The 48,057-nt window shown below is 68.0% G+C and carries 50 protein-coding genes; 21 read left to right on the top strand and 29 right to left on the bottom strand.

Annotation, left to right across the window (positions count from 1 at the left end):
* Nucleotides 1–13: 13 nt before the first annotated feature.
* Genes ACCD11_RS23580 through ACCD11_RS23560 form a run of 5 tightly spaced genes read right to left on the bottom strand, consistent with a single transcriptional unit; the run spans nucleotide 14 to nucleotide 3,727 of the window.
* Nucleotides 14–1,048, bottom strand: a complete 1,035-nt coding sequence (locus ACCD11_RS23580; RefSeq protein WP_413315659.1) for a serine hydrolase — start codon at nucleotides 1,046–1,048, stop codon at nucleotides 14–16.
* Nucleotides 1,049–1,088: 40 nt separating this feature from the next.
* Complete coding sequence (locus ACCD11_RS23575) at nucleotides 1,089–1,721, bottom strand: alpha/beta hydrolase (RefSeq protein ID WP_413315658.1); 633 nt, start codon at nucleotides 1,719–1,721, stop codon at nucleotides 1,089–1,091.
* A 36-nt stretch (nucleotides 1,722–1,757) separates the two neighbouring features.
* Entirely contained in the window at nucleotides 1,758–2,111 is a 354-nt protein-coding gene (locus ACCD11_RS23570) for a (2Fe-2S) ferredoxin domain-containing protein (RefSeq protein WP_413315657.1), read from the bottom strand.
* A gap of 44 nt (nucleotides 2,112–2,155) precedes the next feature.
* A complete protein-coding gene (locus ACCD11_RS23565) occupies nucleotides 2,156–3,286 on the bottom strand; it encodes a VanZ family protein (protein WP_413315656.1) in 1,131 nt (376 codons plus the stop codon).
* 12 nt (nucleotides 3,287–3,298) lie between these two features.
* Nucleotides 3,299–3,727, bottom strand: coding sequence for a CopD family protein (locus ACCD11_RS23560; protein ID WP_056522085.1), 429 nt, complete (start codon nucleotides 3,725–3,727; stop codon nucleotides 3,299–3,301).
* A gap of 365 nt (nucleotides 3,728–4,092) precedes the next feature.
* Between ACCD11_RS23560 and hemB the strand changes: the two genes are divergently transcribed.
* Together hemB and ACCD11_RS23550 are read left to right on the top strand one after the other, a co-directional pair.
* A complete protein-coding gene (hemB, locus tag ACCD11_RS23555; protein WP_413315660.1) occupies nucleotides 4,093–5,079 on the top strand; it encodes a porphobilinogen synthase in 987 nt (328 codons plus the stop codon).
* Nucleotides 5,080–5,090: 11 nt separating this feature from the next.
* Entirely contained in the window at nucleotides 5,091–6,233 is a 1,143-nt protein-coding gene (locus tag ACCD11_RS23550) for a magnesium transporter CorA family protein (protein ID WP_413315655.1), read from the top strand.
* 90 nt (nucleotides 6,234–6,323) lie between these two features.
* Here ACCD11_RS23550 and ACCD11_RS23545 read toward each other — a convergent pair whose 3' ends face one another.
* Complete coding sequence (locus tag ACCD11_RS23545) at nucleotides 6,324–6,689, bottom strand: DUF4148 domain-containing protein (protein WP_413315654.1); 366 nt, start codon at nucleotides 6,687–6,689, stop codon at nucleotides 6,324–6,326.
* Nucleotides 6,690–6,992: 303 nt separating this feature from the next.
* Between ACCD11_RS23545 and ACCD11_RS23540 the strand changes: the two genes are divergently transcribed.
* Nucleotides 6,993–7,898, top strand: a complete 906-nt coding sequence (locus tag ACCD11_RS23540; protein ID WP_413315653.1) for a LysR family transcriptional regulator — start codon at nucleotides 6,993–6,995, stop codon at nucleotides 7,896–7,898.
* 18 nt (nucleotides 7,899–7,916) lie between these two features.
* On the opposite strand, the gene ACCD11_RS23535 is transcribed toward ACCD11_RS23540, so the two are convergent.
* Together ACCD11_RS23535 and ACCD11_RS23530 are read right to left on the bottom strand one after the other, a co-directional pair.
* Nucleotides 7,917–8,600, bottom strand: coding sequence for a dienelactone hydrolase family protein (locus ACCD11_RS23535; protein WP_007829612.1), 684 nt, complete (start codon nucleotides 8,598–8,600; stop codon nucleotides 7,917–7,919).
* Nucleotides 8,601–8,649: 49 nt separating this feature from the next.
* Nucleotides 8,650–9,255: a 2-hydroxychromene-2-carboxylate isomerase gene (locus ACCD11_RS23530; RefSeq protein ID WP_007829614.1), complete on the bottom strand. Its 606-nt coding sequence runs from the start codon at nucleotides 9,253–9,255 to the stop codon at nucleotides 8,650–8,652.
* Nucleotides 9,256–9,328: 73 nt separating this feature from the next.
* Here ACCD11_RS23530 and ACCD11_RS23525 point away from each other — a divergent pair, with 73 nt between their 5' ends.
* Entirely contained in the window at nucleotides 9,329–10,075 is a 747-nt protein-coding gene (locus tag ACCD11_RS23525) for an SDR family oxidoreductase (RefSeq protein WP_413315652.1), read from the top strand.
* Between the two features lie 2 nt (nucleotides 10,076–10,077).
* A complete protein-coding gene (locus ACCD11_RS23520; protein WP_007829619.1) occupies nucleotides 10,078–10,731 on the top strand; it encodes a MarC family protein in 654 nt (217 codons plus the stop codon).
* Nucleotides 10,732–10,736: 5 nt separating this feature from the next.
* On the opposite strand, the gene ACCD11_RS23515 is transcribed toward ACCD11_RS23520, so the two are convergent.
* From ACCD11_RS23515 to purT, 10 genes are all read right to left on the bottom strand, one after another.
* Nucleotides 10,737–11,198, bottom strand: coding sequence for an EVE domain-containing protein (locus ACCD11_RS23515; RefSeq protein WP_413315651.1), 462 nt, complete (start codon nucleotides 11,196–11,198; stop codon nucleotides 10,737–10,739).
* A 167-nt stretch (nucleotides 11,199–11,365) separates the two neighbouring features.
* Nucleotides 11,366–12,532, bottom strand: coding sequence for an ABC transporter substrate-binding protein (locus tag ACCD11_RS23510; RefSeq protein WP_007829622.1), 1,167 nt, complete (start codon nucleotides 12,530–12,532; stop codon nucleotides 11,366–11,368).
* A 33-nt stretch (nucleotides 12,533–12,565) separates the two neighbouring features.
* Nucleotides 12,566–14,422 (bottom strand): AMP-dependent synthetase/ligase, encoded by a 1,857-nt coding sequence (locus tag ACCD11_RS23505; RefSeq protein WP_413315650.1) that lies wholly within the window; start codon nucleotides 14,420–14,422, stop codon nucleotides 12,566–12,568.
* Between the two features lie 5 nt (nucleotides 14,423–14,427).
* Nucleotides 14,428–15,201, bottom strand: coding sequence for an ABC transporter ATP-binding protein (locus tag ACCD11_RS23500; RefSeq protein WP_007829626.1), 774 nt, complete (start codon nucleotides 15,199–15,201; stop codon nucleotides 14,428–14,430).
* Nucleotides 15,198–16,016, bottom strand: a complete 819-nt coding sequence (locus tag ACCD11_RS23495) for an ABC transporter ATP-binding protein (protein WP_413315649.1) — start codon at nucleotides 16,014–16,016, stop codon at nucleotides 15,198–15,200. The genes ACCD11_RS23500 and ACCD11_RS23495 overlap by 4 nt, the downstream gene beginning before the upstream one ends.
* Before the next feature lie 145 nt (nucleotides 16,017–16,161).
* A complete protein-coding gene (locus ACCD11_RS23490) occupies nucleotides 16,162–17,238 on the bottom strand; it encodes a branched-chain amino acid ABC transporter permease (protein ID WP_413315648.1) in 1,077 nt (358 codons plus the stop codon).
* A gap of 6 nt (nucleotides 17,239–17,244) precedes the next feature.
* Nucleotides 17,245–18,120 (bottom strand): branched-chain amino acid ABC transporter permease, encoded by an 876-nt coding sequence (locus ACCD11_RS23485; protein ID WP_413315647.1) that lies wholly within the window; start codon nucleotides 18,118–18,120, stop codon nucleotides 17,245–17,247.
* Nucleotides 18,121–18,135: 15 nt separating this feature from the next.
* The gene (locus tag ACCD11_RS23480) at nucleotides 18,136–18,966 is read right to left on the bottom strand and encodes a helix-turn-helix domain-containing protein (protein WP_413315646.1); all 831 of its coding nucleotides are present in this window, start codon (nucleotides 18,964–18,966) and stop codon (nucleotides 18,136–18,138) included.
* A gap of 111 nt (nucleotides 18,967–19,077) precedes the next feature.
* A complete protein-coding gene (locus ACCD11_RS23475; RefSeq protein ID WP_413315645.1) occupies nucleotides 19,078–20,019 on the bottom strand; it encodes an alpha/beta hydrolase in 942 nt (313 codons plus the stop codon).
* Between the two features lie 83 nt (nucleotides 20,020–20,102).
* On the bottom strand, nucleotides 20,103–21,305 hold the full coding sequence (purT, locus tag ACCD11_RS23470; RefSeq protein ID WP_413315644.1) for a formate-dependent phosphoribosylglycinamide formyltransferase: 1,203 nt from the start codon (nucleotides 21,303–21,305) through the stop codon (nucleotides 20,103–20,105).
* Between the two features lie 186 nt (nucleotides 21,306–21,491).
* Between purT and ACCD11_RS23465 the strand changes: the two genes are divergently transcribed.
* Genes ACCD11_RS23465 through ACCD11_RS23455 form a run of 3 tightly spaced genes read left to right on the top strand, consistent with a single transcriptional unit; the run spans nucleotide 21,492 to nucleotide 24,551 of the window.
* Nucleotides 21,492–22,340 (top strand): 3-hydroxybutyryl-CoA dehydrogenase, encoded by an 849-nt coding sequence (locus tag ACCD11_RS23465; protein ID WP_007829644.1) that lies wholly within the window; start codon nucleotides 21,492–21,494, stop codon nucleotides 22,338–22,340.
* A gap of 35 nt (nucleotides 22,341–22,375) precedes the next feature.
* On the top strand, nucleotides 22,376–23,191 hold the full coding sequence (locus ACCD11_RS23460) for a crotonase/enoyl-CoA hydratase family protein (protein ID WP_007829646.1): 816 nt from the start codon (nucleotides 22,376–22,378) through the stop codon (nucleotides 23,189–23,191).
* A 22-nt stretch (nucleotides 23,192–23,213) separates the two neighbouring features.
* Nucleotides 23,214–24,551: a serine hydrolase domain-containing protein gene (locus tag ACCD11_RS23455; RefSeq protein ID WP_413315643.1), complete on the top strand. Its 1,338-nt coding sequence runs from the start codon at nucleotides 23,214–23,216 to the stop codon at nucleotides 24,549–24,551.
* A gap of 13 nt (nucleotides 24,552–24,564) precedes the next feature.
* On the opposite strand, the gene ACCD11_RS23450 is transcribed toward ACCD11_RS23455, so the two are convergent.
* On the bottom strand, nucleotides 24,565–25,350 hold the full coding sequence (locus ACCD11_RS23450; RefSeq protein WP_056516467.1) for a type III pantothenate kinase: 786 nt from the start codon (nucleotides 25,348–25,350) through the stop codon (nucleotides 24,565–24,567).
* Between the two features lie 135 nt (nucleotides 25,351–25,485).
* Here ACCD11_RS23450 and lysM point away from each other — a divergent pair, with 135 nt between their 5' ends.
* Complete coding sequence (lysM, locus tag ACCD11_RS23445; RefSeq protein WP_413315642.1) at nucleotides 25,486–25,947, top strand: peptidoglycan-binding protein LysM; 462 nt, start codon at nucleotides 25,486–25,488, stop codon at nucleotides 25,945–25,947.
* A 180-nt stretch (nucleotides 25,948–26,127) separates the two neighbouring features.
* Here the strand turns inward: lysM and ACCD11_RS23440 are convergent, their stop codons facing one another.
* From ACCD11_RS23440 to ACCD11_RS23425, 4 genes are read right to left on the bottom strand one after another with little or no spacing between them, the layout of a single operon-like run.
* Nucleotides 26,128–26,538 carry a rhodanese-like domain-containing protein gene (locus tag ACCD11_RS23440; protein ID WP_413315641.1) on the bottom strand — a complete coding sequence of 137 codons (411 nt, stop codon included), beginning with the start codon at nucleotides 26,536–26,538 and terminating at the stop codon, nucleotides 26,128–26,130.
* Between the two features lie 34 nt (nucleotides 26,539–26,572).
* Nucleotides 26,573–27,001, bottom strand: a complete 429-nt coding sequence (locus ACCD11_RS23435) for a DUF6691 family protein (RefSeq protein WP_413315640.1) — start codon at nucleotides 26,999–27,001, stop codon at nucleotides 26,573–26,575.
* A gap of 20 nt (nucleotides 27,002–27,021) precedes the next feature.
* A complete protein-coding gene (locus ACCD11_RS23430; RefSeq protein ID WP_007829652.1) occupies nucleotides 27,022–27,459 on the bottom strand; it encodes a YeeE/YedE family protein in 438 nt (145 codons plus the stop codon).
* A 2-nt stretch (nucleotides 27,460–27,461) separates the two neighbouring features.
* Complete coding sequence (locus ACCD11_RS23425) at nucleotides 27,462–27,785, bottom strand: ArsR/SmtB family transcription factor (protein WP_413315639.1); 324 nt, start codon at nucleotides 27,783–27,785, stop codon at nucleotides 27,462–27,464.
* Between the two features lie 75 nt (nucleotides 27,786–27,860).
* Between ACCD11_RS23425 and ACCD11_RS23420 the strand changes: the two genes are divergently transcribed.
* Nucleotides 27,861–28,772 carry an MBL fold metallo-hydrolase gene (locus ACCD11_RS23420; RefSeq protein ID WP_007829654.1) on the top strand — a complete coding sequence of 304 codons (912 nt, stop codon included), beginning with the start codon at nucleotides 27,861–27,863 and terminating at the stop codon, nucleotides 28,770–28,772.
* Nucleotides 28,773–28,776: 4 nt separating this feature from the next.
* On the opposite strand, the gene ACCD11_RS23415 is transcribed toward ACCD11_RS23420, so the two are convergent.
* Entirely contained in the window at nucleotides 28,777–30,831 is a 2,055-nt protein-coding gene (locus ACCD11_RS23415; protein ID WP_413315638.1) for a PEP/pyruvate-binding domain-containing protein, read from the bottom strand.
* A gap of 143 nt (nucleotides 30,832–30,974) precedes the next feature.
* On the opposite strand from ACCD11_RS23415, the gene ACCD11_RS23410 reads away from it, so the two are divergent.
* The gene (locus ACCD11_RS23410) at nucleotides 30,975–32,900 is read left to right on the top strand and encodes a DUF6600 domain-containing protein (protein WP_413315637.1); all 1,926 of its coding nucleotides are present in this window, start codon (nucleotides 30,975–30,977) and stop codon (nucleotides 32,898–32,900) included.
* 77 nt (nucleotides 32,901–32,977) lie between these two features.
* Complete coding sequence (gene gorA / locus ACCD11_RS23405) at nucleotides 32,978–34,336, top strand: glutathione-disulfide reductase (RefSeq protein ID WP_413315636.1); 1,359 nt, start codon at nucleotides 32,978–32,980, stop codon at nucleotides 34,334–34,336.
* Here gorA and ACCD11_RS23400 read toward each other — a convergent pair.
* Together ACCD11_RS23400 and ACCD11_RS23395 are read right to left on the bottom strand one after the other, a co-directional pair.
* The gene (locus tag ACCD11_RS23400) at nucleotides 34,333–35,229 is read right to left on the bottom strand and encodes a ketopantoate reductase family protein (RefSeq protein ID WP_413315635.1); all 897 of its coding nucleotides are present in this window, start codon (nucleotides 35,227–35,229) and stop codon (nucleotides 34,333–34,335) included. The two genes, gorA and ACCD11_RS23400, sit on opposite strands and share 4 nt — an antisense overlap.
* A gap of 54 nt (nucleotides 35,230–35,283) precedes the next feature.
* Complete coding sequence (locus ACCD11_RS23395) at nucleotides 35,284–36,198, bottom strand: LysR substrate-binding domain-containing protein (protein WP_413315634.1); 915 nt, start codon at nucleotides 36,196–36,198, stop codon at nucleotides 35,284–35,286.
* A gap of 169 nt (nucleotides 36,199–36,367) precedes the next feature.
* Here ACCD11_RS23395 and ACCD11_RS23390 point away from each other — a divergent pair, with 169 nt between their 5' ends.
* The 8 genes from ACCD11_RS23390 to ACCD11_RS23355 all read left to right on the top strand — a co-directional run bounded on the left by ACCD11_RS23390 (nucleotide 36,368) and on the right by ACCD11_RS23355 (nucleotide 44,496).
* Nucleotides 36,368–37,153: an ABC transporter permease gene (locus tag ACCD11_RS23390; RefSeq protein WP_413315633.1), complete on the top strand. Its 786-nt coding sequence runs from the start codon at nucleotides 36,368–36,370 to the stop codon at nucleotides 37,151–37,153.
* The gene (locus ACCD11_RS23385; protein ID WP_413315632.1) at nucleotides 37,150–38,178 is read left to right on the top strand and encodes an ABC transporter ATP-binding protein; all 1,029 of its coding nucleotides are present in this window, start codon (nucleotides 37,150–37,152) and stop codon (nucleotides 38,176–38,178) included. Before ACCD11_RS23390 ends, ACCD11_RS23385 begins: the two co-directional genes overlap by 4 nt.
* 22 nt (nucleotides 38,179–38,200) lie before the next feature.
* Nucleotides 38,201–39,280, top strand: a complete 1,080-nt coding sequence (locus tag ACCD11_RS23380; protein ID WP_413315631.1) for an extracellular solute-binding protein — start codon at nucleotides 38,201–38,203, stop codon at nucleotides 39,278–39,280.
* Nucleotides 39,281–39,285: 5 nt separating this feature from the next.
* Nucleotides 39,286–40,107: an ABC transporter permease gene (locus ACCD11_RS23375; protein ID WP_413315630.1), complete on the top strand. Its 822-nt coding sequence runs from the start codon at nucleotides 39,286–39,288 to the stop codon at nucleotides 40,105–40,107.
* A complete protein-coding gene (locus tag ACCD11_RS23370) occupies nucleotides 40,058–40,606 on the top strand; it encodes a TIGR00725 family protein (protein WP_056597806.1) in 549 nt (182 codons plus the stop codon). The genes ACCD11_RS23375 and ACCD11_RS23370 overlap by 50 nt, the downstream gene beginning before the upstream one ends.
* A gap of 117 nt (nucleotides 40,607–40,723) precedes the next feature.
* Entirely contained in the window at nucleotides 40,724–42,241 is a 1,518-nt protein-coding gene (locus ACCD11_RS23365; protein ID WP_042672838.1) for an AMP nucleosidase, read from the top strand.
* Between the two features lie 125 nt (nucleotides 42,242–42,366).
* Nucleotides 42,367–43,377, top strand: a complete 1,011-nt coding sequence (locus ACCD11_RS23360; protein ID WP_413315629.1) for a Bug family tripartite tricarboxylate transporter substrate binding protein — start codon at nucleotides 42,367–42,369, stop codon at nucleotides 43,375–43,377.
* A 111-nt stretch (nucleotides 43,378–43,488) separates the two neighbouring features.
* Complete coding sequence (locus tag ACCD11_RS23355; RefSeq protein ID WP_413315628.1) at nucleotides 43,489–44,496, top strand: Bug family tripartite tricarboxylate transporter substrate binding protein; 1,008 nt, start codon at nucleotides 43,489–43,491, stop codon at nucleotides 44,494–44,496.
* 12 nt (nucleotides 44,497–44,508) lie between these two features.
* Here ACCD11_RS23355 and ACCD11_RS23350 read toward each other — a convergent pair whose 3' ends face one another.
* Complete coding sequence (locus ACCD11_RS23350) at nucleotides 44,509–45,201, bottom strand: ArsR/SmtB family transcription factor (protein WP_413315627.1); 693 nt, start codon at nucleotides 45,199–45,201, stop codon at nucleotides 44,509–44,511.
* A gap of 82 nt (nucleotides 45,202–45,283) precedes the next feature.
* Here ACCD11_RS23350 and ACCD11_RS23345 point away from each other — a divergent pair, with 82 nt between their 5' ends.
* Nucleotides 45,284–46,468 (top strand): cytochrome P450, encoded by a 1,185-nt coding sequence (locus tag ACCD11_RS23345; protein WP_413315626.1) that lies wholly within the window; start codon nucleotides 45,284–45,286, stop codon nucleotides 46,466–46,468.
* Here the strand turns inward: ACCD11_RS23345 and ACCD11_RS23340 are convergent.
* Entirely contained in the window at nucleotides 46,426–47,427 is a 1,002-nt protein-coding gene (locus ACCD11_RS23340; protein WP_413315625.1) for a pyridoxamine 5'-phosphate oxidase family protein, read from the bottom strand. The two genes, ACCD11_RS23345 and ACCD11_RS23340, sit on opposite strands and share 43 nt — an antisense overlap.
* Nucleotides 47,424–48,057: glutathione S-transferase family protein (locus ACCD11_RS23335; protein ID WP_413315624.1), on the bottom strand; the 634-nt coding region annotated here is incomplete at its 5' end. The genes ACCD11_RS23340 and ACCD11_RS23335, both read right to left, overlap by 4 nt.

Raw genomic sequence — 48,057 nt, 5'->3', positions numbered from 1 at the left:
AACCTCCGGGCTGTTACTTGGCGACCGGCGCCACCTGGGTTTGGGGGCGCGACACCTGGGTTTTTATCTTGGCGGCGGTGCCGGCCGCCCCCGCGACCACGATGGCCTCCGGACGGCCCAGCTTCAGGATGTTGGCCTTGCCCTTCCAGACGGCCGGAGTGGCAGCCGGCTGGCCTGCGTCGAACAGGCGGACCGCGTCGTAGGCCGTGTAACCCCAGTTCAGCAGCTTCTGCGACTCGTTGGCGCGCACGGTCTCGCCGGTGGTGCCCAGCACGATCGACAGCAGGCGGCGCCCACCGGTCAGGTTCGGGAAGTCGCGCTTGGCGGTGGCGATCATGCAGTAGCCAGCCGCTTCGGTGTGGCCGGTCTTCAGGCCGTCGACGGTCGGGTCGCGGAACAGCAGCAGGTTTCGGTTGGTGTCGTTGGTCGACGGGGTGCCCGGATAGCGGTACTTCTTGATGGCGTAGTACTTGGCCTCCTCGGGGAAGTCGCGCACCAGGCGGGTCGCCAGGATGCTCAGGTCGCGGGCCGTCGTGGTGTGGCCGGGGGCCGTCAGGCCTTCGGGGTTCTTGTAGCTGGTGTTCTTCATGCCCAGGGCCTTGGCCTGGGCGTTCATCATTTCGACGAAGTGCTCCACCGTGCCGCCGACGCCCTCGGCCAGCGCCACCGTGGCGTCATTGCCGGACTGCACGATCAGGCCCTTGATCAGGTCTTCCACCGGCACCTGCATCTTGGGGTCGATGAACATGCGCGAGCCGGGCATCTTCCATGCGCGCGGGCTGACCGGCATCGTCTGGGTCAGCGTGATCTTCTTGGCGCGCAGCGCGTCGAACACCACGTAGGCCGACATCAGCTTGGTGAGCGAAGCCGGCTCGACCGGGCTGTCGATGTCCTTCTGCGCCAGGATCTGGTTCGCGGTCACGTCGAGCAGCAGGTAGCTGCGCGCGGCGATTTCGGGCGGCGTCGGCACCTGGGCGACGGCGATCAGGCTGACGGATGCAGCGGCGGTAAGGACCAGCGCGCGGAGCGCGCCAAGAAAACGATTCATGGGGAGTTCGGAAAGAGACGAAAACAAGCCTGCGAGGCTTTCACGCGATGTCCGCGCGCAGATGGCGGACCACGAGACTTTTGAGCAGCGGCAATTGTCCGTGAAAGAAATGGCCGCCCCCGGGAACGACTGTGACAGGAAGTGACTGGGGCCGCGCCCAGTCCATCACGGCGGAGAGCGCCACGGTGTCGTCGGCTTCGCCATGAACCACCAGCATGCGCTCGTGCGCCTCGGCCGGCAGCGTGGCCACGGTGTTGCGCGCGGCGGCCGTGCCCACCAGCACGATCTGCCGGATGTCGCGTTCGGCCCAGAGTCTTGCGGCGGCGCCGCTCGCGACGAAGGCACCGAAGGAAAAGCCGGCGATCGCCAACGGACCTTCGGACGCCAGCTGGCCCACGACATTCAGCATGTCTTCCAGCTCACCGCGCCCCTCGTCGTGCACGCCTTCGCTGGCACCCACTCCGCGGAAGTTGAAGCGCACAGTGGTCCAGCCGCAGGCGACGAAAGCGCGCGCCAGCGTCTGCACCACCTTGTTGTCCATCGTGCCGCCGAACAGCGGGTGCGGATGGGCAATCACGGCAATGCCGCGCGCAACACCGGCAGGCTGGTCGCGTTGAACCTCGATCGCGCCGGCGGCGCCCTGGAGGCTGATCTTTTCGGTCTGGGAGTTCATTGGCGCAGGGTACGAGCGGAGAGCCGGTGGAAAAGTTCAGCGTCCGACATTGGGAGGCAGCACCAGCCGCTCGACGACCTGGCCGTTCTTCAGGTGCGACTCGACGATTTCGTCGATGTCCTCGCTGTCGACGAAGGTGTACCAGACGGCTTCGGGGTACACCACGGCCACCGGCCCGCCCGCGCAGCGGTCGAGGCAGCCGGCCTTGTTGACGCGCACCTTGCCAGGCCCTGCGAGCCCCTGCTCCTTGACCTTCGCCTTGCAGCGATCGAAGCCCTCCTGCGCGTTGTGCATGGCGCAGGAGTCTTCGCCGTTCTTGCGCTCGTTGAGGCAGAAGAAGATGTGGCGACCGTAATAGCCGGACGGCTTGGCGGGAGAGGAACTGGGCATCGGCAGATTTTAGTGACCGCCTCCCGGCGCCGTGGCCCGGACGCTCAGACCGTCGCAACGGCGGCGGGCCGGCTCCGCCGCGACAAGGCGGCCACCACATACGCCAGCACGGCAAATGGCCAAGTCCAGCCGAGCCACTGCGCCAGTCCGTGGAAGCGGATGAAGCGCCCCTGCTCCCAGGTGGCCAAGGTCTGGGCGAAGTACGCGCTCTCGGGCGCCTGGTTCAGCAGGCTCAGCTGCAGCACGAGCCCCACCAGCAGCAGTGCCGCGCAGAGGCGGCGCGGCGCGAAAAGCAGCAACACGCCGGCGAACAAGGCCGCGGCCATGCCGACCTGCACCGGCAGGTCCAGCCATGCCCATGCGTGCTCGGGCCCGTAGCTCAATGCAGCCGACAGCGCCGAGGCCGCGACGCCGGTCAGCAGCGTCAGCGGCAGCAGGACCGCGCGCTGGGCCATGGAGCGCGCCACCAGGTAGCCCAGCAGGCACGGCACCAGCGCGCCGAGCATCACGCACAGCAGTTCCACCGCGGGCACCAGCGGTTCGAGCTCGAACTGCCGCAGCGGAAGCCAGTCGATGAAGGGCGTGTCGAGCAGCCATTCGGAGATCGCCACTTCGAGCCGCTCGAACACCTGCCCGAGCCCGAAGGTGACGGCGGCCGGAAACAGCAGCGCGAAAGGCCACAGCGCGAGCAGCACCAGCGCGCCGCGCGACTCCTCGACGAACCACTGCGAACGCGCGCGGCTCCAGTGCGCAACCGCGCCCAGCCGCTCCAGCCCCGCCGCCAGCACCGCGCCGAGAACGGTGCCGGTCGTGTTGAGCCCCAGGTCCACATTGGAAGGGATGCGCGCAGGCAGATAGCTCTGCAGCGTCTCCATGGCGAAGGCGATCGCCGCGCCCGCTATGACGGCTCGCAGCACGGCATGCCAGACGGCGGCGGTCCGGCCCGTGCGCAGTGCCGCCAGGGCGCAGAGGAATCCGAAGGGCATGTAGCCCACCACGTTGACGGCGAAGTCGAAACCCGTCCAGTACTTGGGCCAGGGCGCCGACAGGTAGGCCCAGGGCGCGATCCCCTGGTCGCGCCAGTCGGCGAACGGATAAAGGCTGGCGTAGACGATCAGCGCCGCATAGGCGAGCGCCAGGGGGAGCGCGGTTGACTTGTGCGGCCTCTCCACCATGTGCACCGGGCTTCAGAACGGCTTGACGACCACCAGGATCACGATACCCAGCAGCAGCAGCACCGGCAGTTCGTTGAACCAGCGGAACCAGCGGTCGTTACGCCGGTTCTCGCCCGCCACGAAGCGGCGCAGCAGCACGCCGCAGCCATGGTGGTAGCCGATGGCCACCAGCACCAGCGCCAGCTTGGCATGCATCCACCCGTTGCCCGGGCCGCGCCCGATGCCGTAGCCCAGCCAGAGCCACAGGCCGAAGCCGAGCGCCGGAACTGCCAGGAAAGTCGTGAACCGCATCAGCTTGCGCGCCATCAGCAGCAGCCGTTCACGCTCGGCCACCGACTCGGGCGGCACCATCGCCAGATTGACGAAGATCCGGGGCAGGTAGAACAACCCCGCGAACCAGCTTGCAATGAAGACGATGTGAAGAGATTTGACCCAGAGCATGGCGGCAGTTTAGTGGCGCCCTCTCGCCGGCCCGGGTTTTTGCGGCAGTGCCTCCGCACGGCGGGCAAAAAAAAGCCCGACGTCTTCACGCCGGGCTGGGAAGCCCTTTTGCTGTCACACATCAAGGCACCCGCTCAGGGAGGAAAAGCGGGGAGCGGCAAGCCGCCCGCTTCAGAATTTAACAAAGACGAAACAAGGTTTCAAGCGACTGAGGCACTTTCTTTGACATTTATGGCAAAAATTTAGAACCTTGGTTCTACGATTTTCCGTAGTTGTCAGACAACCGCCTCCTTCGAACGGACGCGGCGAAATGTCGCTTCAGGCACAATTTTGGATATATGACGTCATCATCTTCCCCCTTGGCCATGTTCCCCGCCGGGCGGCCGCGGCGCCTGCGCCGCGATGCCTTCACCCGCAACCTCGTGCGGGAGCACGCGCTGACGGCCAACGACCTGATCTACCCGGTGTTCGTGCAGGAAGGCGAAAAACGCCGCGATGCCGTGCCTTCGATGCCCGGCGTGGACCGCCTGAGCCTCGACCTGCTCTTGCCCGTGGCCGAGCAGTGCGTCGCCGCCGGCATCCCGGTGATGGCGCTGTTCCCGGTGATCGACGCCAGCCTCAAGACACCCAACGGCGACGAGGCCTTCAATCCCGACGGGCTGATTCCCCGCGTGGTGGCCACCCTCAAGGCGCGCTTCCCCGAACTGGGCGTGATGACCGATGTCGCGCTCGACCCCTACACCAGCCACGGCCAGGACGGCCTGCTCGACGACACCGGCTACATCCTCAACGATGCGACCGTTGAAGTGCTGGTGAAGCAGGCGCTCACACAATCGCAAGCCGGCGTCGACATTGTGGCGCCCAGCGACATGATGGACGGCCGAATCGGCGCCATCCGCACCGCGCTCGAGGCCCGCGGCGACGTGCACACGCGCATCATGGCCTACAGCGCCAAGTACGCCAGCGCCTTCTACGGCCCCTTCCGCGACGCCGTAGGCTCGGCCGCCACGCTCGGCAAGAGCAACAAGAAGGTCTACCAGATGGACCCCGGCAACAGCGACGAGGCCCTGCGCGAAGTGGCCATCGACATCGCCGAGGGCGCCGACATGGTGATGGTGAAGCCCGGCATGCCCTACCTCGACATCGTGCGCCGCGTGAAGGACCAGTTCCACGTGCCGACCTTCGCCTACCAGGTGAGCGGCGAATACGCGATGCTCAAGGCGGCCGCCCAGAACGGCTGGCTCGACCACGACGCCGTGGTGCTCGAAAGCCTGCTGGCCTTCAAGCGTGCCGGCGCCGACGGCGTGCTGACGTACTTCGCGCTCGACGCCGCGCGCCTGCTCCAGAAGTAGCGCGCACCGGCATGCGCATCTTCGAAATCAATCGCTCGCAGGTCAGCGAGCACTCCGCACTGACGCCGTTGACCGTGCCGGGCGCGTGCGGCGCAGGCGGCTACCTGTGGATCTCGCTCACGCGCGAGGAATTTCGGACTTCGCTGGCCGAGGTGCAGCAGATCCTGCAGACCTTGTGTCTCACGCAGCTGGTCGACCTGCACGTGGCCGACCTGCTCAACGATCAGCTGCCTTCACACTACGACTACACGTCCCAATACGACGTGCTGGTGTTCCGGCGCCTTGCCAACGGGAACGGACAGGGCCAGGAGGCCCCGGCGGGTGGCGCGGCGCCGCGCCTGCCCCGCAGCGGCCCGCCCGTGCTGCGCCGCGTCGACACCCGTCCGGTCGGCTTCGCGGCGTTCGACCGCGTGCTGCTGTCGGTGCACCCGGAAGACGGCGCGGTGCGCGACGCCTTCGCCGCGCGGCTGCTGGCGGCCGGCTCGCCCGACGACCGCGGCGCGCCAGCACTCGACGTGCGCGCCACCTCGGCCCGCGTGCCGGCCAGCCCTTCCGACCTGATGCTGCGCGTGATCAACCAGATCGTCGACGGCTACCTCGACCTGCGGCGCGAACTCACCAAGCAGCTCGACCACTGGCAGACCGAGCTGATCGACCCGCGCAGCCGCTTCACCAATTGGGGGGCGCTGATGGAAGCGCGCCAGTCGCTGCACCACCTGGACGAGATCTGCGAGGACCAACGCGCCGCCATGCAGGACTGGATCGACTCGCTCGAGACCCTGCCCGTGCCCAAGGGCGAGACCGAGCGGCGCGAGCGCGAACTCATCATGATCCGCAGCCGCGACGTGCTCGAGCACATCGAGCGCGTGGTGCACCACGTGCACCGGCTGGAGCAGAACGCCGAAACCGCGGTGCAGATGCACTTCAGCGTGCAGGGCCACCGTGCCAACGACATCATGCGGGTGCTGACGGTGCTCACTGCCGTGTTCCTGCCGCTCAACCTCATCGCGGGCATCTTCGGCATGAACTTCGAGTTCATCCCGCTGGTGCACAAGGCCGACGGTTTCTGGATCGCGATGACGTCGATGCTGGTCATCGCCGTGCTGCTGGTGCTGATCTTCTGGCGCAAGCGCTACCTCGCCCGCACGCGCTGACTCCCCTATATATCAGCGGCAAAAATGCAAAAAGGGCCACGCTTTCGCGTGGCCCTTTTGCATTTGGGCAACCCCGAGGGGCCGCTTCGATTACTTGGCGATAGCGCCCGAACCTTGCTGCGCCTGGAGTGCGTCAGCCGGGTTGGCCATCGTCGAGATGACCTTGCTGTTGACGCGCGAACCCGAACTCACGTTCTGGTCGGGAGCGTAGGCGGTGCGAACGGCTTCGGCTTCGACGATCGAACGGTCCTTCGACACGGCGACGGTTTCCGCACCGCGCGAACCGCGCACGACGTTCTGGTTCGGAGCCGACGCGGTGCGTGCAGCTTCGGCGTTGACGTCGTCGCGGCTCTTGGTCGAGACGGCGGTGTTCACGCCTTGGTAGGTTTCGGCTTGGGCGCCAACGGCGGCAAGCAGGGTCAGAGCGGCAGCGGCGAGGATTTGCGAGGTCTTCATGTTCAGTTCTCCTAGTGTGTTCGTCGGATGGTTCGTCCACCAGGCTTGCTGGTTCGCTTGCCTGTGCGGCGAGTTTCCGGGCGAACTGCACTGCCAGAACACTCGGATCAGAGACACCGTGTTTCCTCTATTGAAACAATGCGAGCATCAAGGCATGCCAGTAGAAGAAAGCGGCCGGTTCCGGAACGGCCGAGCCGTGGCTGGCAACGTCGGCGTAACCACAGTGTCGCGGGAGCCGACTAAGAAAAACCCCGGAGAATCGAACCATCGCGTTCCCAAAACGGAAACAATGGGCTCATTCACATGGACAGTCTCGACCTGATCAGAACCTTTCGGGAAGTCGCCTCACAAGGCAGTTTTTCCCAGGCGGCCAAGAGGCTCAACATGTCGAAGGCCACCGTCAGCAAGTACGTGGCCGAGCTGGAAACCCGCTTCGGCGTGCGTCTTCTCAACCGCTCCACGCGCTCCGTGAGCCTCACCGACGCCGGCCAGCTGCTGCTGGAGCGCAGCACGCCGGTGCTCGAGATGGTCGAGCTCACCCAGTCGGAACTGCAGGACCGCGCCAGCCAGCCCGGCGGCCGGCTGCGCATCTCGGCCCCGCACGGCATGGGCAACGGCGAGTTTCCGAACCTGCTGGCTGACTTCATGCGCTACTACCCCGACGTGACGATCAGCCTGCAGCTGACCAACCGCACCGTCGACCTCGCCGAGGAAGGCATCGACGTCGAACTGCGCAGCGGCCCGGTGGAAGACGCCAACCTCATCGTGCGCAAGCTGCGCCTGATGAACATGGTGGTCTGCGCCTCGCCGATCTACTGGAAGAAGCACGGCAGGCCCGAGCACCCGCGCGACCTGTCAGGCCACGACGCTCTCACGTTCTCGCTGCTGGGCCAGCAGCCGGTGTGGCGCTTCGATGAGAACGGCACGCCGCTCGACGTGCAGGTCAAGAGCCGCATGGACTGCACCGAGGCTGCGCCGCTGATCCGCGTGGCGATGCACGGCTTCGGCGTGATCTACCTGCCGTCGATCCTCGTGCAGTCGCACCTCGACCAGGGCGAACTCGTGCCCGTGCTGCAGGACTACGCGCGCAAGGACATGTGGCTGTCGGCCGCCTACCTGCAGCGGCGCCACAACAGCGCCGCGCTGCGCGCGCTGCTCGACTTCCTGCAGACGCGCGTGGGTCCGGAATCGGCGCGAAGAAGCAAGTAAGGGCGCCGAGGCGCTGCCTCAGCCGACGTGCTTCGCAAAGAACGCCAGCGTGCGTTCCCGCGCGAGCTTTGCCGCGTCGGCGTCGTAGGAGCCGCGCTGGTCGCAGTTGAAGCCGTGGCCGACCGGGTACACGTGCACTTCCACCTCCGGATGCGCCTTCTTGAACGACTCGACGGTGTCCAGCGGAATCCAGTGGTCCTGGTTGCCGAAATGCGCGAGCACCGGCACCTTGGGCTGGCGTGCCGTTTCCTCGGGCGTGGTCATGCCGCCGCCATAGTAGGGTGCCGCTGCCGCCAGGCCCGGCAGCAGCGCCGCTGCGCGCCACACCAGCAGGCCGCCCCAGCAGTAGCCGACGATGCCGACCTTGCCGGCCTTCGACGCGTAGGCGATGGACGCCTCGATGTCCTGCAGCACGCCCGGCGCCGGCAGCGCCTCGACCGCCGTTTTCAGGCCGAAGCCGTTCTTCATGTCGTCGTCCGAATAGCCCAGCTCGACGCCGGGCTTGACGCGGTGGAAGGTCGATGGCGCCACGGCGAGGTAACCCTCCGCCGCGTAGCCGTCAGCCACCGCGCGGATGTGCGAGTTGACGCCGAAGATTTCCTGCACCACGACCACCGCGCCGCGCGGCTTGCCCGCCGGCTCGGCCACGTAGGCGGGGAAGATGAAGCCGTCCTTGGCCTTGAGATCGATGAATTGACCCATGTTGTCGTGCTCCTTGATGGCAAATAGATGAATGAATGAATGCCGGGGGTCAAGGGCGCAGCGCCCGCTCGACAAAGTCGAGGCGGTCCTGGCCCCAGAAGATCTCGCCGTCGATCACGTAGCTCGGCGCGCCGAACACCTGGATGTCGATGGCCTCCTGCGTGTAGGCCTCGTAGCGCTCCTGCACCGCCTGGCTCTGAGACTGCTCGGCGCGCTTGGGCGAAAGCCCGCATTCGATGACCAGCGAATCGAGCACCTTCGGATCGCCGATGTTGCGCTCCTGCACCCACACGGCCGCGAACACCGCCGCGCACATGCGCATGGCGGCCTCGGTGCCGTCGTGCATGTCGACCGCGATGATGAGCCGGGCCGCATCGTCGCTGGCCACGGGAAAGAACTTCGGCCGGGTGTTCAGCGGCAGGCCGAGGTGGCGCGAGAAGCGCGCCAGGTCGACCAGCCGGTACGCCTGGCGCTGCGGTGCGCGTTTGCCCAGCGGCAACCCGCCCGACACAGGGAACACGCTGCCCATGTCGATGGGCCGTACGCGCACCGCGGCACCCGCGGCCGCGGCAATCGCCGCGAAGCGGGAATGCCCCAGATAAGTCCATGGGCTCTGTGGCGCAAAGTAGTAGTCGATGGTTCTGTTGGTGCTCATGCGCGTGCCCCCGATGATGTAATCCAAGCCAACGGTTTTAACTGACACGCAGTTTCTCTGCAGGAGGTAGGTTTTGGACCAAGTGCTCTTGATCACGGGCGGCGGGCGCGGCATCGGCGCCGCCACCGCCGTGCTCGCCGCGCAGCGCGGCTACGCGGTGGCCGTCAACTACGCCAGCAACTCTCTGGCCGCCGACGAGGTGGTGCGCACCATCCGCGCGGGCGGCGGCACCGCCATGGCCGTGCAGGCCGACGTGGGCGACGAGGCGCAGGTGCTCGCCATGTTCCAGAAGGTCGACGCGAGGTTCGGCCGGCTGACGGCGCTGGTCAACAACGCCGGCGTGGTCGACGTGCAGGCACGCGTCGACGAGATGAGCGTGGCCCGGCTGGAGCGCATGTTCCGCATCAACGTGATCGGCAGCTTCATCTGCGCGCGCGAGGCCGTGCGGCGCATGAGCACGCGCTACGGCGGCGCGGGCGGCGCCATCGTCAACATCTCCAGCGCCGCCTCGCGGCTGGGCTCGCCCGACCAGTACGTCGACTACGCCGCGAGCAAGGGCGCCATCGACACCTTCACCATCGGGCTGGCCAAGGAAGTGGCGGCCGAAGGCATCCGCGTGAATGCAGTGCGCCCCGGACTGATCGATACCGAGATCCACGCCTCGGGCGGCATGCCGGACCGCGCCTTCGATCTCGCGCCCACCGTGCCCATGCAGCGCACCGGCAGCGCAGAGGAAATCGCGGGCGCCATCCTGTGGCTGCTGTCCGCCGAGGCCAGCTACACCACCATGGCCCTGCTCGACGTCGCCGGAGGCCGCTGACCATGAGCACCTCGATGGACCTGATCAAGCCGCTGGTCACGCTGGTGGCCATCGTCAACCCGCTGGCCATCGTGCCGTTCTTCATCCACTACACGCAGGGCTACAGCGATGCGCAGCGCCGCCACACGGTGCGCATGTCGGCCTTCAGCGCTTTCGTGGTGATCGCGGTGAGCGCGCTGCTCGGGCTGCAACTGCTGTCCTTCTTCGGCATCTCGATCGCGAGCTTCCAGGTCGGCGGCGGCCTGCTGCTGCTCATGAGCTCGCTGTCGATGCTGAATGCCAAGCCGGCCGAGAGCAAGACCAACGTCGAGGAGCTGCGCGCCACCGAAGTGAAGGCCTCCATGGGCGCGTCCATCGCGGTGGTGCCGCTCACCATTCCGCTGCTCACCGGGCCGGCCACCATTTCCACCGTGGTCATCTACGCGGACAAGACGCAGCACCTGTGGGAACTCGCGGTGCTGGTCGGCTACGGCGTGGTGGTCGCGCTGGCCACCGCGGTGGCCTTCTCGCTCGCGCAACCCATTGCGCGCGTGCTCGGCAAGACGGGCATCAACATCATGACGCGGCTCATGGGGCTGATCCTCGCTGCGCTCGCGGTAGAGGTGATGGCCGATGGGCTGGGGAAGCTGTTTCCGATCCTGCAGCGCGTGGGCTGATTCATTCAGCCCAGCATCTTCTCGATGATCTTCCAGTGCGCCGGCTCCACCGGCGTGATCGACAGCCGGTTGCCCTTGCGCAGCACGACCAGGTCGGCCAGCTCGGGCCTGGCGCGCAGCTCGGGCAGCGAGAGCAGCCGCGTCTTGCGCAGCGCCTGCACATCCACCAGCAGCCAGCGCGGATCGTCCTTCTTCGAGGCCGCGTCGTAGTAAGGCGACTTCGCATCGAACTGCGTCGGATCGGGCTTGATGCCCGAGGCCACCCGCGCGATGCCGGCGATGCCAGGCTCCGGGCAGCTCGAGTGATAGAACAGCACGCCGTCGCCGACCTTCATGCCGTCGCGCATGAAGTTGCGTGCCTGATAGTTGCGCACGCCGGTCCAGGCTACGGTGGCATCGGGCGCGGCGAGCGCGTCGTCGATCGAGACCTCGTCGGGCTCGGATTTCATCAACCAGTACTGTGGCATTGCGGTCTCTTCACCGAAGGAATTCGCCGCAAATATAAACCCGCACCAGACTGCGCGCCTTCATCGCGGAACACCGCGGAACCGGCTCTGCCGGGCCGCAGGTGTTGCCCCCGGCGAGGGGGTGTGCGTAGCGACACGAAGTGCGCGAAGCATGGGGGAGCGCCGGGTCAGGGTGTCACATAGTCGGACACGACCACCCACTTGCCATCCTTGATCTGCGACAGGCGCGACAGGTCGTTGCCCAGGCGCTTGGTGGCGGTGTAGCTGCTCTTCGGACTGCCGAACATGTCGGGCTCGAAGGTCATGCTGTCCATCGCCTTGATGAAGCTGTCGGTCGTGAGGTTCGGCCCGGCCTTGGTCGCCGCCTTGATGAACGAGTCGATGATCACGTAGCCATACACCGAGAACACGGTCGGGTCTTCGTTGAACTTGGTCTTGTATTTGTTGGCCCAGAAGCGCAGCGGCTGCGACTGCTCGTCGGTGTACGGGTTCTGCACCGTCATGGTGGCGTAGATGCCGTCCATCGCCTTGCCGCCCAGCTTGTGGATCAGGTCGGTGTAGGCCGCGCTCGAGCCCAGGAAGGTCGGGTTGAAACCCGTCTTGCGCGACTCGCCCACGGTGCCGATGGTCTCGCGGATGATGGTGCCGAGCACCACGAGGTCGCAGTTGGCGGCCTTCATCTTGGCGACCTGCGAGCTGAAGTCGGTGGCGCCGCGCTTGAACGAGGTCTTCTCGGCCAGCTCCATGCCGGCGGTCTTCAGGCCCGCCTCGGCGCCGCGCAGCACCTCGAGGCCGAACTCGTCGTCCTGGTAGATGGTGCAGACCTTCTTGGCGCCCTTCTCCTTGATCATCTTGGGCAGGGCCAGGCGGATCTGGTCGTAGTAGGTGGCTGCGAACGAATACTTCAGCCGATTGAGCGGCTCGTACATTTCGCGCGCTGCGGTGATCGGCATGAAGTTGACGATGTTCTTCTCGAACTGCACCGGCATCGCCGCCATGTTCTGCGCCGTGCCGATATGGCCGGCCATGATGAATATCTTTTCCTGGTTCACCAGCTTCTGCGCCGCCAGCACGGCCTTCTTCGGGTCGTAGCCCGAGTCTTCGACGAAGAGCTTGAGCTTGCGCCCATTGAGGCTGCCCTGCTCGTTGAGTTCGTCCACGCGCAGCTGCATGCCGTTGCGCGCCTGCTTGCCGAAGCCCGCGAGCGGACCCGACAGGTCCTGGATCGTGCCGATGCGGATCTCGTCCTTGCTCACGCCCTGCTGCTGAGCGGATGCGAGCGTCGCGATCAGGCCCAGCACGGCCAGCGTCGTCAGTGTCTTGAGCTTCGTCATAGCGGTGTCTCCTCGGGTTGGCAAAAAAGAGGGTCAGCGGTACATGGCGTCGATGCGGCCGGCGTACTTGGTCTGCACCAGCTTGCGCTTGAGCTTCATCGTGGGCGTGAGCTCCTCGTCCTCGGCGCTGAGCTGCGTTTCGAGCAGAAAGAACTTCTTGATCTGCTCGACGCGCGCGAACCTGGCGTTGACGCGATCGATCTCGCCCTGGATCAAATCCTGCACTTCCTTCGTGCGCGTCAGGCTCTCGTAGTTGCTGAACGGCACGTCGTGGTCCTGCGCAAACTTCTCGACGTTCTCCTGATCGATCATGACGATCACCGTGAGGTACGGCCGCTTATCGCCGATGACCACGGCATCGGTGATGTAGGGGCTGAACTTGAGCTCGTTCTCCAGCTCGCTGGGCGTCACGTTCTTCCCACCCGCCGTGATGATGATGTCTTTCATCCGGTCGGTGATGCGGAAATACCCGTCCTCGTCCATCGTGCCCACGTCGCCGGTGTGCAGCCAGCCGTCGGCGTCGATGGTCTCGGCCGTCTTCTCGGGCAGGTTGAGGTAACCCATGAAGACATTGGGGCCGCGCACCAGGATCTCGCCGGTGGCGGGGTCGAGGCGCACCTCGTTGTAGCCGGTGGCCGGGCCGATGGAGCCCGGCTTGATGCGCGTGGCCGGCACCGCGGTCGAGGCGCCGCACGACTCCGTCATGCCCCACACCTCCAGCATCGGCACGCCCAGCGCGAGATACCACTTGACCAGCTCGGGCGAGATGGGCGCCGCGCCCGTCACCAGGAAGCGCGCGCGGTGGATGCCGATGAGCTTGCGCGCGTTGTCCAGCGCGAGCATGCGCGCGAGCCTGAACCTGAACTTCAGCGACGAGCTCACCGGCTCGCCCGCCAGCACGCGGTTGGCGATCTCCTCGCCCACGCCGATGCTCCACCTGTAGGCCGCCTGCTGCAGCGGGCTCGCCTCCTTCAGGGCGATCATCACGCCCGAATAGAACTTCTCCCACACGCGCGGCACGGCCGTGAACACCGTGGGTGCGATCTCGCGCACGTTCTCCGGCACGGTCTCGGGGTTCTCGACGAAGTTGAGGATAGCGCCGGTGTACATCGCGAAGTACTCGCCGCCCATGCGCTCGGCGATGTGGCACAGCGGCAGGAAGCACATGCGCTCGTCGGTCTGGTCCTGCGCGACGAGCGTGTTGTAGCCGCGCGCGGTGTACACGAGCCCGGCATGGCTGTGCATGGCGCCCTTGGGCTTGCCGGTGGTGCCCGAGGTGTAGACGAGGATGGCGAGGTCTTCAGGGCGGCAGGCGGCAACCGTACGTTCGACCGCCTGCGGATCGGCGGCCAGGTGCTGGCGCCCGAGCGCACGCAGCGCGTCGAGGCTCATCACCGCCGCATCGTCGAGGTCGCGCAGGCCTTCCATGTCGAACACGACCAAGCAGCGCAGGCGCGGCAGGCCGGCGCGCACCTCGAGCGCCTTGTCGAGCTGCTCGTCGTCTTCCACGAAGAGCACGGTGGTGCCCGAGTCTTCGCAAAGGTAGTGCACCTGCGAGGCCGCGTCGGTCGGATAGATGCCATTGGAGACACCGCCGCAGCTCAGCACCGCGAGATCGGCGAGCACCCATTCGATGACGGTGTTGGACAGGATCGACGCGCACTCGCCCGGCGCAAAGCCGATGGACTGGAGGCCGGCCGCGATCTCGCGCACCGCGTCGGCGGTCTGGTGCCAGCTCCAGCTGCGCCAGATGCCCAGTTCCTTCTGCCGCATCCAGATGTTGTCGCCGCGCTGCTTCACGGCGTTCCAGAACATCGCGGGAATGGTGTCGCCGGGCACGACAACGTCGAGCCGGGGTGCGAAGGCGTCGAGGTCCCAGAGTCCTTGCATGGCGGCTATCTCCAGGTTTTCTTCTTTTTCCAGCGCCGCTCGCCGCGCACGCCGTCGTCCTTCACGCCGAGGTAGAACTCCTTGATGTCTTCCTTCTCGCGCAGGCGTTCACAGGTGTCTTCCATCACGATGCGGCCGTTCTCCAGCACGTAGCCGTGGTCGGCGGCGTTGAGCGCCATGTTGGCGTTCTGCTCGACCAGCAGGATGGTGGTGCCGCGCTCGCGGTTGATGCGCACGACGATCTCGAAGATCTCTTTCGTCAGCTTCGGACTCAGCCCGAGGCTCGGTTCGTCCAGAAGAATCAGATGCGGCGCGGCCATGATCGCGCGCGAGATGGCGAGCATCTGCTGCTGGCCGCCCGACAGCAGCCCCGCGTCCTGCGTGGCCCGCTCGCGCAGGATCGGGAAGTAGGTGTAGACCGTCTCCATGTCCCGCGCCACGCCGTCGCGGTCCTTGCGGGTGTAGGCGCCCATCAGCAGGTTGTCCTTCACCGACAGCAGCGGGAACACCTCGCGGCCTTCGGGCACGTGGCTCAGCCCCTGCTGGACGATGTGGGCCGGGTCCTTGGCAGTGATGTTCCTGCCCTGGAATTCGATGCTGCCCTTGCGGGGGTCGATGATTCCGGAGATGGTCTTGAGGATGGTCGTCTTGCCTGCGCCGTTCGAACCGAGCACGGTCACGATCTCGCCCTGCCTGACTTTCAGGCTGACGCCACGGATCGCCTTGATCGGACCATAGGCGCTCTCTACGTTGAGAAGCTGAAGGACTGCGTCGCTCATGCCGCCGTCCTCCTCAAGCTGCTCACGTCGTCCACGGTCCCGAGATAGGCCTCGACAACCCGCGCATCGGCTTGCACCTCGCGAGGAGAGCCGGTAGCCAGCACCTCGCCCATGTTCATCGCCAGCACCCGGTCGGACACCTTGGAAACAAGCGACATGTCGTGCTCGACCATCAGCACAGACACGCCCAGCTCATGCTGGATGTCCTGGATCCAGAACGCCATGTCCGCCGTCTCTTCCACATTGAGCCCCGAAGAAGGCTCATCGAGCAGCAGCAGCTTCGGCTCCGTGCACAACGCACGTGCCAGCTCGACGACCTTGCGAACGCCATAAGGCAACCCCGCCACCATCGAATCGCGATGGTGCTGCAGGTCCAGCAGCTCGATCACCTGCTCCGCCTTCTCGCGCGCCTCGATCTCCGCGAGCCGCGTGGCGGGCGTGAAGAACACCTCGCTCCAGAACCCCGTCTTCCGGTGCGTATGACGGCCGATCAGCAGGTTGTGCAGCACCGTCGCGTGCTCGAACAGTTCGATGTTCTGGAAGGTGCGCGCAATGCCCAGCGCGGCAATCGCATGCGGGGCCTGCTGGGTCAGCGCAATGGCGCCGCCCTCCTCGCCATGCCACGTGATCTCCCCCATGGTCGGCGTGTAGATGCGGCTGATCAGGTTGAACACCGTCGTCTTGCCCGCCCCGTTCGGCCCGATCAGCGTGAACACCTCGCCACGCCGCACATCGAAGCTCACCTTGTTGACCGCCAGCACCCCGCCGAAGCGCACGCTCAGCTCCTTGGCCGAAAGAAGAATGTCGCCGCTCATCTCTGGGCTCCGTCACTCGCCGGCGCGCAGGACTGCCGCACCCCGTTCGCAGGACACCGCGGAACCGGCTTTGCCGGGCAGCAGGTGTCGCCCCCGGCGAGGGGGTTGGCGAAGCGACACGGAGTGCGCGAAGCCTGGGGGAGTGTCATCTCAGCCGGTCCGACTTGGTGAACGACTTCTGCCGCTTGAACAATCCGCGGCGATAGAACGGAAAGAGCTGCAGCCATGTGCGCACCTTGAGCCATCGGCCGTACAGCCCCAGCGGCTCGAACAGCACGAAGGCGATCAGCACCACGCCATAAACCAGCCCCTGCAGCCCCGGCGCCTGGCCGATGACCGCCGGCAGCCAGTCCTTGCCAATGGAGATCAGCTGCGGCATCGCAATCAGGAAGATCGCACCCAGGAACGCGCCGTGCACCGAACCGAGCCCGCCGATCACCACCATCAGCAGCAGGTCGATCGACTGCAGGATGCTGAACTGGTCCGGCGAGATGAAGCTGAGCTTGTGCGCATACAAGGCCCCGCCCAGGCCCGCGAGCGCCGCCGAGATCGCGAACGACATCGTCTTGTAGCGTGCGAGGTGAATGCCCATGCTCTGCGCCGAGATCTCCGAATCGCGGATCGCGACAAAGGCGCGACCCGTCGGCGAGCGCAGCAGGTTCAGGATGCCCAAGGTGGAAATCACCGCAACCACCAGGCACAGGAAGTAGAAGCCATCGCCCGAGCCCAGCGACCAGCCGAATATCTCCGGCGCCTTCACATGCAGGCCGGCATTGCCGCCCGTCACGCTCTCCCACCGCGCGAACACTTCCTCGACGATGAAGCCGAACGACAGCGTCGCGATGCCCAGGTAGATGCCCTTCACGCGCAGCGCCGGCAGCGCGACCACCACGCCCACCGCCGCCGACAGCGCCGCGGCCGCGATCAGCGCAACCGGAAACGGCACACCGGCGTTCGTCAGCACGCCCTGCGTATAAGCGCCCGCGCCAAGAAACGCCGCATGCCCGATCGAGAACTGCCCCGTGAACCCGGCCAGCAGCATGAGCCCCAGGCCGACGATCCCGTAGATCAGCACGAAGGTCAGCTGCGCGAGCCAGTATTCGTCGATCACCCATGGTGCGACGACCAGGAACGCCACCAGCAGGCTGTACCAGAACACATGCCCGCCGTGCCGGGCAAGGCGGATGTCCTGGTCGTAGCTGGTCTTGAAGATGAAGCGCATGAACGATCAAACTTTCTTGCGCAGCTTCTCGCCGAACAGACCGTTCGGCTTGATCATGAGCATCAACAGCACCACGATGTACGGCGCCGTGTCCTTGAAGCCATCGGGCAGATAGAAGCCCGCGAACGACTCGACGATGCCGATGACCAGCCCACCGACGATGGCACCCGGCAGGCTGCCGAAACCGCCGACCACCGCCGCCGGAAAGGCCTTGAGCCCGATGAAGCCCATGTTCGCGTGCACGAAGGTGATGGGCGCGAGCAGCATGCCCGCGATGGCCGCGACCGCCGCCGCCAGGCCCCACACCAGCCCGTTGAGCCGCTTCACCGGAATGCCCATGTAGTAGGCCGCCAGCTGGTTCTGCGACGAGGCCTGCATTGCGATGCCGAGCTTGCTGTAGCGGAACATCGCGAACAGCAGGGCGCAGAGGATGGCGGTGGCGATGATGATCGCGAGCTGTTCGAGGTTGACCACCAGCTCGCCCAGTTTCCAGATCTGGTCCTTGTAGGGCACGGGGAGCGTGTGGGTGTCGGTCCCGATGCCCGGCACCATGGTGATGAGCCCGCGCGCCACGTAGGCGATGCCGATCGTGAGCATCACGATGGAGAACTGCGGCTGCCCGAGGATCGGCCGGATCACCACCAGTTCGAGCAGCACGCCGAAAGCCGCCATCGCCACCACGGCAAGGATCGCCGCGAGCCAGAATGGGAGGCCGAACAGCGACATGCCCGCGAAGGCACCGAAGGCCCCGAGCATCATCAGGTCGCCCTGCGCGAAGCTCACGGTTTCGGTGGCCTTGTAGATCAGCACGAAGCCCAGCGCGATCAGGCCGTAGATGCAACCTTGCGCAATGCCCGACAGCAGGAGTTGGAGGATCTGCATGGGGCCTCTTCGCGCCTACTGCCTGAAGCCGCCCGCCGCGTCGTGCAGCGCAAGCCGGCGCGATCCGGCCACGATGTCGCTGGGCTTGAGGCCGTAGACCTGGCGGATCGAATGGCTGAAGTGCGTCGAGTCGGGGTAGCCGGTGTCGAGCGCGATATCGGTCAGCGTGCCGGCCTGGCGCACGTAGCGCAGCAGGCTGCGCGCGCGCTTCCAGGCCCGGAAGGCGCGAAACGCCATGCCGGTCTCCTGCTTGAACAGATGCAGGAAGCGCGAGAACGACAGGTGCACCGAGGCCGCGCAGTCTTCGGCCGAGGCGGGCGCCGCGGGGTCGGCGACGAGGGTGTCGATGACCTTGCGGATGCGCGCGTCGATCGGTCGCGGCGCAAGCACCTCGCCGAAGAACAGCGCATCGAAATCGAAGCCGTCGAATTCCGAGCCGCGGCCCGAGGCCGCGAGCAGGTGCGCATGGGCCTCGCGCACACGCCGCGCGAAGGCGGGCGCATCGACCGGGCCGCAGTGCCGCATGAACGCCGGCAAGCGCGCGGGGTCGACCGATTCCGATTCGATCAACAGGTTGAAGATCAGCGGATGCTCGCTCTCGACATGGTGCGGCACCTGCGGCGGCACCACGATCAGCTCGCCCGCCTGCCAGGCGCCGCCGCCGATGCGGATGCGGATCGGCGGCACGCCCGCGGGCGACAGGTACACGCCGTGCCCGCCCATCGTGCGCTCGGCGGCCGCGCCGAGCAGCCCAGCGTAGAACACGCGCTGCGGCGTGAGCCACATGAGGCGTTCACCCTGTGGTGCGCCGCCGTTGTCCGACGGCGCAGTCCTCGTTCGCTGCATGGTGCCTGTCTCCTGCATCGGGGTCGATTGCCAACGGTGGATGGTGTCGCGCTCGCTGGATCGTAGCGGCGCAGGCCGGCGGCGCGGCGTGCATTTGCGCGGGGACTTTCCCTAGGCCCTTGCGAACGCGCGGCGCAGCTCGGCGGCACAGAGCGCGACCGCGGTGCCGGCCTCGTCGAGCACCTTGCCCATGGTGATGAAGCCATGGATCTGGCGCTCGAAGCACACGTACGCAGCGCTGTTGCCGGCGGCCGTGAGCGCCTCGGCATACGCGGCGCCTTCGTCGCGCAGCGGGTCGTAGCCGGCCGTGACGACGAGCGCCGGCGGCAGGCCCGCGAGGTCGGTGTGCAGCAGCGGCGAAGCACGCCAGTCGAGGTCGTGCTCCGGGTCGGTGATGTAGTGGTCGTGGAAGTACGTCATCGTGTCGCTGGTCAGCAGGTAGCCCTGCCCGTTGGCATGGTGCGATGGATGGCCGCGGCGCATGTCGGTGGCCGGGTAGATCAGCAGCTGGTAGGCGATGGGCAGGTCGCCGGCATCGCGTGCGGCGATCGACACCACGGCCGCGAGGTTTCCGCCAGCGCTGTCGCCGCCCACGGCGAGGCGGCTCGCGTCGAGCCCCAGCGCGGCGGCCTCGCGGCGCACCCAGCGGGTGGCGGCGAGCACGTCGTCCACCGCTGCGGGAAAGCGGTGCTCCGGGCCCATGCGGTAGTCGACCGCGACCACGGCGCAGCCGGCGCCGTTGGCCAGTTCGCGGCACAGCACGTCGTGCGTGTCGAGGTTGCCGATGACCCAGCCGCCGCCGTGGTAGTACACCAGCACCGGCAGCGGACCGGCGCCCGAACCCAGGGGCCTGTACAGACGCACCGGGATGGGGCCGTGCGGCCCTTGCGCGGCCAGGTCGCGCACCTCGGCCACCTCGGCCGGCAGCGGCTGCAAGGCGGCGCGGCGCTCGCGATAGAAGGCCCGCGCGTCGGCAGGCGAGAGGGTGTGAGTCGGCGGAATGCCGCGCGCCTCGATGAAGTCGAGCAAGGCGCGCGCCTGGGGATGCAGCATGGTGTCTCCGGGAGGTCGAGCGGGCGTCGCTCGATCTCCCCGCACCATGCCCGCGCCGCTGCGGCGCGGCTTGCGGAAACTGGCTATGCCTTGCGCGGCTTCACGCGCGAGGCGGCTTCCCTGGCGAGCCTGCGGGCGGTGCCGGTGTCGGCTGCATGCACCAGCGCCACGCCCATGCGGCGCTTGGGGAAGCTCTCGGGCTTGCCGAACAGGCGCACGTCGCTGCCGGGCACCTGCAAGGCCTCGGCCACGCCGTCGAAGGCGATGCCGGTGGCGTCCACGCCGCCGTAGATCACGGCGCTGGCGCCCGGGCTCTTGAGCGAGGTATCGACCGGCAGGCCGAGGATGGCGCGCGCATGCAGCTCGAACTCGTTCTGCCACTGCGTGGCCATGGTGACCATGCCGGTGTCGTGCGGGCGGGGGCTGACTTCGCTGAACCAGACTTCGTCGCCCTTCACGAACAGCTCGACGCCGAACAGGCCCTGCCCGCCGAGGTCGGCCGTGACGGCCTGCGCGATCTGCTGCGCCTTCTGCAGCGCGGCGGGCGCCATGGGGTGCGGCTGCCAGCTTTCCACGTAGTCGCCGCTCACCTGCACATGGCCGATGGGGTCGCAGAACCTGGTTTCCACGGCGCCTGCGGCATCCTTGGCGCGCACGGTCAGCAGCGTGATCTCGTAGTCGAAGTCGATGAAGCCCTCGACGATCACGCGGCCGTGGCTCACGCGGCCGCCGGCCATGGCGTAGTCCCAGGCCTTCTGCACGTCGGCCGGGCCGTCGATCTTGCTCTGGCCCTTGCCGGAGCTGCTCATCACGGGCTTGACGATGCAGGGGTAGCCGATGCCTGCGTCGATGGCCGCCTGCAGTTCGGCCAGCGAGTCGCAGAACTTGTAGGGGCTGGTGGGCACGCCCAGCGTCTCGGCGGCCAGGCGGCGGATGCCTTCGCGGTCCATGGTCAGGCGGGCGGCGCGGGCGGTGGGAATCACGCGCACCACACCCGCGTCTTCGAGCTGCTGGAGCATGGGCGTGGCGATGGCCTCGATCTCGGGCACCACCAGCGCGGGCTTCTCGGCCTCGATCAGCGCCTTGAGTTGCTCGGGGTCGCTCATGGTGATGGTGCGCGCGTGGTGCGCCACCTGCTGGCCGGGGGCGTTCTCGTAACGGTCGACCGCGATGGTCTCGACGCCGAGGCGCTGCAGGGCGATCAGCACCTCCTTGCCGAGTTCGCCGGAGCCGAGAAGCATCACGCGGGTTGCCGAGGGGGAAAGGGGGGTGCCGAGGGTGGTCATGGTCGGAGGTCGGAGAAAGCGGTGGAAAGCGTGGGAAAAAGCAACCGCCGCACTGTAAGCCACCGGCGGGCCGACGGTGTCGCACGCGGCAACGGCGCGGCCCGGGGGCTGCTTCACAATCGAAGTTTTCGCCGCGGCGCCAGCCTCGCGCACCCTTCTTTTCGTTTTCTCTCAAGGAGTTTTCTCATGGCTATTCAGACTGTCGGCATCATCGGCGCCGGAACGATGGGCAACGGCATCGCGCAGGCCTGCGCGGTGGCCGGCGTGAAGGTGGTGATGGTCGACATCGCCCAGGCGGCGGTCGACAAGGGCCTGGCCACGGTGTCGGGCAGCCTCGACCGCCTGATCAAGAAAGAGAAGCTCACCGCCGAGCAGAAGACCGCCGCGCTGGCGCTCATCAAGGGCTCGACCAACTACGACGACCTGAAGAGCGCACAGCTGGTCATCGAGGCGGCCACCGAGAACCACGCACTCAAGCTGAAGATCCTCAAGCAGGTCGACGACATGCTGGCACCCGAGGTGATCATCGCCTCGAACACCTCGTCGATCTCGATCACGCAGCTGGCCGCCGCCACCTCGCGCCCCGACCGCTTCATCGGCATGCACTTCTTCAACCCGGTGCCGATGATGGCGCTGGTGGAGCTGATCCGCGGCTACCTCACGAGCGACGCCACGCACGACACGGTGAAGGAACTGGCCGAGCGCCTGGGCAAGTCGCCCATCACCGTGAAGAACGCGCCGGGCTTCGTGGTCAACCGCATCCTGGTGCCGATGATCAACGAGGCCTTCTTCGTGCTGGCCGAGGGCATCGCCACGGCGGAAGACATCGACGCCGGCATGAAGCTGGGCTGCAACCAGCCCATCGGCCCGCTGGCACTGGCCGACATGATCGGGCTGGACGTGTGCCTGGCGGTGATGGAGGTGTACCTGGAGCAGTTCGGCGACTCCAAGTACCGCCCCTGCCCGCTGCTGAAGGAAATGGTCGCCGCGGGCCAGCTGGGCCGCAAGACGGGCCGCGGCGTCTACACGTACTGATCGAGCGAAAACAACAACAAGGAGACAAGAACGCCATGACCGCCACGCCCACAATCCCACCGGCAGAAGGCTGCATCGACACCGAGGTGCTCGGCCACGTGCTGCTGATCGGCATCAACCGCCCCGCCAAGCGCAACGGCTGGACGCCGCCGATGTTCAGGCAGCTCGCCGAGGCCTACACCCGGCTCGACGACGACCCGAACCTGCGCGTGGGCGTGCTGCACGCCTTCGGCGACCACTTCACGGCAGGCCTCGACCTGCCGGCGGTGGCCGAGTACATGAAGCGTGGCGAGAAGGCGGTTCCGCAGGGCCTGGTGGAGCCGCACGACTTCGGGCTCGAAGGCTACCGCCGCCGCACCAAGCCGATGGTGGCTGCCGTGAAGGGCATCTGCTTCACGGTCGGCATCGAGCTGATGCTGGGCGCCGACATCGTGGTGGCAGCCGACGACTGCCGCTTCTCGCAGATGGAAGTGCAGCGCGGCATCATGGCCACGGGAGGCGCCACGCTGCGCATGGCCGAGCGTGCCGGCCTGGGCAACGCGATGCTGCACCTGCTCACGGCCGACGAGTTCGACAGCGCCGAAGCCTATCGCCTCAACTTCGTGCAGAAGGTGGTGCCGGCCGGCCAGGAGCTCGACGCGGCGCTGGCCATTGCGCAGCGCATCGCCGCCCAGGCGCCGCTGGCGGTGGTGGCCACGCGGCTCAACGTGCTGAAGGCCATCGAGCATGGACCGCTGGCCGCGGTGTCGGAATTCATCGAGACGCAGAAACGCCTGTCGAACAGCGAGGACGCCGCCGAGGGCGTGCGCTCTTTCGTCGAACGCCGGCCGGCGCGCTTCAGCGGCCGTTGATCCTTTCACCGAGAACAACAACATGCCCTTTTTCGTTCGCACGGCGCTCGCCGCCGCATTCACCCTGCTCGCCGTGAACACCACTTCCGCACAGACGCCCACGCCTCCCGCGCTGCCCGACCCCGCGGCCACCTCGGTCGACGCGCTGGGCTGGATGAAGGGCTTCCCGCCCGCACCGGACAAACTCATCACCTTCGACAACCCGGCCGGCGGCGTGTTTCCGCGCACGCGCTGGAGCTTCTCGCACGTGCGCGAGACCGTGCCCACCGCCAACGTGTGGCGCGGCAGCGGCGCGGCCAGCCCGCTGCCGGCGGCCACGTCACCCGTCCAGATCGAAGCCGTGACGTTCAAGCCTCTTGGAAGTGCAGGCAGCGACCAGACGCTGAACTTCGCCCAGATGATCTCCGGCACCTACACCGACGGCATCCTCGTGATGCACCGCGGCAAGGTGGTCTACGAGAAGTACTTCGGCGCACTCACGCCCGAGCGCCCGCACATCGCGATGTCGGTCACCAAGTCCTTCGTGGGCACGCTGGCCGCCATCCTCGCGGACGAAGGCAAGCTCGATCCGGCCGCACCGGTCACCAAGTACATCCCCGAGCTCAAGGACACGGCGTACGGCGACGCCACCGTGCGCCAGGTGATGGACATGACCGTCGGCGTGCACTACTCCGAGAACTACGCCGACCCGAAGGCCGAGATCTGGGACTACGCCCGTGCCGGCGGCATGCTCACGCAGGGCCAGAACTACATCGGACCCAAGTCGTTCTACGAATTCCTCGTCACGCTGAAGAAGGAAGGCGAGCACGGCGACGCCTTCGCCTACAAGACGGTCAACGCCGAGGTGCTGGCCTGGATCGTGCGCCGCGCCAGCAACCAGTCGCTGGCCGACCTGCTGAGCGAAAAGATCTGGCGCCGCATCGGCGCCGAGCAGGACGCCTACTTCATGGTCGACCGCATCGGCACCGAGTCGGGCGGCGGCGGCCTCAACACCGTGCTGCGCGACCTCGCGCGCTTCGGCGAGACCATGCGCAACGGCGGTCGCGCCTCCAACGGGCAGCAGGCCATTCCGAAGGCGGTGGTGGAAGACATCCAGCGCGGCGGCGACCCGGCGAAGTTCGTGAAGGCCGGCTATGCGCTGCTCAAGGGCTGGTCGTACCGCGACATGTGGTGGGTGTCGCACAACCCGCACGGCGCCTACATGGCGCGCGGCATCCACGGCCAGAGCATCTACGTGGACCCGAAGGCCGAGGTGGTGATCGTGCGCTACGCCGCGCATCCGGTGGCGGGCAATGCGGGCAACGACCCGCTGACGCTGCCGGCGTTCCATGCCGTGGCCGAGGCGCTGATGCGCCCCTGAGCCGCTTCTCTTTCTAGGCGGCCGCCCGCTCGCGGGCAATCACGAGCAGCCCGTCCATGATCAGGCTCTCGACCAGCTCGAAGTGCCCGTTCATGACCGGCGCCATCTTCCAGCCCGCGCCGCCGGTCATGTAGCAGGCCGGATCGGCGCCGCAGTGCGAGCGCACGTGCTGCACCATGCGCTCGACCGCGCCGGCGATGGCGTAGGTGCCGCCGCTGGTCAGCGCATCGCTGGTGTTGGTGGGGAATTCGCGCACCTCGCCGGTCGGCACGTGCAGCCCGGCCGTGCCCGACTCCAGCGCGCGCAGCATGATGCCGTGGCCCGGCAGGATCAGCCCGCCGAGGAACCTGCCGTCCGCGTCGATCGCCTCGACGGTCACGGCGGTGCCGATCATCACCACCACCATCGGCCGCGGCGGCTGTCCCGGCCTTGCGGCGAGCATGCGGTGGCGCGCGCCGATCATCGCCACGAAGCGGTCGGCGCCCAGGCGGGTGGGATGGTCGTAGCCGTTCACGATGCCGGCCTCGCCCGCGCTGGACATCACCCAGCGCGGCGCGCAGTCGAAACGCTCGACGATCTGTTCCTCGGCACGCCGGCGCACCGCGTCCCCGGCCACCACGCAGCCCAGCATGGAACCGGGCGCCGGCAGGTCGGCCCAGGGGCCGTCGGCCAGCCGTTCGATGTGGTCGAGGAATTCGGCGCCGTGCGCCTGCAACTCGGCGCCGGGGCGGGCCGAGTCGTAGAGCGCCCATTTGAGGCGGGTGTTGCCGATGTCGATGGCGAGGAAGGGGGATGGCATGCGCGGGATTATTGCGACTTTGTCGTTATTCCTGCTGGCACCTCGTCGACACGCGGCGTGGGCCTACGCGGCGCTGCCCCGTCGCGCCGGTAAATTGGCAGGTCCATCCACCAACTACGGCACAAGGAGAACACCATGGGTTTGCTCAGTTTCATCAAGGAGGCGGGTGAAAAACTGTTCGGCGGCTCGTCGGCGCAGGCCGCCACGCCAGACGCCAACCAGGCCGCCGCCGCGGCCATCAAGACCTACATCGAAACGCAGAACCTCGGCCTCACGGGGCTCCAGGTGACCTATGCGGCGAGCAGCGGCGTGGTCACCCTCGCGGGCCAGGCGCCATCGCAGGAGGCCAGCGAGAAAGCCTCGCTGGCAGCAGGCAACGTGGCGAACGTGACGAGCGTCGAGAACAACCTCGTCGCACCGGCCGCGCCGCCCGCGCAGTACCACGACGTGGTGAAGGGCGACACGCTCTCGGCCATCTCGAAGAAGTACTACGGCGATGCGAACAAGTACAACGCGATCTTCGAGGCGAACAAGCCGATGCTGAGCAGCCCCGACAAGATCTATCCGGGGCAGAAGCTGCGCATTCCGCCGCTCTGAACTGGCGCTCGAAAGGGCAGTCTCGAGGCCTGCCGAGGAATCGGTGGGCCTTTTTGCTTCTTTCGGGGTGCGTGCGAATGGCACCGGGTGCTCCCCGCAGCGAAATGAAGGAGGAGGCCGAAGGCCGGAGGACATTCGCGGAGCAAGGTACCCCGTCGGCGTGAGCGCACCCCGAACGACTCAGTTCTGCTTCCAGGGCAACCCACGCTTGCGCCAGCCGCCGATGAGTCCGCGATGCCCCTGGTCGTCCGGATTCCCCTCGAAGCCTTCGAGGATGTTGTAAGCCTCTGCGCCCAGTTCGGTTGCGCGCTTGGCGGCCGCGATGGAGCGCACGCCGCTGCGGCACAGCAGCACCAGCTTCTTCCGGCCTTCGGCGGCGGCACGGATGCCGTCGTCGAACGCGGGGTTCATCGCCATGCCCGGCCACTGCTTCCAGGCCAGCGGCACGGCGCCGGGTACGTAGCCGACCCATTCGCGCTCGGCGTCGGTGCGCACGTCGATCATCACGGCCTCGCCGCTGGCCATCCATTGCGCCGCCTGCTCGGGCGTCACGTCGCCAGCGTAGCCTTTGTTCTCCACGGATTCGGTCATTTCCTTGCTTCCTTCCTTTTCTGCGACGCGGTTTTCAATCACTGGAATTCTTCATCTGTTCGATCAGTTCGAACAGGCCCATGCCCAGCAGCATGGCGCCCACGAAGACCACGGCCTTGAACTCGCCCGTGCCGAGCGAGACCAGCGCGGGGCCGGGACAAAAGCCCGCTACACCCCAGCCAACGCCGAACAGCAGGCTGCCGCCGACGAGGCGACGGTCGATCCGGCGCGCGGTGGGCAGCATGATCGGCGCGCCCAGCAGCGACAGCTTGCGCCGGCGCGCGAACAGGAAGGCGGCGGCGCTCACGATCACCGCCCCGCCCATCACGAATGCGAGCGAGGGGTCCCAGGCGCCGGCAAGGTCGAGAAAACCGAGCACCTTGGCCGGATTGGCCATGCCGGAGACGATGAGGCCGAGCCCGAAGACCAGGCCGGCGAGCAGGGAGGCGATGACGGTCGGCATGAGGGCGAATCGCTCCTTCATCACAGGTTCAACAGATGACGCGCCACGAACACCGTGGCGAATCCGGTGGCCATGAAAGCCCCGGTGGCGGCCAGCGAACGCGGCGACAGCCTCGCCACGCCGCACACGCCGTGGCCGCTGGTGCAACCCGCACCGTAACGCGTGCCCACGCCCACCAGCAGGCCGGCCAGTGCGAGCGCGCCATAGCCGGCATCGATCCGTGCCGCGGGCAGCACGGCAAACAGCCCGCAGGCGGCGGGTGCACCGATCAGTCCGAGCACGAAGGCCGCGCGCCAGGCCACGTCGCCCTTCACGGGGCGCAGCAAACCGCCCAGCACGCCGCTGATGCCCGCGATGCGCCCGTTGAGCAGCACGAACATCGCCGCAGCGATGCCGATGAGAACGCCGCCGGCCAGCGCGGTCCATGGCGTGAAATGCGGCCAGTCGATGGCGGCCATCTTCAGTCCTCCTTCGGGCAGTAGAGACGGTAGAGCACCGCGAGGATGTCGAGCAGCGCGGCATCGGCGACGCTGTAGTAGATGTTCTTTCCCTCGCGGCGGGTGCTGACCACGCCTTCCGCGCGCAGCACCGAGAGTTGCTGCGACAAGGTAGGCTGGCGGATGCCCAGCGCGCTTTCGAGGTCGCTCACGCACATCTCGCCCTGCGAGAGCTGGCACAGCAGCAGCAGCCGGTCTTCGTTGGCCAGCAGCTTGAGCACCGCGACCGCCTGGCGGGCACCGCCGCGCAGCACTTCGGGATCGATGATGAGGGTGGAAGCCTTCATGGAGGGCAATGTCGGTTAGTTCGCCAATATTATATCTATTAATATAATATCAACGGCTTGACTGAAGGAGTGCCCATGACGACGACCGCAGCGCCCCGCCGCACCACCACCCAGGCATTCTTCGATCCCGTGACGGGTACGGTGTCCTACGTGATCTGGGACCACGCCACGAAGCACGCCGCGATCATCGATCCGGTGCTGGAGTACGACTTCAGGTCCGGTCACACCAGCACCGCCTCCGCCGACCGCCTGCTGGCCTATGTGCGTGAGCAGGCGCTGCAGGTCGACTGGATCCTTGAAACCCACGCGCACGCCGACCACCTCTCGGGCGCGCGCCATGTGCAGTCGCAGGCCGGCGGGCGCATCGCCATCGGCGAGCACATCCGCACGGTGCAGGCCACCTTCCGCGCGCTCTACAACCTGGAGCGCGACTTCCTGCCCGACGGCAGCCAGTTCGACCATCTCTTCAAGGACGGCGAATCCTTCCGCATCGGCGACGCCGAGGCGGTCGCGCTCCTGGTGCCCGGCCACACGCCGGCCGACATGGCGTACCTCGTGGACGGCGCGGTCTTCGTCGGCGACACGCTCTTCATGCCCGACCTGGGCAGCGCGCGCGCAGACTTCCCCGGCGGCGACGCACGCCAGCTCTATCGCTCGATGCACCGGCTGCTCGCCCTGCCGCCCGGGACGACCATCTATGTCTGCCACGACTATCCGCCCGCCACGCGCGAGCCCCGCTGGCAGAGCAGCGTGGCGGAACAGCGCGCCCACAACATCCATGTGCGCGACGGCATCGGCGAAGAAGAATTCGTGCGCATGCGCACCGCGCGCGACGCCACGCTCGACGTGCCGACGCTGATCCTGCCGTCGATGCAGGTCAACGTGCGCGCCGGGCGATTTCCGCCGCCCGATGACAACGGGGTGGCCTACCTGCGCATTCCGCTGAATGCCCTTCCGGTCCATCGAGGCGCGGCCGCCCCGCAGTGATGGCTCAGCGCCGCCGCTCCACGTATGGCCGCGCCTGCAGCAGCACGATGCGGTCGCCCACGGTGGCCCACTCGATGTCCTGGTCCACCGCGTTGAAGGTGCGCTTCACAGCCGCGCCCACGTTGGCGAGGCGCACCACCAGCTCGTCGGTCAGCACATTGCGGCCCACCTCCACCGGCACTTCCTTCACGCCGCCTTCCTTGTCGAGCTGCAGCGACGTTTCTTCGGCCGAACGGCTCAGCACCTGGATCGCCTTCGACCAGCTCGAATACATCACCTGCTCCGCCACCCGCTGCCCCTCGACCACGCGGATGCCGATGCCGCGCTTGGCCGAGATGTAGGTGACGTGCGGATGCCCCGCATCGAACGGGTCGCGGGTGATCATGACGCCAGCGTTGGTCGAGTCGATGGCGGTCTGCACGAACACCCCCATCAGCACCGACTCGGCGCCGAAGCCCGCGGCGCTGCGCGCCTCCCAGGCCTCGGGGTTGAAGACCGAGGCCCAGACCTTCTTCACTGCGACCTCGAGCGCATCGCCGGTCTTGACGTTGGGCACCGTGGTGTAGAGCCCCGCGCCGCTGAAGCCGGGCAGGTCTTCGGAGTTGGACGAGCTGCGCACGAACACGCCGCCGCCGCCCAGTTGCGACTGCCACGCGGCGCGCCATGCGGCGGCGGTGGCCGCGTCGACCGGCCATTGCACGATCTCGTCGCGCAGTTGCGCCAGCGCCTTCTGCCGGGCCTTCGGATCGCTCGCGAAGCCTGGCTGCTGCTGCATGCGCGCGATGCGCTCGGCCAGGCCGTTGGCGCGCATGAAGCGGTCGTAGTGCGCGAACGGAATGCAGAAGCCGTCGGGCACCGAAGTGCCCGGAATGTGCGCGGCCAGCATGGCGCCGAGGTTCGCGGCCTTGGTGCCGCACTGCGCGCTGTTGCGCGCGCGCAGCGAGGCCAACGGCAACAGACGGGTTTCGTGCAGGTCGGGCCTGATGGCGCGCGCGCTGCCGGGCGTCGCGCCGGTGGCGGCGGTGCGCACGGCGCGCGGCGGCAGGGCGGCGATCTCTTCGGGCGCGAGGCGGCGCACCTGGTAGCCCGAGGCCGCGACCTTCAATGCCACCCACTGGCCCGCGTGTGCCTTCAGCACTGTGGCGGCATCGCGCACGTAGGCGTTCGGAATGCCCCATCCCTTGGCCAGCAGGTTGACGTGCGACAGCGCGGTCGACGGCCGCTCGGTCAGCACGCCCGCCACCGGCGGCAGGCTGATCGGCACCTGCCGCAGCACGGCGATGTCGTCGGGCAAAAGTGCGAGCTGGGCGTTGATGCCCGATTCGTCGTCCACGATGCGCACGCGGCCGGTGGCGGTGCCGAGGTTCATCGGCAGAAATGGCTGCTCGCGGATCAGCGCCTCCTGGCTCACGAAGTCGATGCCGGCTTCCTTCGCCACGCGTTCGTGCAGCGTGGAGTTGGTCTTGAACTTCACGGGCGCGAAGAAGCTGGCCTTGACCTGCGCGTCGGCCTGCCTCAGCAGCGGCGCAGTGAGCCGGTCGCCCTCCCAGAACTCGTAGGTGAAGGTGCCGATGTTCTGCTGCCAGCTCAGCGTGCCGAACAGGAAGCGGCGGTCGGGCACGAGGTAGTTGCGGTCGATCTCGCGCTTGATCGTGTTCGGCGTGAGCCGGGTGTCGCGCAGGAAGCGTACGTGCAGCTGGTAGCGCGGCGTGTCGATGTAGTACATGCGCGCCGGCTTCGCCTGCCGGTCGACGGCGAACAGCACGTGCGCGAGCTGCATCGGCGTGCCGGCGTCGTAGACGCGCGCCAGCTGGTCGAAGTCCCCCTGGCTGCGCAGCGCGGGCAATGACGACGGCACCGCGGGGCGCGGCGCGAGCTGCGCGGCCGGGCCGTCGGGCAGAGGCTGGTTTTGCTGCTGGTAATACGAGGGCTTGCGCGCCAGCTGGGCCGCGGCGGGCATGGCCGCCAGAACCATGGCGAGCGCTGCGCAAAGCGCGATCAAGCTATCGGTTTCGGAGCGCATGGCGCCCGTGGGGCGTGCGCGATCCTGGTTTTTCATGGGGGATTTCTTCCTTACAGCCGGTTGCCGAATGCACGCGCGCTTCACCAAGCAGCGGGTTGGCGATGACAGCGGCAGCGGATTCTCGCGCGTTACATATTCAGCGCTTTCGCATTGTCCCAACGACCGGGGAGAACAACGCCATGAGCCCATCCGCCATTTCCATGCATTCCGCCACGCTGCGCCGCTGGCTGCTCGGCCTGGCCATGCTGTGCGTCGGCCTCGCGGCCAGCGCCCAGCAGGACCCGCCGGGCCGCGTGGCCCGTCTCAACTTCCACCAGGGCACCATCAGCTTCGCGCCGGCCGGCGACGACAGCTGGTACGACGCGCAGCCCAACCGCCCCATCACCACCGGCGACCGCCTCTGGACCGACCGCAATGCCCGCGCCGAGGTGTACATCGGCTCGGCAGCCCTGCGGCTCGACGGGCAGACGCACGTGGAGTTCTCCGAGCTCGACGACGACACGGCGCGCATCACCTCGAACCAGGGCAACCTGCAGCTGCGGGTGCGCGACGAGCTGGCAGGCCAGCGCTTCGAGGTCGACACCGGCAACCTCGCGGTGGTGATCGACGCGCCGGGCGAATACCGCATCGCCTCCGATCCGGCCGCCGGCACCACCTGGGTGGCCGTGGCCTCGGGCCGCGCCACGCTCTATGGCGAGAACGGCCAATCGCAGTCGCTGGCCGCGCGCCAGCAGCTCACCGTGTCGGGCCGCGACCTCGCGGCCGTGGGCGGTGCGCCGCCGCAGGCTGGCGGCTTCGACGCCTGGGTGGCCGAGCGCAACCGCATCGAGGACCAGTCGGTCTCGGCGCGCTACGTGTCGCGCGAAGTGGTCGGCTACCTGCAGCTCGACAACTACGGCGACTGGCAGAACGACGCCACGTACGGCGAGGTCTGGTTCCCGCGCAACGTCGATGCCGACTGGGCGCCGTACCGCGACGGCCAGTGGGTCAACGTCGCGCCGTGGGGCCTGACCTGGGTCGATGCCGCGCCTTGGGGTTTCGCACCCTTCCATTACGGACGTTGGGCGCGCGTGGGTTCGCGCTGGGGCTGGGTGCCGGGGCGGACGAGCGGCCGGCCGGTGTATTCGCCGGCGCTGGTCGGCTTCGTGGGCGGCGGTGCGAACGCGGGCGTCCAGATCGGCAACGGCCGCAGCGGCGTGGGCTGGTTCCCGCTGGCCCCGGGCGAGCAATGGCGCCCCGGCTACCACGCGAGCCAGCGCCATGTGGACCAGGTGAACCGCATGGCCATCTACAACCGTCAGGCCGGGCCGCGCAACGACTTCTATGCCAACCAGCAGATGCCGGGCGCCGTGACCGTGTTGCCCGCCGACCGCTTCGGCCGCGGCCCCTTCGGCCGTCGTGACCTCGTGCGGCTGCCGGACGACCGCTTCGCGCGCGTACCGGTGGCTCCCACGCCGGGCGTCGCGATCAACGGCTTCGGCGGCGGCTTCGGCCGGCCCGCCGCAGCGGTCCCGCCGGCTGCGGCGCTGATGGCGCGGCAGCAGCAGATCCAGCTCCAGCAGGCGCAGCAGCAGCAACAGTTGCAGCAACGACAGCAGATGGAATGGCAGCGCCACCAGGACGGGCGTCCGCAACAGGAATGGCGCCAGCAGCAGGATTGGCGAGCCCAACATGACGGGCGCCAGCGCGGCGAACAGGAACGCTGGCAGCAGCAACAGCAACAGCAACAACAGCAGGCGCCGCGCCAGCAACAGGAAATGCAGCAGCGCGCGGCGCAGGCGCAGGCGCAAGCTCAGCAGCAGCAGCAGATGCTTCAACAACAGCAACAGATGCAGCAGCAGCAACGCGCGACCCAGCAGCAGGCCCAGCAACAGCAACAGCAGCTTCGCCAGCAGCAGGAAATGCAATTGCGCGCCGCACAGGCGCAGCAGCAGGCGCAAGCCCAGCTTCAGGCCCAGCAGAACGCGATGCGGCAGGCGCAGGAGGCCCAGTTGCGCGCGATCCAGCAGCAGCGCGGCATCGCGCCAGCGCCGCAGCAGCCGCAGCCGCAAGGCCAGCGCAGCGACGATCCGCGCAGGCTCTGGACCTCGCCCGACTCGCGCTGAACGCCAGCCGCCGCGCAAGTCCCGCCGGAAGCGCTTCCTTCGGCCCGCCGCTACAGTCGGCGGCCAAGGAGCCTTTCATGCCCACATTCGACTTCGATCTCTTCGTCATCGGCGGCGGCAGCGGCGGCGTCCGCGCCGCGCGCATGGCCGCGCAAACCGGCGCGCGTGTCGCCATCGCCGAGGCCGCCGAACTCGGCGGTACCTGCGTCAACGTGGGCTGCATACCGAAGAAGCTCTACAGCTACGCCGCCGGCTATGCCGAATCGTTCGAGGAAGCCGCCGGCTACGGCTGGAAGCTGCCGCAGGCGCCGCAGTTCGACTGGGCGCACCTGAAGTCGCAGCGCGCAAAAGAGATCACGCGGCTCAACGGCATCTATGCCTCGCTGCTGAAGAACGCGGGCGTCACGCTCGTCACCGGCTGGGCGCAGCTGGCCGACGCCCACACGGTGGAAGTCGACGGCAAGCGCCACACCGCGCGTCACCTGCTGGTGGCCACCGGCGGCACGCCCTACGTGCCCGACATTCCGGGCCGCGAACACATCGTGAGCTCCGATGCGATGTTCGATCTCGACCCCTTCCCCAAGCGCCTGCTGGTGGTGGGCGGCGGCTACATCGCCTGCGAATTCGCATCCATCTTCAACGGCCTCGGCGCCCAGGTCACGCAGCTGCACCGCCGCGCACACCTGCTCACCGGCTTCGACGACGACGTGCGGCAGTTCCTTGCGAACGAGATGGGCAAGGCCGGCGTCGACGTGCGGCTGAACTGCGAAGCCACCTCGGTCACGCGCGGGCCGCACGGGCTTGCCGTCACGCTGGCGCGCGGCCAGCAGATCGAGGCGGACACGGTGCTCTTCGCCACCGGCCGGGTGCCCAACACACAGGGGCTCGGCCTCGAGGCGGCGGGCGTGAAGCTCGACGAGCGCGGCGCCATCGCGGTCGATGCGCACTACCGCAGCTCGGTGCCGTCGATCCATGCGGTGGGCGACGTGTCCACGCGCGTGCAGCTCACGCCGGTGGCGCTGGCCGAGGCGATGGTGGTGGTCGACGAACTCTTCGGCAAGGGCAAGCGCCGGCTCGACTACGAGTTCATTCCCACAGCCGTGTTCACGCACCCGAACATCGGTACCTGCGGCTACACCGAACTCGAAGCGCGCGCGAAGTTCGGCGAGGTCACGGTGTTCTCGAGCGAGTTCAAGTCGCTGCGCCACACGCTGTCGGGCCGCAGCGAGCGCACCTTCATGAAGCTGGTGGTCGAGAAGGCCACCGACCGCGTGGTGGGCCTGCACATGGTGGGCGCGGACGCGGGCGAAGTGGTGCAGGGCTTTGCGGTGGCGATGCGCGCGGGTGCGACGAAAGCGCTGTTCGACAGCACCATCGGCATACACCCGACTGCGGCCGAGGAGTTCGTGACGATGCGCGAGCCGATGCCAGGCTAGCGCTGCTTGCCTTCGAGCAGCTTCACCATCACGAACAGCACGCGGTTCGCCGGCGTGGGAACGCCGAGCGCCTGGCCGCGCCGCACGACCAGGCCGTTGAGGTGGTCGATCTCGCTGAGCTTGCCGCGCGCGAGGTCCTGCGCGGTGGACGAGTACTGCGAAGGCATGGTCTGCGCGATGCCGCGCACGGCAGCGTCGGTGTCGCCGGGCACCACAACGCCCTCGGCTTTTGCGACGGCGAGGCATTCGGCCACCACGTCGCGGATCACCTCGGCCACGCCCTCGCCTTTGACGAGCACACCGTAGGGCAGCTGCGTGACGGCGGACAGTGCGTTGTAGGCGCAGTTGAGGATCAGCTTGGCCCACAGCGAGCCACGCACGTTGTCGGAGATTTGCGTGGGCACGCCTGCGGCGGCCAGATGCCGAGCGACCTGTTCGCTCATGCGCGAAGGCGCAATCACCAGTTCGCCGCGCCCGTGGTGCTTCACATGGCCCGGCCCCGCCATCTCGGTGGCGACGTAGACCACGGCCGCTGCAACCTCATTCGACGGCAGCACCGGTCGCACGCGCTCGTCGTTGTCCACGCCGTTCTGCAATGTGAGCACCAGCGCACCGGGAGAGAGGTGCGGCTTGATCTGCGCGGCGGCCGATTCGCTGTCGGTGGACTTCACGCAGAACAGAACGAGGTCGGCGCCGTGCGCTGCGCTGGCTTCGGTGCTGGCTGCCACCTTCACGAATTCGTCGAAGGCCTTGGTCTCCAGCCGAAGCCCGCTGGCGTTGACGGCCTCCACATGCGAGGGCCGCCCGATCAGCACCACCTCGTGTCCGGCGCGCGCCAGCATGGCGCCGTAGTAGCAGCCGACTGCGCCGGCGCCCATGACTGCGACTTTCATCGATCGTGTCCTTCGTTGTCTGTTCGGACCACGAGGTTACTCAACACGGCCGTTTCATGCTTCGGCCTCCACGCCGCGCGAGGCCGCTCCCTCTTGCAGCAGCCATTCGCGGAACGCCACGAACGCCGGCAGGTCGAGCCGGTCCGGCCGATAGCAGAGATAGTGCCCCTGGTTCACGCTCACCGGCGTGCCGCAGGGACTCAGCAGCGAGCCTTCCGCCAGTTCTTCCTGCACCAGCAGCCTGGGCACGAGGCCGATGCCCAGGCCGTTGAGCGCTGCCTGGATCAACGCGGAGTACTGCGCGAAGCGCGGGCCGGCCACGGTCTGCACCTCCGGCACGCCGTGTTGCGCGGCCCACTGGCGCCACGCGGTCGGCGCGCCCTCGTGGTGCAGCAGCGTGTGGCCGAGGATGTCGGCGGGCTGCGCGATGCGGTGCCGCCCTTCGACCAGCAAGCGCGCCACGATCAGCACGAACTCGCGCCCCGCGATGTATTCGGACACCACGCCGGGCCAGCCGTCGGGGCCGTAGCGGATCGCGGCGTCCACGCCGGCCGGAATGCCGTCGCTCGGCTCCAGGTGGCGGCTGAAGCTCAGCATCACGTGGCGGCTCTTCTGGCTGAAGGCGGGCAGGCGCGGAATCAGCCACTTGGTGAGGAAGGTGGGCACGCTCGCCAGCGTGAGAAGTCCGGCGCCCGCATCGCCCGAGCGCGCCTCGAAGGTCGCCGTTTCAATCGCTCGCAGCCCACCCGAAATCTTCTGCCAGTACACGCGCCCCTGGGGGGTCAGCTGCACGCCGCGTCCGTTCTTCTGCAGCAGTTCGCGGCCGAGGAAAGCTTCGAGCCCCGCAATCTGCTTGCTGACCGCGCTCACGGTGATGCACAGGGCGCCGGCCGCGAGCGTGATGCTCTCGTGGCGCGCCACGGCGTCGAAGGCCAGCAGCTCCTGGATGGTGGGGCAGTCACGCTTCATGCTGCATGGCTCCGGTTGATGAAAGCTGAATGAAAAACGCTTTCCGATTGCTCAAGTGTCGTCATCCAACTTTCACCCATAAGTTCGCATGCGCTTCCTAGAATTCGAAGCATCGCGGCGGCATGGCCGGCGCAGACAGTAGCGCATCCGGAAAGTATGCCGGGTGCCAATGACACTGGAGACAACCTTGGTTCGCGGCATCTCGCTCATCTACGGCCTGTACCTGCTGCTGCCCATCGCCCTGCTGCTCGTCGGCAGCGTGGGCGGCAACTGGACCAACACGCTGCTGCCCACGGGCATCACCGGGCAGTGGTATCTCGACCTCTGGCTCGACACCTCCTTCCGCAAGGCCTTCGTGAGCAGCCTCGTGGTCGCCATGGCGGCCTGCGCCATCAACACCGTGCTGGCGCTTCCGCTGGCCTATGCGCTGTACCACGGCGCGCGGCGCGGCGGCAGCCTGGCGGCGCGGATCGTGAGCGCCACGCCGGTGGCGGTGCCGGCCATCACGCTGGCCTTCGGCTACATGATCGTGTTCAACACCGACCTCGCGCCCTGGCTGGGCTCGATGCCGCTGCTGATCGCGGCGCACGCGATCCTCACGCTGCCCTATCTCACCAACACGCTGCTGACCGACCTGCGCCACCTCGACCTGGGCCGGCTCGAGCAGGCCGCGGCCACGCTCGGCGCCTCGGGCTGGCAGCAGTTCACCGGCATCGTGCTGCCGAGCCTGCGCCAGAGCCTGATCAGCGGGCTGGTGATGGTGGCCGCGATATCGGTGGGCGAGTTCGGCGTGTCGAACCTGCTCACGAGTTTCCAGAACCGCACCTACCCAGTCGTGCTGCTGCAGGCCTTCTACGGCGCAACGGGCTTTGCCTGCGCGGCCACAGTGATCCTTCTTGTGCTGGCCAGCGCGTCGGCGCTTCTTTCTTCTTCCCTTGTAAAGCAGCGCGCATGAGCCTCTTGTTCGACAACGTCAGCTACAACTACCCCGGCAGCACGCACGGCCTGCACGACGTGTCGCTCGACGTGCGTACCGGCGAACTGGTCGCGGTAATCGGGCCCAGCGGGTCGGGCAAGTCGACGCTGCTCAAGCTGGTGGCGGGCCTGGAGACGGGCCACGCCGGTCGCATCATGCTTGGCGGCGAAGACATGTCGCGCACGCCGGTGCACCAGCGCCACATCGGCATGGTGTTCCAGAGCTATGCGCTGTTTCCGCATTTGAGCGTGCTCGACAACGTGGCCTACGGGCTCAAGCTGCGCAAGGTGGCAACGGCCGAGCGGCGCAAGCGCGCGCAGGAGTTGCTCGACATCGTGGGGCTGGGCGAGTTCTCGCAGCGCGCCGTGGCGCAGCTCTCGGGTGGGCAGCAGCAGCGCGTGGCTCTTGCCCGCGCGCTGGCCATCGACCCGCGTGCGCTGCTGCTCGACGAGCCGCTGTCGGCGCTCGACGCCAGCGTGCGCGGCCACCTGCGCGACCAGATCCGCTCGATCCAGCAGCGCTTCAACGCCACCACGCTGCTCGTCACGCACGACCAGGAAGAAGCGCTGGTGATGGCCGACCGCGTGGCCATGCTGAAAGACGGCCGGCTGCTGCAGATCGCCACGCCACGCGATATCTACGAGAACCCCGCGAGCCGCGCGGTGGCCGAGTTCGTGGGGCTCTCGACGATCCTGCCCGCGAAGGTGGCCTCGCCGGGCCGGCTGGACCTGGGCTTTGCCGAGCTCTTCGCCGAGACGGGCAGCCGCTCCTTCGGCACCCCGGTGCATGTGCTGGTGCGCCCCGAGCACATCCAGCCCGACCCGGCGCCCAACGCCATGAACCGCCTCGCGGGCCGCACCGGCGCACAGCGCTACCTGGGCGCGCTCACGCGCTACGACTTCGAAGTGCAGGGAGCGCCCAAGCCCTTCCTCGCCGAGTCGCCCGCGCCGGCCAACGAAGCCATTGCCGTCGCGCCCGAACACCTCCGTTTACTCGACCACTGACCTTTTCCTTCAAGGAGCCACCATGCAACGCAGACATCTGATCCAGGCCGCCGGCGCACTGCCGCTGGCCTCTCTCGCGGCACGCACCGCATTCGCCTTCGACGGCCCCGAGCTCTACGCGGGCGAGAAGGCGCTGTACGCCGAGGCGCAGAAGGAAGGCCTGTGCGTCTCCTTCGACACCGGCCCCGAGTGGGCCAACTGGAAATCGCTGTTCCGCGACTTCAAGAAGCGCTACCCCGAGATCGAGCTGACCTACAACGACATCGGCTCCGCCGCCACTGTGGTCGCACTCGAAAAGACCAAGCGCCGCCCGCAGGCCGACACCGCCTATTACTTCGCGGCCTCGGCCGTCGATGCCGCGAAGAAGGACGTGGTCGCGCCCTTCAAGCCCGTCAACTTCGACAAGCTGCCGCCCGTGTTCCGCGAGGCCGAGGGCCGCTGGTTCACCATCCACACGCTCAACATCGCCTTCCTGGTCAACAAGAAACTGGTGAAGACCGTGCCCACCGGCTGGGCCGACCTGCTCAAGCCCGAGTTCAAGAGCACGGTGGTCTACCTCGACCCGCGCTCCACCGGCATCGGCCAGGTGCTGACCTTCGCGGCGGCGTATGCCAACGGCGGCAGCGTCGACAACGTGCAGCCGGGCACCGACTACCTCGGCAAGCTGCATGCGGCCGGCAACGTGCTGCGCGTGGAAGGCACCACGCCGTATGCCAAGTTCCTGAAGGGCGAGATCCCCGTGTGGATCAGCTACGAGAACGACGGCCTGAAGGCCAAGCACGTCGACGGCATGGGCGACGCGGTGGAAGTCGTGATCCCGAAGGAAGCCAGCGTGGCCGCGCCCTACGCCATCAGCCTCGTGAAGAACGGCCCGAACCCGAACGCCGGCAAGCTGTGGCTCAACTTCATCATGAGCGAGGCCGGCCAGTCGCTGTTCGCGCAGGGCTTCGTGCGGCCCGCCGTGCCGGGTACGCCGCTGTCGGCCGATGTCGCGGCCAAGATGCCGGCCGCGCCGCAGATCCGCCCGCTCGACGTGGTGAAGGCGTCGGAGCGCAAGGCCGAGGTCGACAAGCTCTGGGCCCAGGCTGCATTGGGGAAGTAATCAGCATGCGACGCTTTGGCGCCTGGCCCGCATGGGCCTTCATGGCGCTGTTCTTCGCGGTGCCGCTCGCGGCGCTGCTGCCCGAGGCCTTCGGCGAGGGCGGCAGCGCCTTCGGCCGGCTGTTCGGCAACCCGCTGTTCTTCGGCGCGCTGCGCAACACGCTGGCGCTCGGGCTCGCGGCGGGTCTCATGTCGGCGCTGGTGGGCACTTGCATCGCGATCGAACTCGCTCGCCAGCCCGAGGGCCGGCGCCAATGGATGATGACGCTGCTGGGCCTGCCGCTGGCTTTCTCGGGGCTGGTGATCGCCTATGGCTTCATCCTGGCCTTCGGTCGCGCCGGCTTCGTGACGCAGCTGCTCGCGGGCCTGGGCGCAGACCCGGCGGCCATCGGCAGCTGGATCTACAGCGTGTCGGGCCTGGGCTTTGCATATGCCTACTACCTGATTCCGCGCGTGGCGCTGTCGCTGTACCCGGTGTTCGCGAACCTCGACCTGCGCCCGGCGCAGGCGGCGCGCACGCTGGGCGCTTCGCGCTCGCGCGCCTTCCGGGACACGGTGGTGCCCGAGGTGCTGCCCTCGGTGTTGTCGAACGCCTGCATGGTGGCCGCGATAGCGATGGGCACCTACGGCACGGCGCTGGCGCTGGTGGGCACGCAGCTCAACATCCTGCCGCTGATGCTGCTCGCGCAGGTGGGCGACGGCGGTTCCGATTTCGCGGTGGCGGCGGCCTTGTCGCTGGTGCTGATGGTGGTGTGTGTGATCGTGATGGGAGTGGGCGATGTCTTTACGCGAAGGCGCGAGCGCGGTGCTGTCGGCGCCGGTCACTGAGGCGCTGACGCGCCTGGCGCAGAAGCAGTGGGGGCCGGCGCGCCACCGCCAGCCGGTGGCCATCATCGGTCCCGGCGACGGCGGCCCGGCAGAGTGCGAGGCGGCCTATGCCGTGGCGCACGCGCTGGCCGGCGCAGGCATGGCAGTGGTCTGCGGCGGGCGCGGCGGCGTGATGGCCGCAGCCTCGCGCGGTGCGGTGGAAGCCGGCGGCATCGCCGTGGGCATCCTGCCCGAGGACGACGACCGCAATGCCAACGAATGGCTCAGCGTGGCGATCCCGACCGGTATGGGCGAGATGCGCAACGGCATCGTCGCGCGCAGCGGCGTGTGCCTGGTCGCCATCGGCGGCAACATGGGCACGCTGTCGGAGATGGCGATGGGGCTCAAGTGGGGCAAGCCGGTGTTCGTGATGCACGGCGATATCGAGCTGCCGGGCGCGGTGCAGGCTGCGGATGTGAACGACATGCTGGGCAAGGTGCTGGGCTGCCTGCTGGCTTGAGAGGCCGTGCAGGGGACATTCGCGGAGCAAGGCACCCCGTCGGCGTGAGCGCGCCCTGAACAACGCACCCCAACGCGGCCCCAAGGCAAACACCGCAGGCATTGCACAATGACAGGCATGCCCTACATGCCCACCTTCGTCGCCCCCGCCCGCTTCACCGACGCTGCCGCCGCACTCGAACAGGTCAAGACCATCTACCAGGGCGGCCTGGCCCACCTGCGCGAATCGATGCTGCGCTTCGTTGCCGGCGAGGCGCTGCCGGGCCGGGTGCGGGCCTGCTACCCCTTCGTGCGGGTGCACACCCACACCGTCTCGCGCCACACGCCGCCTGCCAACGCCGGGCTGAGCTACGGCTTCGTCGCCGGACCCGGCCGCTACGAGACCACGCTGACGCGGCCGGACCTGTTCTCGCGCTACTACCTCGACCAGTTCCGCCTGCTGCTGGAGAACCACCAGGTCGAGCTCGAGGTGGGCACCAGCACGCAGCCCATTCCGATCCACTTCTCCTTTGCCGAGAACGACCACATCGAAGGCACCATGAGCGCCGAGCGCCGCGCCCTGATGCGCGACGTGTTCGACCTGCCCGACCTGGGCGTGATGGACGACGGCATCGCCAACGGCACCTACGAGGCGCGCGATGGCGAGGCGCAGCCGCTGTCGCTGTTCACGGCCGCGCGGGTGGACTACTCGCTGCACCGCCTGCGCCACTACACGGGCACCGCGCCCGAGTGGTTCCAGAACTTCGTGCTGTTCACCAACTACCAGTTCTACATCGACGAGTTCGTGCGCCTGGGCCACGAGGCGATGGCCGACGAGAACAGCGAGTACGTCGCCTTCATCGAGCCCGGCAACGTGGTCACGCGCCGGCGCGGGCTGCCGGCCGGTTCGAGCAGCACCTACGGCCACCTGCTCGACGGCAGCCAGGGCACCGCGCCGCCGCGGCTGCCGCAGATGCCGGCCTACCACCTGGTGCGCGAGGACTGCAGCGGCACCACCATGGTCAACATCGGCGTCGGCCCGGCCAATGCCAAGACCATCACCGACCACATCGCGGTGCTGCGCCCGCATGCCTGGATGATGCTGGGCCACTGCGCCGGCCTGCGCAACACGCAGCAGCTTGGCGACTACGTGCTGGCCCACGCCTACGTGCGCGAGGACCACGTGCTCGACGAGGAGCTGCCGCTGTGGGTGCCGATTCCGGCACTGTCGGAAATCCAGCTCGCGCTGGAAAAAGCCGTGGCCGACATCACGCGCTACGAAGGCCCCGACCTCAAGAAGATCATGCGCACCGGCACCGTAGCCAGCACCGACAACCGCAACTGGGAGCTGCTGCCCGGCAACCAGCCGCAGCGCCGCTTCAGCCAGAGCCGCGCGGTGGCGCTCGACATGGAAAGCGCAACCATCGCGGCCAACGGCTTCCGCTTCCGTGTGCCCTACGGCACCCTGCTGTGCGTGAGCGACAAGCCGCTGCACGGCGAGATCAAGCTGCCCGGCATGGCCAACCACTTCTACCGCGAGCGCGTGGAGCAGCACCTGCGCATCGGCATGCGCGCCATCGACATCCTGCGCGCGGAAGGCTCGACACGGCTGCACAGCCGCAAGCTGCGCAGCTTCGACGAGGTGGCATTCCAGTAAGAAGAAGGGCTCCAGCAGGGCCCTGGGAGAGCGCGGGCCTCAGGGTTTGTCCTGCCCGCCGCGGCGCGGGATTGCCGCGTTTCGCGGACATCATCTGGCTGGCCCTACAGACAACCGGAAAAAAGATGCCCCAGTCGCCTTCCGTTCCCCTCTCCCGCCGCAGCTTCTCGGCATGGATCGCGGCCTCGGCCGCAGCAGCCGGCGGAGGGCATGCCGCCCTCTGGCCGCGCGCCGCGCACGCCGCCGACGCGCCCGTGAGCAGCAAGCTGCGCATCGTGATTCCCGCCAACGAAGGCGGCGGCTGGGACCAGACCGGTCGCGCGCTCGGTGCCGCGATGCTGGCCTCCGGCGCGGTCGGCAGCGTGGTGTACGAGAACGTCGGCGGCAAGGGCGGCACGATCGGCCTGGCGAAGTACGCCGAGAAATACGATGCCGACCCCGACACGATCCTGATGAGCGGCATGGTCATGGTCGGCGCGGTCGCGCTGCAGAAGCCCGCCGTCACCATGGCCCACGTGGCACCCATCGCCCGCCTTACCAGCGACTACGAGGTGGTGGCGGTGAAGGCCGATTCACCCATCAGGACGCCCAAGGACCTGATCGCGCAGCTGCGCGCCGATGCGGCCAACACCGTCATCGCGGGCGGCTCGGCCGGCGGCGTGGACCACATGTACGCCGGCATGCTGGCGCGCGTGGCCGACGCCTCGCAGACGCTGGTCTATCAGGCGCACCCCGGCGGCGCCGAAGTGCTCGAGGCGCTGGAAAGCGGCAAGGCCGCGGCGGGCATCTCGGGCTACAGCGAGTTCAGCGAAGGCCTGGCCAGCGGCAAGCTGCGCGCCATCGGCGTGTCGTCGAAGCGGCCGTTCCAGGGCATTGCGTCGGTGCGCGAACAGGGCGTCGATGCCGATCTCGCCAACTGGCGTGGCGTGCTCACCGGCCGCAAGGTACCGCCCTACCGCAAGGCGGCACTGCTGACGGTGGTGCGGCGCGCCACCGCCACCGACCTGTGGCAGAAAACCATCAAGCAGAACAACTGGGACCCCTTCTGGATGGAGGGCAAGGACTTCGAGAACTTCCTCGAACTCGACACGGCGATGGCCGGTCCGCTGATCTATCTGCTCAAGCTGAAAGCCTGAGGGGCAACGGCCGCCACTCAACTCCAAGGGTTTTCCCTAGATGTAAAACCCGAGGAGGCTGCTCGTTTTTCGGACATCATCCGGTTACCTTTATAGACAACTGGAAACAAAATGCCGCATCCCGTGCCAGCAGGCTTTTCTCGCCGCAGCCTCGCTGCATGGTTGGCATCGGCCGTCGTCGCGGGCGTGGTGCCGGAAGCGTTCTGGCCCCGGTTGGCTGGCGCGGCCGAACCGCAGCTGATCCCCAAGCTGCGCATCGTGATTCCCGCCAACGAAGGCGGCGGCTGGGACCAGACCGGCCGCGCGCTTGGTGCCGCGATGGTGGCGTCGGGTGCGGTGGGCGATGTCGCCTACGAGAACATCGGCGGCAAGGGCGGCACCATCGGCCTGGCGAAGTACGTAGAGAAATACGATGCCGACCCCGACACCCTGCTGATGAGCGGCATGGTCATGGTCGGCGCGGTCGCGCTGCAGAAGCCCGCCGTCACCATGGCGCAGCTCGCGCCGGTGGCGCGGCTCACCAGCGACTACGAGGTGGTGGCGGTGAGGGCCGACTCGCCCATCAGGACGCCGAAGGACCTGATCGCGCAGCTGCGCGCCGATGCCGCCAAGACGGTCATCGCCGGTGGCTCGGCCGGCGGCGTGGACCACATGTACGCCGGCATGCTGGCGCGCGTGGCCGGCAATGCGGCCGCGCTGGTCTACCAGCCGTACCCCGGCGGTGCGCAGGTGGTCGAGGCGCTGGAAAGCGGCAAGGCGGCCGCCGGCATCTCGGGCTACAGCGAATTCAGCGAAGGCCTGGCCAGCGGCAAGCTGCGCGCCATCGGCGTATCGGCCAAGCGCTCGTTCATGGGCATTCCGGCAGTGCGCGAACAGGGCGTGGACGCCGACCTCGCCAACTGGCGCGGCGTGCTCACCGGCAAGAAGGTGCCGGCCGAGCGCCGCGCGGTGCTGCTCGAAGCCGTGCGCCGCGCCACCATGGCCGAACTCTGGCAGAAGACCATCAAGCGCAGCAATTGGGACGCGTACTGGATGGCGGGCAAGGACTTCGAGAGCTTCCTCGAACTCGACACGGCGATGGCCGGCCCGCTGATCTACCTGCTCAAGCTCAAAGCCTGATCGCCCGGCGCTTCAAGAAAAAAGCTCCGGCATCTCGCGCTGCGCCTTCGGCGTGAGCGTGAGCGCCCGCCCGTCCAGCTCCTGCCGTACCCATCCCCGGCGCAGCGACAGCTGCAGCCATGCGGCACCCAATGCGCCGCCCAGGTGCGGCCGGCGTTCACTCCAGTCCAGGCAGGCGCAGGCAAAGCGCCGGCGCGAGCGGCGCACTGCATCGACCTCGACACCCAGGCTCTCCAGCGCGATCGCGCCTTCGGGCGTGAGCTCGTACGAGCCGCTTTGCAGGCCGCTGAGCCAGCCCTGGGCATGCAGCCGGTCGTGCAGCGCAACGCCCGCCGTGCCCGCCATGTGGTCGTAGCAGGTGCGCGCACTGCGCAGGCGGCTCGGCGTGCTCGGCTCGAACCCGGGCGTGCGCGGCGTGCCGGCCACCACCATCAGGCTTTCGAGCGCGGCGGCGACGTCGTCGCTGGCGAGGCGGAAGTAGCGGTGCTTGCCCTGCACCAGCAGCTCGACCAGCCGCTCGTCCTTCAGGCGCGCGAGGTGCGCGCTGGCGGTCGACGCGGCCACCTCGGCGACGGTGGCCAGCTCGGTGGCGGTGCGTGCATGGCCGTCCATCAGGCAGCTCAGCATGCGGGCGCGCGCCGGTTCGGCGATGGCGCCGGCCAGGCGGGCCAGCTGGAAATCGGCGGAGGAGGAAATGGAGTCCATGCGCGCATCGTAGAACGGCGCTGCATCCGACACTTCGTTCGCGGGCGAAGTGTGATGGCGGCTTCGATCGCACACTGCGGCCATGAACGAAAGCAACCGCCCCGTCGACATCGACATGCCCGCCGACCCGGTCGCAGCCGCCACGCATGCCGACCCCTATCCCTGCTACGCCACCCTGCGCGACGGCCCGCCGCTCGCGTGGAACGAGAAACTGCGCCTCTGGGTCGCAAGCCGCGCGGATGTCATCGAGCAGGTACTGCTCGCGCATGGCGCGCTGCGCGTGCGGCCGGCCGCCGAGCCGGTGCCGCGCGCCATCGCGGGCAGCGCGGCCGGCGAAGTGTTCGGACATCTGGTGCGCATGAACGACGGCGCGGCGCACCAGGCGCATCGGCCCGGGCTGCAACGCGCTCTGGCCGGCCTCGACCTGAACGCCGTGCATGCAGCCGCCTTGCGGGTGGCGCAGCGCGTGCCCGGGCAGCAGCCGCTGTCCGACACGCTGTTCTCGATGCCCGTGCAGGCCGTCGCGCACCTGCTGGGTTTTGCCGACGATGCGCTGGCGCAGGTGGACCGGTGGCTGCGCGACTTCGTGGCCTGCCTGTCGCCGTTGTCCACGCCCGAGCAGCTGGAGCGTGCGAGCGCCGCAGCGGGCGAACTGATGGCGCGCTTTGAAATGCTGGCAGCGGTCGCGCCGCCGCGGCACGGCACGTTGCTCGCGGCTGTGCTTGCCGAGAGCGCGGGCGATGCGCGCGTGTCGCGCTCTCTGCTCGCGAACCTCGCGGGCCTGCTCTCGCAGACCTGCGACGCCACGGCGGGCCTGGTCGGCAACAGCCTGATCGCGATGATGCGCGAGCCTTCCCTGCCGAGTGCGTCGACCCGCACGCGCGACGGCCTGCAAGCCATCGTCGAGGAGACCGCGCGCCACGACCCGTCGGTGCAGAACACGCGGCGCTTTGCCGCCGAGGCCGTCGAGATCGCCGGCACCCCGCTGGCGGCCGGCGATGCGGTGCTGGTGCTGCTGGCCTCGGCCAACCGCGACCCGGCACTCAACCCCGACCCCGATCGCTTCATGCCCGTGCGCGCCCGCCGCCGCATGCTCGGCTTCGGCCACGGCATGCACGCGTGTCCGGGGCAGGCGCTGGCCTGCACGCTGGCGGCGGCCAGCCTCGGTGCCCTGCTGCCGCGCCATGCAGCCGACCTCGATGCGCAGCGCGTGCGCGGCTGGAGCTATCGGCCGTCGGTCAATGGGCGCATCCCCGTGTTCCACTGACCCGTGCCCGCCAGGTGGGGCGACAGTTGTGCATCACCCCAGCGCAGCGGCAACGCCGCCGGACGACGCAGGGCGTGCGTGACCCGAAAGCGCATCAGCCGCTCCGCACCTTCGAACGCGGCCACTTCGGGACCGTCCCACACGATCTCTGCCGTGACCGCCACGTGCAGCAGGTCGCCGCTGTCGAAGTCGACGAACAGCAGCCCCGCGCGCGGATGCGCCGCCAGGTTGCCGAGCGTGTTGAAGAAGCGGTTGCCGTTGAAATCCGGCACGGTGAGCACGTCGCCTTCGTGGTCGTTGTCGATGCGCACGAAGCCCGGACGGCCGCCGCGGTGCGACACGTCGACGCCGTGCGAACTCGCATCGGCCTCATCGCCCGCCGCCGCTTCGTTCGGATAGGCGGTGGCGATGAACAGCGTGTCGGCGCTGCCGATCAGGCGATGCGCCGCCAGGTCGAGTTCGTCGAGCCACTGCACCTGCGGCGCCGCATCGCTGCGCGGCGATGCGAACACCGGCTCGCGCGCCTGGATGTAGCGCGGGCAATTGCCGAAGCTCTGCTGCACCGCGACCATGAAGCCCGAACCATCGAGCGCCTCGACCGTGCCGTTCATGCGGTTGCGCCGCCGCGTGTGCGGCTGCATGCCGAGCAGGCCCAGCGTGGCGCCCTGCTTCAGCTGCCCGGCGAGCGGATCGCCCGCCGCCGGCAGCGCATCGACGCGCAGGTGCGTGGCATCGGGTGAATGCACAAAGCCGGCGGGCGCCGCGAGCACGCTGGCCCACGGCTGCAGTTCGGCGTCGAGACTGCCGACCACGAGGAACGGCAGCAGCCCGAAGAATTCGCGGTGCTGGTCGGGCATGTAGTCGCGAATGACGCGCGGGCCCGCCACCTCCATCTGCTCGCGCGAGCCTGCCAGGGCCTGCATCGCGCGCTCGCCCGCATGGAACGGCGCGGCGATCATGCAACCGCCCCGAGCCCGATGGGCGTGCGCACCATCGGCACGAACCCCGGCAGGGCTTCCACGCGTTCGAGCCAGCCGCGCAGGTTCGGATAGGCGTCGATCGACACGCTGCCTTCGGGTGCATGCGCCACGTAGGCGTAGTTCGCGATATCGGCGAGCGTTGCGTCGTGGCCGGCGAGGAAGGGCTGCTGCTGCAAATGCATTTCCATTACCGAGAGCAGCGCATGCGAACGCGCGACGATCTCCGCCGGGTCGGTGTCGCGGCCGAACAGCGCAATGACCCGCGCCGCCGCCGGGCCGTAGGCCAACGGGCCGGCCGCCACCGAAAACCAGCGCTGCACGCGCGCAGCACCGACGGGATCGCGCGGCATCCAGCGCGCGGGGTCCGGCGCATAGCGTTCGTTGAGGTAAACGAGGATGGCGTTGGAATCGGCCAGCGCGAGTTCGCCGTCCTCGATCACCGGCACCTGGCCGAAGGGGTTGCGCGCCAGGAATTCGGGCGTGCGGTTCTCGCGCCTGCTCATGTCGATCTCGATGTTCTCGAATGGCAGGCCGAGCATCGCGAGGAACAGGCGCACGCGATGCACGTGGCCCGAGATGGCGGAACCATAGAGCTTGATGGGCTGGGCG

The organism is Variovorax sp. Varisp36 (assembly GCF_047304235.1).
In the GTDB taxonomy this organism is placed as follows: domain Bacteria; phylum Pseudomonadota; class Gammaproteobacteria; order Burkholderiales; family Burkholderiaceae_C; genus Variovorax.
The sequence above is the reverse complement of the archived record's forward strand: the minus strand, read 5'-3'. Positions and strand labels throughout refer to the sequence as shown.

Excerpts from the sequence above, each read along its gene's own strand:
- ACCD11_RS23400 (WP_413315635.1), bottom strand. The coding sequence starts at position 35,229 with ATGAAAGTCGCAGTCATGGGCGCCGGCGCAGTCGGCTGCTACTACGGC.
- ACCD11_RS23435 (WP_413315640.1), bottom strand. The coding sequence starts at position 27,001 with ATGCCGACCGTCATCGCCTCCCTGCTCGCCGGCCTGGTCTTCGGGCTC.
- hemB (WP_413315660.1), top strand. The coding sequence starts at position 4,093 with ATGTTCCCCGCCGGGCGGCCGCGGCGCCTGCGCCGCGATGCCTTCACC.
- ACCD11_RS23345 (WP_413315626.1), top strand. The coding sequence starts at position 45,284 with ATGAACGAAAGCAACCGCCCCGTCGACATCGACATGCCCGCCGACCCG.
- ACCD11_RS23395 (WP_413315634.1), bottom strand. The coding sequence starts at position 36,198 with ATGAAGCGTGACTGCCCCACCATCCAGGAGCTGCTGGCCTTCGACGCC.
- ACCD11_RS23565 (WP_413315656.1), bottom strand. The coding sequence starts at position 3,286 with ATGGTGGAGAGGCCGCACAAGTCAACCGCGCTCCCCCTGGCGCTCGCC.
- ACCD11_RS23535 (WP_007829612.1), bottom strand. The coding sequence starts at position 8,600 with ATGGGTCAATTCATCGATCTCAAGGCCAAGGACGGCTTCATCTTCCCC.
- ACCD11_RS23545 (WP_413315654.1), bottom strand. The coding sequence starts at position 6,689 with ATGAAGACCTCGCAAATCCTCGCCGCTGCCGCTCTGACCCTGCTTGCC.
- purT (WP_413315644.1), bottom strand. The coding sequence starts at position 21,305 with ATGACCACCCTCGGCACCCCCCTTTCCCCCTCGGCAACCCGCGTGATG.
- ACCD11_RS23420 (WP_007829654.1), top strand. The coding sequence starts at position 27,861 with ATGACGACGACCGCAGCGCCCCGCCGCACCACCACCCAGGCATTCTTC.
- ACCD11_RS23450 (WP_056516467.1), bottom strand. The coding sequence starts at position 25,350 with ATGCCATCCCCCTTCCTCGCCATCGACATCGGCAACACCCGCCTCAAA.
- ACCD11_RS23550 (WP_413315655.1), top strand. The coding sequence starts at position 5,091 with ATGCGCATCTTCGAAATCAATCGCTCGCAGGTCAGCGAGCACTCCGCA.
- ACCD11_RS23505 (WP_413315650.1), bottom strand. The coding sequence starts at position 14,422 with ATGCAAGGACTCTGGGACCTCGACGCCTTCGCACCCCGGCTCGACGTT.
- ACCD11_RS23375 (WP_413315630.1), top strand. The coding sequence starts at position 39,286 with ATGCGACGCTTTGGCGCCTGGCCCGCATGGGCCTTCATGGCGCTGTTC.
- ACCD11_RS23385 (WP_413315632.1), top strand. The coding sequence starts at position 37,150 with ATGAGCCTCTTGTTCGACAACGTCAGCTACAACTACCCCGGCAGCACG.
- ACCD11_RS23410 (WP_413315637.1), top strand. The coding sequence starts at position 30,975 with ATGAGCCCATCCGCCATTTCCATGCATTCCGCCACGCTGCGCCGCTGG.
- ACCD11_RS23380 (WP_413315631.1), top strand. The coding sequence starts at position 38,201 with ATGCAACGCAGACATCTGATCCAGGCCGCCGGCGCACTGCCGCTGGCC.
- ACCD11_RS23560 (WP_056522085.1), bottom strand. The coding sequence starts at position 3,727 with ATGCTCTGGGTCAAATCTCTTCACATCGTCTTCATTGCAAGCTGGTTC.
- gorA (WP_413315636.1), top strand. The coding sequence starts at position 32,978 with ATGCCCACATTCGACTTCGATCTCTTCGTCATCGGCGGCGGCAGCGGC.
- ACCD11_RS23370 (WP_056597806.1), top strand. The coding sequence starts at position 40,058 with ATGTCTTTACGCGAAGGCGCGAGCGCGGTGCTGTCGGCGCCGGTCACT.
- ACCD11_RS23360 (WP_413315629.1), top strand. The coding sequence starts at position 42,367 with ATGCCCCAGTCGCCTTCCGTTCCCCTCTCCCGCCGCAGCTTCTCGGCA.
- ACCD11_RS23520 (WP_007829619.1), top strand. The coding sequence starts at position 10,078 with ATGAGCACCTCGATGGACCTGATCAAGCCGCTGGTCACGCTGGTGGCC.
- ACCD11_RS23580 (WP_413315659.1), bottom strand. The coding sequence starts at position 1,048 with ATGAATCGTTTTCTTGGCGCGCTCCGCGCGCTGGTCCTTACCGCCGCT.
- ACCD11_RS23455 (WP_413315643.1), top strand. The coding sequence starts at position 23,214 with ATGCCCTTTTTCGTTCGCACGGCGCTCGCCGCCGCATTCACCCTGCTC.
- ACCD11_RS23500 (WP_007829626.1), bottom strand. The coding sequence starts at position 15,201 with ATGAGCGACGCAGTCCTTCAGCTTCTCAACGTAGAGAGCGCCTATGGT.
- ACCD11_RS23365 (WP_042672838.1), top strand. The coding sequence starts at position 40,724 with ATGCCCTACATGCCCACCTTCGTCGCCCCCGCCCGCTTCACCGACGCT.
- ACCD11_RS23430 (WP_007829652.1), bottom strand. The coding sequence starts at position 27,459 with ATGGCCGCCATCGACTGGCCGCATTTCACGCCATGGACCGCGCTGGCC.
- ACCD11_RS23350 (WP_413315627.1), bottom strand. The coding sequence starts at position 45,201 with ATGGACTCCATTTCCTCCTCCGCCGATTTCCAGCTGGCCCGCCTGGCC.
- ACCD11_RS23490 (WP_413315648.1), bottom strand. The coding sequence starts at position 17,238 with ATGCGCTTCATCTTCAAGACCAGCTACGACCAGGACATCCGCCTTGCC.
- ACCD11_RS23460 (WP_007829646.1), top strand. The coding sequence starts at position 22,376 with ATGACCGCCACGCCCACAATCCCACCGGCAGAAGGCTGCATCGACACC.
- ACCD11_RS23355 (WP_413315628.1), top strand. The coding sequence starts at position 43,489 with ATGCCGCATCCCGTGCCAGCAGGCTTTTCTCGCCGCAGCCTCGCTGCA.
- ACCD11_RS23530 (WP_007829614.1), bottom strand. The coding sequence starts at position 9,255 with ATGAGCACCAACAGAACCATCGACTACTACTTTGCGCCACAGAGCCCA.
- ACCD11_RS23495 (WP_413315649.1), bottom strand. The coding sequence starts at position 16,016 with ATGAGCGGCGACATTCTTCTTTCGGCCAAGGAGCTGAGCGTGCGCTTC.
- ACCD11_RS23425 (WP_413315639.1), bottom strand. The coding sequence starts at position 27,785 with ATGAAGGCTTCCACCCTCATCATCGATCCCGAAGTGCTGCGCGGCGGT.
- ACCD11_RS23570 (WP_413315657.1), bottom strand. The coding sequence starts at position 2,111 with ATGCCCAGTTCCTCTCCCGCCAAGCCGTCCGGCTATTACGGTCGCCAC.
- ACCD11_RS23465 (WP_007829644.1), top strand. The coding sequence starts at position 21,492 with ATGGCTATTCAGACTGTCGGCATCATCGGCGCCGGAACGATGGGCAAC.
- ACCD11_RS23480 (WP_413315646.1), bottom strand. The coding sequence starts at position 18,966 with ATGCAGCGAACGAGGACTGCGCCGTCGGACAACGGCGGCGCACCACAG.
- ACCD11_RS23515 (WP_413315651.1), bottom strand. The coding sequence starts at position 11,198 with ATGCCACAGTACTGGTTGATGAAATCCGAGCCCGACGAGGTCTCGATC.
- ACCD11_RS23390 (WP_413315633.1), top strand. The coding sequence starts at position 36,368 with ATGACACTGGAGACAACCTTGGTTCGCGGCATCTCGCTCATCTACGGC.
- ACCD11_RS23540 (WP_413315653.1), top strand. The coding sequence starts at position 6,993 with ATGGACAGTCTCGACCTGATCAGAACCTTTCGGGAAGTCGCCTCACAA.
- lysM (WP_413315642.1), top strand. The coding sequence starts at position 25,486 with ATGGGTTTGCTCAGTTTCATCAAGGAGGCGGGTGAAAAACTGTTCGGC.
- ACCD11_RS23475 (WP_413315645.1), bottom strand. The coding sequence starts at position 20,019 with ATGCTGCATCCCCAGGCGCGCGCCTTGCTCGACTTCATCGAGGCGCGC.
- ACCD11_RS23510 (WP_007829622.1), bottom strand. The coding sequence starts at position 12,532 with ATGACGAAGCTCAAGACACTGACGACGCTGGCCGTGCTGGGCCTGATC.
- ACCD11_RS23440 (WP_413315641.1), bottom strand. The coding sequence starts at position 26,538 with ATGACCGAATCCGTGGAGAACAAAGGCTACGCTGGCGACGTGACGCCC.
- ACCD11_RS23340 (WP_413315625.1), bottom strand. The coding sequence starts at position 47,427 with ATGATCGCCGCGCCGTTCCATGCGGGCGAGCGCGCGATGCAGGCCCTG.
- ACCD11_RS23415 (WP_413315638.1), bottom strand. The coding sequence starts at position 30,831 with ATGAAAAACCAGGATCGCGCACGCCCCACGGGCGCCATGCGCTCCGAA.
- ACCD11_RS23485 (WP_413315647.1), bottom strand. The coding sequence starts at position 18,120 with ATGCAGATCCTCCAACTCCTGCTGTCGGGCATTGCGCAAGGTTGCATC.
- ACCD11_RS23575 (WP_413315658.1), bottom strand. The coding sequence starts at position 1,721 with ATGAACTCCCAGACCGAAAAGATCAGCCTCCAGGGCGCCGCCGGCGCG.